Source organism: Streptomyces sp. R33 (assembly GCF_041200175.1).
GTDB classification, from domain to species: domain Bacteria; phylum Actinomycetota; class Actinomycetes; order Streptomycetales; family Streptomycetaceae; genus Streptomyces; species Streptomyces katrae_B.
Genome location: NZ_CP165727.1, coordinates 6,187,038 through 6,244,708, shown reverse-complemented (window position 1 = coordinate 6,244,708; position 57,671 = coordinate 6,187,038). Strand labels below are relative to the sequence as shown.

General features: G+C 72.0%; 47 protein-coding genes (2 of these 47 cut by a window edge). 16 read left to right on the top strand and 31 right to left on the bottom strand.

All coding sequences use genetic code 11. The features are described from left to right. Positions 1–391 carry the 3' portion of a Cys-tRNA(Pro) deacylase gene (ybaK, locus tag AB5J51_RS28715; RefSeq protein WP_053786920.1) on the top strand. Its footprint begins 101 nt before the window's first position, so the window shows 391 of its 492 coding nt (coding positions 102–492); its start codon lies off the left edge, out of view; the stop codon is at positions 389–391. A gap of 36 nt (positions 392–427) precedes the next feature. Here ybaK and AB5J51_RS28710 read toward each other — a convergent pair whose 3' ends face one another. The 4 genes from AB5J51_RS28710 to AB5J51_RS28695 are packed head-to-tail and all read right to left on the bottom strand — an operon-like array spanning position 428 to position 4,360. Beyond that, entirely contained in the window at positions 428–1,153 is a 726-nt protein-coding gene (locus AB5J51_RS28710) for a hypothetical protein (protein WP_369778996.1), read from the bottom strand. Positions 1,154–1,201: 48 nt separating this feature from the next. Next, positions 1,202–1,984, bottom strand: coding sequence for an ABC transporter permease (locus AB5J51_RS28705; protein WP_053786921.1), 783 nt, complete (start codon positions 1,982–1,984; stop codon positions 1,202–1,204). Continuing rightward, positions 1,981–3,021, bottom strand: coding sequence for an ABC transporter ATP-binding protein (locus tag AB5J51_RS28700; RefSeq protein ID WP_369778995.1), 1,041 nt, complete (start codon positions 3,019–3,021; stop codon positions 1,981–1,983). The genes AB5J51_RS28705 and AB5J51_RS28700 overlap by 4 nt, the downstream gene beginning before the upstream one ends. A 28-nt stretch (positions 3,022–3,049) precedes the next feature. Then, a complete protein-coding gene (locus AB5J51_RS28695; protein ID WP_053786922.1) occupies positions 3,050–4,360 on the bottom strand; it encodes an NYN domain-containing protein in 1,311 nt (436 codons plus the stop codon). 223 nt (positions 4,361–4,583) lie between these two features. Here AB5J51_RS28695 and AB5J51_RS28690 point away from each other — a divergent pair, with 223 nt between their 5' ends. Further along, positions 4,584–4,751 carry a hypothetical protein gene (locus tag AB5J51_RS28690; RefSeq protein WP_166663183.1) on the top strand — a complete coding sequence of 56 codons (168 nt, stop codon included), beginning with the start codon at positions 4,584–4,586 and terminating at the stop codon, positions 4,749–4,751. Positions 4,752–4,845: 94 nt separating this feature from the next. Here AB5J51_RS28690 and dnaE read toward each other — a convergent pair whose 3' ends face one another. Next, on the bottom strand, positions 4,846–8,388 hold the full coding sequence (gene dnaE, locus AB5J51_RS28685) for a DNA polymerase III subunit alpha (protein WP_053786923.1): 3,543 nt from the start codon (positions 8,386–8,388) through the stop codon (positions 4,846–4,848). 170 nt (positions 8,389–8,558) lie between these two features. Between dnaE and AB5J51_RS28680 the strand changes: the two genes are divergently transcribed. From AB5J51_RS28680 to AB5J51_RS28660, 5 genes are all read left to right on the top strand, one after another. Then, the gene (locus AB5J51_RS28680; RefSeq protein WP_053786924.1) at positions 8,559–9,884 is read left to right on the top strand and encodes a DUF2252 domain-containing protein; all 1,326 of its coding nucleotides are present in this window, start codon (positions 8,559–8,561) and stop codon (positions 9,882–9,884) included. Positions 9,885–9,977: 93 nt separating this feature from the next. Continuing rightward, positions 9,978–10,667, top strand: a complete 690-nt coding sequence (locus AB5J51_RS28675; protein WP_053786925.1) for a hypothetical protein — start codon at positions 9,978–9,980, stop codon at positions 10,665–10,667. 57 nt (positions 10,668–10,724) lie between these two features. Next, complete coding sequence (locus tag AB5J51_RS28670) at positions 10,725–11,522, top strand: thioredoxin domain-containing protein (RefSeq protein ID WP_053786926.1); 798 nt, start codon at positions 10,725–10,727, stop codon at positions 11,520–11,522. A gap of 105 nt (positions 11,523–11,627) precedes the next feature. After that, positions 11,628–13,292, top strand: coding sequence for an alkaline phosphatase (locus AB5J51_RS28665; protein ID WP_369778994.1), 1,665 nt, complete (start codon positions 11,628–11,630; stop codon positions 13,290–13,292). 235 nt (positions 13,293–13,527) lie between these two features. Continuing rightward, positions 13,528–14,469 carry a zinc metalloprotease gene (locus AB5J51_RS28660; RefSeq protein WP_053786948.1) on the top strand — a complete coding sequence of 314 codons (942 nt, stop codon included), beginning with the start codon at positions 13,528–13,530 and terminating at the stop codon, positions 14,467–14,469. A 65-nt stretch (positions 14,470–14,534) separates the two neighbouring features. Here the strand turns inward: AB5J51_RS28660 and AB5J51_RS28655 are convergent, their stop codons facing one another. Continuing rightward, entirely contained in the window at positions 14,535–15,113 is a 579-nt protein-coding gene (locus tag AB5J51_RS28655; protein ID WP_199828050.1) for a dienelactone hydrolase family protein, read from the bottom strand. A gap of 57 nt (positions 15,114–15,170) precedes the next feature. Here AB5J51_RS28655 and AB5J51_RS28650 point away from each other — a divergent pair, with 57 nt between their 5' ends. Continuing rightward, entirely contained in the window at positions 15,171–16,223 is a 1,053-nt protein-coding gene (locus tag AB5J51_RS28650) for a mechanosensitive ion channel family protein (RefSeq protein WP_133898296.1), read from the top strand. A 59-nt stretch (positions 16,224–16,282) separates the two neighbouring features. Here AB5J51_RS28650 and AB5J51_RS28645 read toward each other — a convergent pair whose 3' ends face one another. Continuing rightward, positions 16,283–17,698 (bottom strand): cell wall metabolism sensor histidine kinase WalK, encoded by a 1,416-nt coding sequence (locus tag AB5J51_RS28645; protein WP_234382122.1) that lies wholly within the window; start codon positions 17,696–17,698, stop codon positions 16,283–16,285. Then, positions 17,695–18,402 carry a response regulator transcription factor gene (locus AB5J51_RS28640; RefSeq protein WP_133898295.1) on the bottom strand — a complete coding sequence of 236 codons (708 nt, stop codon included), beginning with the start codon at positions 18,400–18,402 and terminating at the stop codon, positions 17,695–17,697. The genes AB5J51_RS28645 and AB5J51_RS28640 overlap by 4 nt, the downstream gene beginning before the upstream one ends. 114 nt (positions 18,403–18,516) lie before the next feature. Between AB5J51_RS28640 and AB5J51_RS28635 the strand changes: the two genes are divergently transcribed. From AB5J51_RS28635 to AB5J51_RS28625, 3 genes are all read left to right on the top strand, one after another. Further along, positions 18,517–19,680: a glycosyltransferase gene (locus AB5J51_RS28635; protein ID WP_369778993.1), complete on the top strand. Its 1,164-nt coding sequence runs from the start codon at positions 18,517–18,519 to the stop codon at positions 19,678–19,680. Continuing rightward, the gene (locus tag AB5J51_RS28630; protein WP_369778992.1) at positions 19,677–20,693 is read left to right on the top strand and encodes an SDR family NAD(P)-dependent oxidoreductase; all 1,017 of its coding nucleotides are present in this window, start codon (positions 19,677–19,679) and stop codon (positions 20,691–20,693) included. The genes AB5J51_RS28635 and AB5J51_RS28630 overlap by 4 nt, the downstream gene beginning before the upstream one ends. 87 nt (positions 20,694–20,780) lie before the next feature. Continuing rightward, entirely contained in the window at positions 20,781–22,373 is a 1,593-nt protein-coding gene (locus AB5J51_RS28625; protein WP_053786933.1) for a Na+/H+ antiporter, read from the top strand. Between the two features lie 30 nt (positions 22,374–22,403). Here the strand turns inward: AB5J51_RS28625 and AB5J51_RS28620 are convergent, their stop codons facing one another. The 4 genes from AB5J51_RS28620 to AB5J51_RS28605 all read right to left on the bottom strand — a co-directional run bounded on the left by AB5J51_RS28620 (position 22,404) and on the right by AB5J51_RS28605 (position 25,562). Beyond that, positions 22,404–22,829 carry a GNAT family N-acetyltransferase gene (locus AB5J51_RS28620; RefSeq protein ID WP_369780330.1) on the bottom strand — a complete coding sequence of 142 codons (426 nt, stop codon included), beginning with the start codon at positions 22,827–22,829 and terminating at the stop codon, positions 22,404–22,406. 44 nt (positions 22,830–22,873) lie between these two features. Continuing rightward, entirely contained in the window at positions 22,874–23,815 is a 942-nt protein-coding gene (locus AB5J51_RS28615; RefSeq protein ID WP_030291914.1) for an RluA family pseudouridine synthase, read from the bottom strand. 74 nt (positions 23,816–23,889) lie between these two features. Next, entirely contained in the window at positions 23,890–24,450 is a 561-nt protein-coding gene (gene lspA / locus AB5J51_RS28610) for a signal peptidase II (protein ID WP_053786935.1), read from the bottom strand. Positions 24,451–24,584: 134 nt separating this feature from the next. Further along, a complete protein-coding gene (locus AB5J51_RS28605) occupies positions 24,585–25,562 on the bottom strand; it encodes a TraR/DksA family transcriptional regulator (protein ID WP_240805334.1) in 978 nt (325 codons plus the stop codon). A gap of 616 nt (positions 25,563–26,178) precedes the next feature. Here AB5J51_RS28605 and ileS point away from each other — a divergent pair. Beyond that, a complete protein-coding gene (gene ileS / locus AB5J51_RS28600) occupies positions 26,179–29,325 on the top strand; it encodes an isoleucine--tRNA ligase (protein WP_136224596.1) in 3,147 nt (1,048 codons plus the stop codon). Between the two features lie 197 nt (positions 29,326–29,522). Here the strand turns inward: ileS and AB5J51_RS28595 are convergent, their stop codons facing one another. The 16 genes from AB5J51_RS28595 to rsmH all read right to left on the bottom strand — a co-directional run bounded on the left by AB5J51_RS28595 (position 29,523) and on the right by rsmH (position 47,802). Next, positions 29,523–30,725 carry a DivIVA domain-containing protein gene (locus tag AB5J51_RS28595; protein WP_030291907.1) on the bottom strand — a complete coding sequence of 401 codons (1,203 nt, stop codon included), beginning with the start codon at positions 30,723–30,725 and terminating at the stop codon, positions 29,523–29,525. A gap of 82 nt (positions 30,726–30,807) precedes the next feature. After that, on the bottom strand, positions 30,808–31,104 hold the full coding sequence (locus tag AB5J51_RS28590) for a YggT family protein (RefSeq protein WP_030155988.1): 297 nt from the start codon (positions 31,102–31,104) through the stop codon (positions 30,808–30,810). A gap of 60 nt (positions 31,105–31,164) precedes the next feature. Beyond that, positions 31,165–31,773, bottom strand: coding sequence for a cell division protein SepF (locus tag AB5J51_RS28585; protein ID WP_136224595.1), 609 nt, complete (start codon positions 31,771–31,773; stop codon positions 31,165–31,167). 151 nt (positions 31,774–31,924) lie between these two features. Further along, complete coding sequence (locus tag AB5J51_RS28580) at positions 31,925–32,644, bottom strand: YggS family pyridoxal phosphate-dependent enzyme (protein ID WP_053790918.1); 720 nt, start codon at positions 32,642–32,644, stop codon at positions 31,925–31,927. Further along, positions 32,641–33,420: a peptidoglycan editing factor PgeF gene (gene pgeF, locus AB5J51_RS28575; protein WP_369778991.1), complete on the bottom strand. Its 780-nt coding sequence runs from the start codon at positions 33,418–33,420 to the stop codon at positions 32,641–32,643. Before pgeF ends, AB5J51_RS28580 begins: the two co-directional genes overlap by 4 nt. Then, the gene (gene ftsZ / locus AB5J51_RS28570) at positions 33,417–34,622 is read right to left on the bottom strand and encodes a cell division protein FtsZ (RefSeq protein ID WP_053790916.1); all 1,206 of its coding nucleotides are present in this window, start codon (positions 34,620–34,622) and stop codon (positions 33,417–33,419) included. Before ftsZ ends, pgeF begins: the two co-directional genes overlap by 4 nt. A 280-nt stretch (positions 34,623–34,902) precedes the next feature. Continuing rightward, complete coding sequence (locus AB5J51_RS28565; protein WP_369778990.1) at positions 34,903–35,763, bottom strand: cell division protein FtsQ/DivIB; 861 nt, start codon at positions 35,761–35,763, stop codon at positions 34,903–34,905. 16 nt (positions 35,764–35,779) lie between these two features. Then, positions 35,780–36,874, bottom strand: coding sequence for an undecaprenyldiphospho-muramoylpentapeptide beta-N-acetylglucosaminyltransferase (gene murG, locus AB5J51_RS28560; RefSeq protein ID WP_030291900.1), 1,095 nt, complete (start codon positions 36,872–36,874; stop codon positions 35,780–35,782). Between the two features lie 6 nt (positions 36,875–36,880). Then, entirely contained in the window at positions 36,881–38,293 is a 1,413-nt protein-coding gene (gene ftsW / locus AB5J51_RS28555) for a putative lipid II flippase FtsW (protein ID WP_078988129.1), read from the bottom strand. Between the two features lie 80 nt (positions 38,294–38,373). Continuing rightward, entirely contained in the window at positions 38,374–39,801 is a 1,428-nt protein-coding gene (gene murD / locus AB5J51_RS28550; RefSeq protein ID WP_369778989.1) for a UDP-N-acetylmuramoyl-L-alanine--D-glutamate ligase, read from the bottom strand. Further along, positions 39,783–40,853 (bottom strand): phospho-N-acetylmuramoyl-pentapeptide-transferase, encoded by a 1,071-nt coding sequence (gene mraY / locus AB5J51_RS28545; RefSeq protein ID WP_030291896.1) that lies wholly within the window; start codon positions 40,851–40,853, stop codon positions 39,783–39,785. Before mraY ends, murD begins: the two co-directional genes overlap by 19 nt. Next, positions 40,850–42,274 (bottom strand): UDP-N-acetylmuramoyl-tripeptide--D-alanyl-D-alanine ligase, encoded by a 1,425-nt coding sequence (gene murF / locus AB5J51_RS28540; RefSeq protein WP_053790913.1) that lies wholly within the window; start codon positions 42,272–42,274, stop codon positions 40,850–40,852. Before murF ends, mraY begins: the two co-directional genes overlap by 4 nt. After that, positions 42,271–43,986 (bottom strand): UDP-N-acetylmuramoyl-L-alanyl-D-glutamate--2,6-diaminopimelate ligase, encoded by a 1,716-nt coding sequence (locus AB5J51_RS28535; RefSeq protein ID WP_053790912.1) that lies wholly within the window; start codon positions 43,984–43,986, stop codon positions 42,271–42,273. Before AB5J51_RS28535 ends, murF begins: the two co-directional genes overlap by 4 nt. 46 nt (positions 43,987–44,032) lie before the next feature. Continuing rightward, entirely contained in the window at positions 44,033–46,039 is a 2,007-nt protein-coding gene (locus AB5J51_RS28530; RefSeq protein WP_168724254.1) for a penicillin-binding protein 2, read from the bottom strand. A gap of 261 nt (positions 46,040–46,300) precedes the next feature. Further along, on the bottom strand, positions 46,301–46,876 hold the full coding sequence (locus tag AB5J51_RS28525; protein WP_053785198.1) for a hypothetical protein: 576 nt from the start codon (positions 46,874–46,876) through the stop codon (positions 46,301–46,303). Further along, positions 46,873–47,802: a 16S rRNA (cytosine(1402)-N(4))-methyltransferase RsmH gene (gene rsmH / locus AB5J51_RS28520; RefSeq protein ID WP_369780329.1), complete on the bottom strand. Its 930-nt coding sequence runs from the start codon at positions 47,800–47,802 to the stop codon at positions 46,873–46,875. Before rsmH ends, AB5J51_RS28525 begins: the two co-directional genes overlap by 4 nt. Before the next feature lie 311 nt (positions 47,803–48,113). On the opposite strand from rsmH, the gene AB5J51_RS28515 reads away from it, so the two are divergent. The 4 genes from AB5J51_RS28515 to AB5J51_RS28500 all read left to right on the top strand — a co-directional run bounded on the left by AB5J51_RS28515 (position 48,114) and on the right by AB5J51_RS28500 (position 53,676). Next, positions 48,114–48,728: a carbonic anhydrase gene (locus AB5J51_RS28515; RefSeq protein WP_078613036.1), complete on the top strand. Its 615-nt coding sequence runs from the start codon at positions 48,114–48,116 to the stop codon at positions 48,726–48,728. Between the two features lie 135 nt (positions 48,729–48,863). Continuing rightward, the gene (locus AB5J51_RS28510; RefSeq protein WP_053785197.1) at positions 48,864–49,874 is read left to right on the top strand and encodes a MoxR family ATPase; all 1,011 of its coding nucleotides are present in this window, start codon (positions 48,864–48,866) and stop codon (positions 49,872–49,874) included. Further along, positions 49,874–51,247: a DUF58 domain-containing protein gene (locus AB5J51_RS28505; protein ID WP_369778988.1), complete on the top strand. Its 1,374-nt coding sequence runs from the start codon at positions 49,874–49,876 to the stop codon at positions 51,245–51,247. Before AB5J51_RS28510 ends, AB5J51_RS28505 begins: the two co-directional genes overlap by 1 nt. After that, positions 51,244–53,676, top strand: a complete 2,433-nt coding sequence (locus tag AB5J51_RS28500; RefSeq protein WP_369778987.1) for a transglutaminaseTgpA domain-containing protein — start codon at positions 51,244–51,246, stop codon at positions 53,674–53,676. The genes AB5J51_RS28505 and AB5J51_RS28500 overlap by 4 nt, the downstream gene beginning before the upstream one ends. Before the next feature lie 464 nt (positions 53,677–54,140). Here AB5J51_RS28500 and AB5J51_RS28495 read toward each other — a convergent pair whose 3' ends face one another. The 3 genes in view from AB5J51_RS28495 to AB5J51_RS28485 are tightly spaced (at most 29 nt apart) and all read right to left on the bottom strand, a layout consistent with a single transcriptional unit that may run on beyond the window. Next, entirely contained in the window at positions 54,141–54,770 is a 630-nt protein-coding gene (locus AB5J51_RS28495) for a TetR/AcrR family transcriptional regulator (protein WP_053785194.1), read from the bottom strand. Between the two features lie 29 nt (positions 54,771–54,799). Continuing rightward, on the bottom strand, positions 54,800–56,887 hold the full coding sequence (locus AB5J51_RS28490; RefSeq protein ID WP_369778986.1) for a YhgE/Pip family protein: 2,088 nt from the start codon (positions 56,885–56,887) through the stop codon (positions 54,800–54,802). Continuing rightward, a protein-coding gene (locus tag AB5J51_RS28485) for an ATP-binding cassette domain-containing protein (RefSeq protein ID WP_369778985.1) crosses the window boundary here: on the bottom strand, positions 56,859–57,671 show its 3' portion. 36 nt of this gene lie beyond the right edge of the window; 813 of the gene's 849 nt are visible here — the last part of the coding sequence; its start codon lies off the right edge, out of view; its stop codon occupies positions 56,859–56,861. Before AB5J51_RS28485 ends, AB5J51_RS28490 begins: the two co-directional genes overlap by 29 nt.

Below are 57,671 nucleotides of genomic sequence, written 5' to 3'. Positions count from 1 at the left end.
CTCCTCGTACGGCGAGGAGGCGGCGCAGGCGATGGGGGTGTCGCCGGACCGGGTCTTCAAGACGCTGGTCGCGGACGTGGACGGCGTGCTGACGGTGGCGGTGGTCCCGGTGTCGGGCAGCCTGGACCTGAAGGCGCTGGCCGCGGCCGTCTCGGGGAAGCGGGCGGCGATGGCGGACCCGGCGCTGGCGGAACGCACGACGGGGTACGTGCTGGGCGGCATCTCCCCGCTGGGGCAGCGCAAGCGGCTGCGCACGGTGGTGGACGAGTCGGCGTCCGGGCACGCCACGATCTGCATTTCGGCGGGCCGCCGGGGCCTGGAGGTCGAGCTCCCGCCCGCCACCCTGACGACCTTGACGGGCGCCAGCCTGGCCCCCATCGCCCGCCACTAGGCTCCGCTGCGGCCCCGGGCCGCCCCGGCCCGGCGGTCAGCCTCGCGGAGGCTCCGGCGCGGACGGGTCCGACGGGTTCGGCCGGCCCGACGGGTACGACTCGTCCGTCGGGCTCGACTGGGCCGAAGCGGGCGTCCTGTGGACGTAGGGCGGGGGATAGACCCCCCACGCCGGGTCGTCGGCGGCTTCGGACGGGTCCGGGTCCTGGGGGGACCAGAGGGCGGTCAGGCCGAGGTGGACGGCCACGGCGACCATCGGCCAGACCAGCAGCACCCCCCGCGCCAGCAACTGCAGCGGCGCATCGAAGGGCACCCCCTTCCCCGCCTTCAGCGCGGCCGCGGCCACATCCGCCGACGGCCCCAGCCACAGCCCCAGCCGCCACCCCACCAGCGCGGCGAAGCCGGACCCGATCGCCAGGCCGACGACCAGCGGGACACCGCCCCGCCTCCGCCACAGGAACACGAGCACGGCGGTCAGCACGCCGAAGCCCAGCGACAGCACGAAGAACGTCCCGTCGGCCCCTATCCGGGCCTCGCTCTCGCTGCTCCGCAGGAAGACGGCCTCGCCGTTCGACACGTACTGCGCCCTCGGCGCCAGCCACACCCACAGCAGCGCGAGCAGCACCCCGGCCACCCCGGTCACCAGGGCCACGGCGGCCCCGTCGCGGATGTCCCCCGGGGTGATGCCCGCGGCGGAGGCGCCCGGCTTCCCGGGCGGCAGCGGCGGTTCGAACGGGGACGGCGTGGTCACGGCTTCGGTCACCCCCACATCGTGCCAGGTGCCCGGCGCGTCGGCGTCAGCGGCTTCGGCTCAGCGTACCGACGCCCGCCGGTACGCCCACGTCGCCGCGGCCAGCGAGAGGACCCCCACCGCCCCGCACACCCCGAGGTCCAGCGCGACCGCCGCCCAGTCCGGATGCGGCGCGAACGTCCGCGCGAAGGCCTCCACCCCGTACGTCGACGGCAGCAGGTCCCGCGCCCACACGATCACGTCCGGCATTCGCTCCGGCGGCAGCACCCCCAGCAGCAGCGCCGCCGACATGCCGAGCTGCCCGGCCAGCGTGGCCAGCTCCTGCCGCGGTGCCAGCAGCCCCAGCGCCGCGCCCAGCCCGGCCAGCGCGGCCCCGGCCAGCGGCACCACCGCGGCCAGGATCCACAGCCCGCCCATCGGCAGCCCGAACAGCAGGCATCCGAACACCGCCGTCACCAGCGTGCCCGGCAGCGTGAAGGAGGCGTACGCGGCGGCCGCGCCCAGCACCACAGAGGCGGGCGGCACGGGCAGCGTGGCGTAGTGGTCCAGCCCGCCGCTGGCCCGCAGCTGCCCGAAGTACTGCGCGAGCAGGTTCAGCGCGACGAAGGCGACGACCAGCACGGACGAGCCCGCGACCACCGCCCGGGCCTCCGAGCCGCCGTCCACCACGCCCCGCATCAGGATCATGATCCCGATGGACTGGAAGGTGGCGACGAACAAGAGCGGGATCCGGGACACGCGGGCCCGGGACAGCTGCGCCCGGTAGACGGCGGCCAGCGACGGGAAGAGCCGCGCCCGCGGTGCGAGCACCCCGACGCCGCCGCCGACAGCAGTGGTGCTCACGACTTCACCAGGCCCTTCGTCGTACGCCCGCCCAGCGCGAGGTAGACGTCCTCCAGGCTCGGGGTCGCCAGCGTGAAGTCGTCGAGGGCGGCGAAGGCCGGCCCGCCGGTCACCGCGGCCACCGCGGCGCGCGCCTCGTCGGGCTCCAGCCGCAGCACCCACCGGCGCCCGGCTTCGGCGGCCGCCGGCGCGAGCGCCGCGACCTCGGGGACGTCGAGCGGCGGCGCGGTGCGCCACACCAGCTCCAGCCGGACCTCGCCGGAGACGCGGGCCTTCAGCCCGGCCGGGGTGTCGCAGGCGATGACCCGGCCCTGGTCGATGACGGCGACCCGGTCCAGGACGGTCTCGGCCTCGATGACGTTGTGCGTGACGAGCAGGACGGTGGCCCCGTGCAGGGCGCGCCGCCGGTCCACGGCCGCCCACACGGCCCGGCGGGCCACGGGGTCCATGCCGGTGGTGGGCTCGTCGAGGACCAGCACGGGCCGCTCCCCCACCAGTGCGGCGGCGAAGCAGGCGAGGCGCCGCTGCCCGCCGGAAAGTTTCTTCAGGGGCCGTCCGGCGATCGGGGTCAGCCCGAGTTCCTCGAGCACGGCGTCCCGCTCGGCCCGCGCCGCCCGTACGTCGAGCCCGCGCAGCCGTCCCGTGGTCTCGGCGGCCAGCGCCACCGTGAGCTCGTCGAGGGCGGTCGACTCCTGCCCCAGGTAGGCGAGCAGCCGGGCCGCCCGCTCGGGGTGGCGTACGAGGTCGTGGCCGAGCAGGGTCACGGCGCCCGCGTCGGGCCGCAGCAGGCCGGTCAGCTGCCGGACCAGGGTGGACTTGCCGGCGCCGTTGGGGCCGAGCAGGCCGAAGATCTCGCCGCGCCTGACGTCCAGGGAGATCCCGTCGGTGGCCCGGGTCTCGGGCAGGGCGGGGGCCCCGCGCCGGCCCCGTACCGCGGGGTACGTCTTGACCAGGTCACGCACCACGCAGACCACGTCGGAGGCCGCGTCCGCGGCCGCTGCCGTGCTCGGTCGTGCTGATGCTGTGCCCGTACTCACGAGGGAGCAGCCTACGCGGCTTCGGCCCCTACTCCGCTGCCGGGGTCGGCGGCCCCGCGGGCGCGGCGGAGGGGGTGACGGCCACGTGCTCGGCGGCCGCGCGGACGTCGATCTCCCGCCAGAACCCGGCGCGGATGGCGTAGCGGTCGTGCTCGTCGATCTGGTCGTCCTTGTGGGCGAGCAGCCCGAACCGGGCGGCGTAGCGCAGCAGCTCCCCGTCGATGCGGTGCGGGATCCGCGGGTACATCGTGGCGAGTTTCTGCAGGTGGACGGTCTCCGGGAGGCGTTCCATCCAGCGCCGGGCGAAGACCTGGCCGACCTCGAAGGGGTCGCCGCCGACGGTGGTGATGTCCTCCTCGCGGTCGGCCCAGCGCTGTTCGGCGCTGGTGAGCTGGGCGAGGGTGGGCAGCGAGGCGGTCTCGGCGGGTTCGCCCAGCGGTCCGGCCCGGTCGATCCAGCCCTTGTCGGAGGACCAGCGCAGGGCGCTGCCGGCCGGGGGCTGCTGGGCGGCGGCGCCGTGGGCCCCGGAGGGGCCGGGCTGCTGGCCGGGGGCGCGCAGCGAGCCGGCGAGGTCCTTGGGCGTGGGGACGGTCTTGCCCCCGGCGGTGGGTGCGGGCACGGGGGCGCCGCTGCCCTCGGGCGCGGCGGGGGCGGGGGCTCCGGTTCCGTTGCCGCCGGCACTGCGGGCGGCCTCGGCGAGGGCCGCCTCGGGCAGCGGGGCGGAGAGGATCGCGGCGATCTCGGGGCGGGGTGCGGGCGGGGGTGCGCACAGTCCGGCGAGGTCCTTGGCGCGGACGGCCCGGGTGATCCAGGCCCGGTCCAGGACGCGGCGTTCGTCGGCCTCGGCGACGAGGTCCTCGGACTGGTTGTAGTCGCCGTCGGCGGCCTGGACGGCCCACAGGTGGACGGCGACCCCGTGTTCCTTGGCGGACATCAGGCCGGGCAGCAGGTCCCCGTCGCCCGTGACGAGTACGACGTCGGAGCAGGCGCGGTTGCGGGCCAGCTCGGTGAGCTCGGCGTGCATGGCGGCGTCCACGCCCTTCTGCGCCCAGCGGCCGTCGCTGCGGGTCAGGGCGCCGAGGCGGACGGTGACGCGCGGCATGACGCGCAGCCGCCGGTGCTCGGGCTGGGGCACCCGGTCGGGGGCGCCGTCGAACCAGTAGATGCGCAGCAGGGGCTGCTCGGTGTCGGCCTCGGCCCGTTCGCGCAGGCCCTGGATGAGGGCGGCATGGTCCACGGTGATGCGGGAGCGGGAGGGCTCTCCGGCGAGAAGACTGGCGGCGGCGCCCAGCAGATAGCCGGCGTCCACCAGGACGACGCAGCGGTCCACGCGTACCACCCTCTTCCCTGGGGATCCTCTGTGTTTGTCGCGGGTTCCCCGAGTCTGCCCGACCGCAAGGACGTTGACGGCCGGAACTCGATCATCGGCGTGGCGGATCCTGCGGGCGTTTGCGAAACCGGGGTTCCCGGCTACGCGCAGTAAAGATCCAAAATGCGCGGTTTGCGGTGGCGTGTGAGGGTGAAGGCGGTCCTGGCCCCTAGACCCTCACGGAGGCTCCACCATGGCCAAGAACAAGAACCGCCAGCATGAGCAGAAGCAGCAGGCCCGCTCGTCGTCGCAGGATCCGTCGAAGAGTTCGACGGAATCCGTGTCCGAGCCGTCCGGCGGCAGCCCCAGTCCGATGGACATGGCCCGCAAGGGCAAGCAGAAGAAGTTCGGCCACAACTGACGCCTCCGCGAGCACCGCGCACGAGGGCGCGCCCAGAGCTCTGGGCGCGCCCTTCTTCACGTGCGACTGCGTGCGCAGGCCCCTGCGGGCGGCGTCATCCGGCCAGGCAGGACGGCCCGAGGAGCACCTTGAGGTCGCCGAAGAGCGCCGGGTCGGGCTGGACCCGGTGCTTGTCGAGGCGCAGCACGGTGGTGGTCCGCGGTCCCTGGAGCTTGATCCGGACCTCGGTGTTGCCCTTGTGGTGGCGAAGGATCTCGCCCAACCGGGTGACCATCGGAGGAGTGACCTTGACCGTCGGGATGGTGAGGACGACGGGTGCGTTCGTCCCGGCCGAGGACAGGTCGGGGACCATCATCTCCATGGCGACGAGACGGGGGACGTCCTCGCGCTTGTCGAGGCGGCCCTTGACGAAGACGACGGTGTCCTCGACCAGCTGGGTGGAGACGAGCTGGTAGGTCGCGGGGAAGAACATGCACTCGATGGATCCGGCGAGGTCCTCGACGGTGGCGATGGCCCAGGCGTTGCCCTGCTTGGTCATCTTGCGCTGGAGGCCCGAGATGATGCCGCCGATGGTGACGACGGCGCCGTCGGAGTGCTCGCCGCCGGTCAGCTGGGAGATTCCGGCGTCCGTCTTGTCGGAGAGCACGTGCTCGAGGCCGAAGAGCGGGTGGTCGGAGACGTACAGGCCGAGCATCTCGCGCTCCTGGGCGAGCAGGTAGGACTTCTCCCACTCGACGTCCGAGAACTCGACGTCGAGCCCGAAGCCGGGCTCGTCGCTCGCGCCCTCGTCGCCCATGCCGCCGAAGAGGTCGAACTGCCCCTCGGCCTCCTTGCGCTTGACCGCGACCACGTTGTCGATCATCGATTCGTGGTGGGCGACCAGGCCCTTGCGGGTGTGGCCCATCTCGTCGAAGGCGCCGGCCTTGATCAGCGACTCGACGGTGCGCTTGTTGCAGACGACGGCCTCGACCTTGTCCAGGAAGTCGGGGAAGGTGGAGTACTTCCCCTTGGCCTTCCTGGTCTTGATGATCGACTCGACGACGTTCTGGCCGACGTTGCGCACGGCGGTGAGGCCGAAGAGGATCACGTCGTCGCCCTGGGCGGCGAAGTTCGGCTCGGACTCGTTGACGTTCGGCGGGAGCACCTTGATGCCCATGCGCCGGCACTCGTTCAGGTAGATCGCGGACTTGTCCTTGTCGTCCTTGACCGAGGTGAGGAGGCCCGCCATGTACTCGGCCGGGTAGTTCGCCTTGAGGTAGGCGGTCCAGTACGAGACCAGTCCGTACGCGGCCGAGTGCGCCTTGTTGAAGGCGTAGCCGGCGAAGGGGACCAGGACGTCCCACAGGGCCTGGATGGCCTGGTCGCTGTAGCCGTTCTTCTTGGCGCCCTCCTGGAAGATGACGAAGTTCTTCGCCAGCTCCTCGGGCTTCTTCTTGCCCATCACGCGGCGCAGGATGTCGGCCTCGCCGAGCGAGTACCCGGCGATGATCTGGGCGGCCTTCTGGACCTGCTCCTGGTAGACGATCAGGCCGTAGGTGACCGCGAGCACCTCTTCGAGGGGCTCCTCCAGCTCCGGGTGGATCGGGGTGATCTCCTGCTGCTTGTTCTTGCGCAGGGCGTAGTTCGTGTGCGAGTTCATGCCCATCGGGCCCGGCCGGTACAGGGCCGAGACGGCGGAGATGTCCTCGAAGTTGTCGGGCTTCATCAGGCGCAGCAGGGAGCGCATGGGCCCGCCGTCGAACTGGAAGACGCCGAGGGTGTCGCCGCGTCCGAGCAGTTCGAAGGTCTTGGGGTCGTCGAGCGGCAGGGCCAGGAGATCGATGTCGATCCCCTTGTTGGCCTTCACCATCTTGACGGCGTCGTCCATGATCGTGAGGTTGCGCAGGCCCAGGAAGTCCATCTTCAGCAGGCCGAGCGACTCGCAGCTCGGGTAGTCCCACTGGGTGATGGTGACGCCGTCGGTGTGCCGCACCCAGACGGGCACGTGGTCGGTGATCGTCTCGCTGGACATGATCACGCCGGCGGCGTGGACGCCCATCTGGCGGACCAGGCCCTCGACGCCACGGGCGGTGTCGATGACCTTCTTGACGTCGGGCTCGTTCTCGTACATCCCGCGGATCTCGCCGGCCTCGCCGTAGCGGGGGTGCGAGGGGTCGAGGATGCCGGAGAGCGGGATGCCCTTGCCGAGGACGTCGGCGGGCATGGCCTTGGTGAGCCGGTCGCCCATGGCGTAGGGGTAGCCGAGGACGCGGGCCGAGTCCTTGATCGCGTTCTTGGCCTTGATCGTTCCGTACGTGCCGATCATGGCGACCTTGTCCTCGCCGTACTTCTCGGTCACGTACCGGATCACCTCGACGCGCCTGCGCTCGTCGAAGTCGATGTCGACATCGGGCATGGAGACGCGCTCGGGGTTCAGGAAGCGCTCGAAGATCAGACCGTGGGTGAGCGGGTCGAGGTCGGTGATGCCCATGGCGTACGCGACGATCGAGCCGGCTGCGGAGCCACGGCCCGGGCCCACCGCGATGCCCTGGTTCTTGGCCCACATGATGAAGTCGGCGACCACGAGGAAGTAGCCCGGGAAGCCCATCGAGATGATCGTGTCCATCTCGTACTCGGCCTGCTTCATCCGGTCCTCGGGGATGCCTCCGGGGTAGCGGCGGTGCATGCCGCGCATGGTCTCCTCGCGGAACCAGCTGACCTCGGTGTGGCCCTCCGGGATGTCGAACTTCGGCATCAGGTTCCGGAACTTGAACATGCCCTCGGTGTCGATCTGGTCCGCGACCAGCTTCGTGTTGGCGCAGCCCTCCTGCCAGGCGTCCGAGGAGTCGATCGCGTACATCTCGTCGGTCGACTTCAGGTAGTAGCCGGAGCCGTCGAAGCGGAAGCGGTCGGGGTCCGAGAGGTTCTTGCCGGTCTGGATGCAGAGCAGGGCGTCGTGGGCGCCGGCCTCGCTCGCGTACGTGTAGTGCGAGTCGTTCGTGACCAGCGGCGGGATGCCGAGCTTCTTGCCGATCTCCAGCAGGCCGTCGCGCACCCGGCGCTCGATCTCGATGCCGTGGTCCATCAGCTCCAGGAAGTACCGGTCCTTGCCGAAGATGTCCTGGTACTCCGAGGCCGACTTCAGGGCCTCGTCGAACTGGCCGAGGCGCAGTCGGGTCTGGAGCTCGCCGGAGGGGCAGCCGGTGGAGGCGATCAGCCCCTCCGACCACTTGCTGATGGTCTCCTTGTCCATGCGCGGCCACTTGGTCAGCCAGCCCTCCTTGTACGCGTCGGAGGACAGCCGGAAGAGGTTGTGCAGGCCGGTGGCGTTCGCCGCCCAGATCGTCTTGTGGGTGTAACCACCGGAACCGGAGACGTCGTCGCGCTTCTGGTGGGGCTGGCCCCACTGGATGCGGCGCTTGTTGCGCCGGGACTCGGGTGCGACATACGCCTCGATGCCGATGATCGGGGTGATCCCGGCCTTCTGGGCGGAGTGGAAGAAGTCGTACGCCCCGTGCAGGTTGCCGTGGTCGGACATCGCGATGTGCGTCATGCCCATCTCGTTGCACGCGTTGAACATGTCCTTGAGCCGCGCGGCACCGTCCAGCAGCGAGTACTGGGTGTGGACGTGCAGGTGCGTGAACGGCTGCTTGGTCACGGCGGGAGGCTCCTGACAGTGGGGGCGGCGGCAGCTATGAATCCTACGTCCCAGGAGTGACAGATCACCGGCACTGCGGGGTACGGTCGGGCGTTGCAGAACCAGGACGACCAACCCGACGTCCAGTCGGTCAGAACCTGTACCACCCCGTGCACCAGGAGGCATCCGCCATGGCGGTTCCCGAGACGACGAACGAGCAGCGCGCCGAGCAGATACTCGATGTGTTCGACACCGCTTTCGGTGAGCTCCTGGCTGCCGACCCCGCCGCCTTCCAGGTCAAATTCCGCAAGATGGCCGCCTCGGCGTTCGCCTTCTACCGGGGCACGGCCTGCCTCTTCTACGCGGACCTGGAGCGGGACCGGCACGGCGGCCCCTACCTGGACGAGCGGACCGGCCGGGTCTGGATCCACGGCGATCTGCACGCCGAGAACTTCGGCACGTACATGGATGCCAACGGCCGGCTGATCTTCAACGTCAACGACTTCGACGAGGCGTACGTCGGCCCGTTCACCTGGGACCTCAAGCGGTTCGCGGCCTCCGTCGCCCTGATCGGCTACACCAAGGCGCTCAGCGACGAGCAGATCACCGAACTGGTGCGGACCTACGCGGGCGCCTACAGGGAGCGGATCCACCGCCTCGCGACGGGCGCGAAGCACGAGGAGGTGCCCTCCTTCACCCTGGACACCGCCGAGGGCCCGCTGCTGGCGGCCCTGCGCTCGGCCCGCTCACGCACCCGCTTCTCCCTGCTGGACTCGATGACCGAGATCCGCGACTCCGAGCGCCGCTTCACCTCCGGCGGGGGCTCGATCGAGCTGGACGCGGCCACCCGGTACAAGGTGCTGGCCGCCTTCGACGGGTACCTGGAGACCCTGCCCGACGAGTCCCTGGTCCGGCCGGACTCCTACCGGGTCAAGGACGTGGTGGGCCGCCGGGGCGTCGGGATCGGCTCGGCCGGCCTGCCCTCGTACAACATCCTGCTGGAGGGGCACAGCGACGCCCTGGAGAACGACGTCGTGATCTACCTCAAGCAGGCGCAGACCCCCGCGGTGTCCCGGCACATCACCGACCGGGCGGTACGGGACTACTTCCGGCACGAGGGACACCGCACGGTGATCTCCCAGCGCGCCCTCCAGGCGCACGCCGACCCCTGGCTGGGCTGGACCGAGCTGGACGGCTCCGGGCAGCTGGTGGCCGAGGTCTCCCCGTACGCGGTGGACCTGGACTGGTCGGACCTGGACGACCCGGAGGAGATCGCGGCCGTGGTCGCGGACCTGGGCCGGGCGACGGCGACCATGCACGCCTCGGCCGACGAGGCCGAGAGCGGGCACTCGCTGGTCCCGTTCTCCACCGAGCGGGCCATCGACGCGGCGATCGCCGCGGACGAGGAGGGCTTCGCGGAGCTGCTGGTCGACTTCGCGCACGTGTACGGCGCCCGGGCCCGCGCCGATCACCAGATCTTCGTGGACCTGTTCCGCAACGGCCGCATCATGCACTGAGCAGCTTCCTGCATCGCGCACTTTCGGCCGCGGGCCCGGGCCGTACGGGACCGGGGACCCGTATTCACAGGTACTCGTGGCAGACTCGCGGCGATGGACATATCGAGGGCAGGACTCCGGGGGCTGCGGGCCGCGCTGTTCAGCGCACTCGTCGTGCTGCTCTCGGCCGGCTCGCACGTCCTCATGTCCCGCGTCCCGCTGCCGCCCGCCCTGGTGGCCGGGGCCTTCACGGGCGTGTTCCTGCTCACGTACGCGCTGGCGGGCCGCGAGCGGGGCTTCGGCCCCATCGCCGGGCTGCTGGTTCCGCTGGAGCTGGCCGCCGACACGGTCTTCACCGCCGGGCAGCACGTCTGCTACGGCCCGGCCGGCGGGCCCGTCGCCGGGCCGCTGCGGGCACTGGGGCTGGACGAGCTGTGCGGCGGGCCGCCGCTGGGCGGGCCGCTGGCCGAGGTGCCCGGAGCCGTCCCCGACGCGGTGGCCCTGCTGGCCTCGCCCGGACCCTGGACCCCGTGGCTGCTGCTCGGCGCGCACGTGTCGGTCGGGCTGTTCGCCGCCGCCTGGCTGCGGTACGGGGAGCGCGCCCTGGGCCAGCTGCTGCGTGCGGTGGCCGCCTTCGCGTTCCGGCCGCTGCTGTTGGCGGCTGCCGGGGCGGCAGCCGCCGCCGGCCCGGTGCGGCGGGTGCTGCGCCCGGCCCTTCGGGGCGCGGGGGCCCGTACCCGCTTCCCCGCCCATTCCGTGGGACGCCGGGGACCTCCCGTACGCGGCGCGCTCGTCTGCGCCTGACCCACCCCGCGTACGGCAGTCCCCCCTTTCCTTGTGTCACATCCCACGGAGATCACCATGAGTTCACGCAACAGCCAGGCGAACAAGGCGGCGGCCCGCGAGCGGCTGCGTGCCGAGCGCGAGAAGCAGGCCAAGAAGGACAAGGTGCGCCGCCAGGTGCTGGTGGCCGGCGCCGTCGTCGCCGTCCTCGCGCTGGCCGGCGGTATCGGCTACGCGGTCGTGCAGGCCAACCAGCCGGGCGAGTGGGACAAGGCCGCCGACGCCACGCTGGTCGCCCCGAAGAACACCACGGGCGACAACGGCACCACCGTCGTCATAGGCAAGGCCGACGCCAAGAAGACCCTCGAGCTCTACGAGGACGCGCGCTGCCCGATCTGCTCGACGTTCGAGCAGGGAGTCGGCCCGCAGATCAAGAAGGACCTCGACGCCGGCAAGTACAAGATCCAGTACGTCGGCGCCACCTTCCTGGACAAGGCCTTCAGCGGCAGCGGCTCGAAGAACGCCCTGAGCGCGCTGGGCGCTGCCCTCAACGTCAGCCCCGAGGCGTTCCTGGACTACAAGTCGGCGCTGTACTCCAAGGAGAACCACCCCGAGGAGAAGGACGACAAGTTCAGCAAGGACGACTACCTGCTGAAGATCGCGGACCAGGTGCCGGCCCTCAAGGGCAACGCCGAGTTCAAGAAGGCCGTCGAGGACGGCACGTACAACCGCTGGGCGCTCGAGATGTCGAAGACCTTCGACAAGAGCGGGGTCACGGGCACGCCCTCGCTGAAGATGGACGGCAAGAAGATCGAGATCCAGAAGATGACGCCCGAGGACTTCACGGCTTCGGTCGACAAGGCCATCGCGGGCTGATCGGACATACCGGGCCGGACAGGCAGGCGAACTCCCAGAGTTCGCCTGCCTGTTGCTTTGTAAGGGGTGTACCGGCGGTTATACCCATCAGTAATATGACCGCCCGTGACCAGTCATCTCCCTTCCCCCACTGCGGCAACTCCGCGCCGCCGTACGGTCGTCAAGGCCGCTGCGGCCACCGCCGCCCTCGCGCCCTTCGCGACGGCCGCACTGGGCATCTCCCCCGCGTCGGCGGCCTCGAACGGGCCCGCCTTCCTGCACGGCGTCGCCTCCGGCGACCCGCTGCCCGACGGGATCCTGCTGTGGACCCGTGTGACCCCCACCCCCGATGCCGTGCCCGGCTCCGGCACCGGCCCGGCCACCCAGGTGACCTGGGAGGTCGCCGAGGACAAGGCCTTCTCGCGGATCGTCGTGAGCGGTTCGGTCACGGCGACCGCCGCCGGCGACCACACGGTCAAGGCGGACGTCCGCGGGCTGCGGCCGCAGACCCCGTACTTCTACCGGTTCACCGCCGGCGGCGCCGTCTCCCCGGTCGGGCGCACCCTGACCGCCCCGGGCCACGACGCGACGACGCCCGGGGTCCGCTTCGGCGTGGTCTCCTGCGCCAACTGGGAGGCCGGCTACTTCTCGGCGTACCGCCACCTGGCCGGCCGTACCGACCTGACCGCGATCCTGCACCTCGGCGACTACATCTACGAGTACGCGAACGGGGCCTACCCCGAGGCGAAGTACGTCGTACGCGCGCACGAGCCGAAGCACGAGATCCTCACCCTCGCCGACTACCGGACCCGGCACGGCAAGTACAAGACCGACGCCGACCTCCAGGCCCTGCACGCCGCGCACGCGATCGTCGCGATCTGGGACGACCACGAGTTCGCCAACGACGCCTGGTCGGGCGGCGCGGAGAACCACACCCCGGGCGCCGAGGGCGAGTGGGCGGCCCGCGCGGCCGCCGCCAAGCAGGCGTACTTCGAGTGGATGCCCGTACGCACCTCGACCGCCGGCACCGTCTACCGGCGGCTGCGCTTCGGCAACCTCGCCGACCTGCACCTGCTGGACCTGCGCACCTTCCGCTCCCAGCAGGTCAAGATAGGCAGCGGCTCGGTCGACGACCCGGAGCGCACCATCACCGGGCGCGCCCAGCTGGACTGGCTCAAGTCCGGCCTCGCGAGCTCGAACGCGACCTGGAAGCTGGTCGGGACCTCGGTGATGATCTCGCCGGTCGCCTTCGGCTCGCTGCCCGCGCACCTGCTGGCGCCGCTGACGAAGCTGCTGGGCCTGCCCGAGGGCGGCCTCGCGGTCAACGTGGACCAGTGGGACGGCTACACGGACGACCGCAAGGAGCTGCTGAACCATCTCAAGGACCAGAAGATCAAGAACACGGTCTTCCTCACGGGCGACATCCACATGGCGTGGGCGAACGAGGTCCCGATGAACATGGCGACGTACCCGGGGTCGGGTACGGCGGCCACCGAGTTCGTGGTGACGTCGGTGACCTCCGACAACATCGACGACCTCCTGCACGTGCCGGCGGACACCGCGTCGCTCGTAGCGGAAGCGGCGGTCAAGGCGGCCAACTGGCACGTGAAGTGGCTGGACATGGACGCCCACGGCTACGGGGTGCTGGACGTGACGGCCGAGCGCTCACAGATGGACTACTTCGTGGTGTCCGACAAGCGGAATCCGGCCGCGACGGCCGCGTGGGCCCGCTCGTACCGCACGGCGAACGGCACGCAGAAGGTGGAGCGGGCGTACCAGCCGGTCAGCTGATTCGATCTTCTGACTGTCTGTCAATTCTGCTGTTCAGAGGGGCCCCTGGTGCATACCAGGGGCCCCTCCGGCCTCAGAAGCAACAAATCTTTTACTTCCAGGGCTTGCCTAGTGCATGACATGGACACATAAGCTTCGCGCCAGCGTGAGGAAATCCCTCACCCCCCACCACGCTTCGCGAGGAGTCAACGTGCGCGCCTCCGCCCGCATATCCCCCATGCTCCGACGCCGCCTCATGGGCACGGCCGTTCTGGCCGGAACCCTGGCGTTCGCCCCGCTCACGGCCCCCACGACCGTGGCCGCGGCCCCCCAGACCGGCGCCGAGGCCTGTGCCGACGCCGGCACCGCCGCCAACGCCCGCGTCGCCCGCCCCAAGGACCAGCACGCGGCCGACCCCAACGAGGTGACGGACGCCCAGGTCAAGGCCATGGACGCCGACCTGGCGAAGAAGAGCGCCGAGCTGGGCCCGCAGCGCATGATGCGCGCCGCCGAGGTCACCGCCGCGACGACCATCCCGGTGTACGTCCACGTCATCACCTCCGGCACCGCCGGCAAGCTGACCGCCACGGACATCAACAACCAGATCGCTGTCCTCAACGCCGCCTACAGCGGCCAGGGCACCGGCAACGTCGACTCCGGCTACCAGTTCTCCCTGGCCGGCACCGACTACACCGACAACGCCTCCTGGTACAACGTGTCCGACGGCACCCAGGCCGAGAAGGACATGAAGAACACCCTGCGCAAGGGCGGCGCGAACGCGCTGAACATCTACACCGCCAACCTCGGCGGCGGGCTGCTCGGCTGGGCGACCTTCCCGAGCTCCTACGCCTCCCAGCCCAAGATGGACGGCGTCGTCCTGCTCAACACCTCGCTGCCGGGCGGCTCCGCCGCCAACTACAACGAGGGCGACACCGGCACCCACGAGGTCGGCCACTGGATGGGCCTCTACCACACCTTCCAGGGCGGCTGCTCGGGCAGCGGCGACTCCGTGTCCGACACCCCGGCCGAGAAGAGCGCGGCGTTCGAGTGCCCGACCGGCCGCGACAGCTGCACCAACAAGACGGGCGTCGACCCGATCCACAACTTCATGGACTACACGTACGACTCCTGCATGTACCAGTTCACGGCGGGTCAGGTTTCCCGCATGAAGAGCATGTGGAGCGCGTACCGCGCCTAGTCACTGCGTGAAGCGTCGAGGGGCAGGGCACGCGGTTCGTGCCCTGCCCCTCACCTTTGGCTCTGCTACAGGCTGTCGAGGAAGGCGAGCGCGACCCGCCAGGTCTGCTCCGCGGCCTGCGCGTCGTAGTCGTCGAGCCCCGGGTCCGTGAACAGGTGCCCGGCGCCCGGGTAGCGGTGCACCTCCACGTCCGCACCCGCGCGCTGCATCCGCAGGTACCAGGCGGTCAGCCAGTCGTGCGTCTCGAACGGGTCCGGATCCGCGATGTGCAGCTGCACCGGCAGTTCGTCGACCGCGGTGTCCTCCTCCAGGTCCGCCGTCCCGTGCAGGAGCAGCAGCCCGCGGGCCTTCTCGTCGGCCAGCGCCAAGTGCTGGGCGACGGAACCGCCGAAGGAGAAGCCGGCGTAGACGAGGCCCTGGTCGGAGTAGGGGGCGGAGGCCAGCACCGCGCGCTTGAGCAGCTCGTCGCGGCCGATCTCGTCCCGGTGTGCCATGCCCTCTTCGACGGTCTCGAAGGTGCGCCCCTCGAAGAGATCCGGCACCTGGACCTGGTGCCCGGCCGCCCGCAGCCGGTCGGCCGCCGCGTGCACCGCGGGCCGCAGCCCGTACGTCGAGTGGAAAAGCATGATGTTCATGCACCCCATCGTGCCATTCGTCGGATGGGAGGGGGCCGAGCCCGCGTTCCGGTTACGTTGAAGTCCATGGACACGGACACCGTTCTGCGCCCGATCGCGGTCCTCGGCGGCTCACTGGTCGTCACCCTGCTCGCCGGGTGGCTGCTGGACCTGCTGCTGCGCCGCGCCGACGCCCGGCACAGCGAGACCCCGCTGTGGGGGCTGCTGCGCCGGTGCCGCCTGCCGTTCCAAGTCGTCCTGTGCACGACGCTGCTGTACGGCTCCCACCGCCGGGCCGGGATCGCCGCGGAATACGTGTTCGCCGTGGGCCGCGCGCTGACCCTCGTGCTGATCGCCTCTGCGGCCTGGCTGCTGGTGCGCATCGCGACCGCCGTCGTGGACTCCTCGTACGCCCGCTACGCGGACCGGAACCCGGACGACGCACGGGTGCGCCGGGTCCGCACCCAGGTGACGCTGATCCACCGGGCGGTCACGGCGGTGGTCGTGGTGGTCGCGGTGGCGGCGATGCTGCTCACGTTCCCGCCGATGCGGGCCGTCGGCGCCTCGGTGCTGGCCTCGGCCGGCGTCCTCGGCATCGTGGCGGGCATCGCCGCCCAGTCCTCACTGGGGAACCTGTTCGCCGGACTGCAGATCGCCTTCGGCGACACGGTGCGGATCGGCGACACGGTGGTCGTCGACGAGGAGTGGGGCACGGTCGAGGAGATCACCCTGACCTTCCTGGTGGTGCGCACCTGGGACGAGCGCCGGATCACCATGCCTGTGTCGTATTTCACAGGCAAGCCGTACGAAAACTGGTCGCGCGGCGGCGCGCAGATGACCGGAACGGTGTTCTGGCACCTCGACCACAGCGCCCCGCTGGACCTGATGCGCGAGCAGCTCCAGCGGATCCTGGAGGAGATCCCGGAATGGGACGGCCGCACCGGCAGCCTGGCGGTGACGGACACGACCCCGCACACGATCCAGGTCCGGGCGGTGGTCACCGCGAAGGACGCCACCGACATCTGGACGGTCCGCTGCCATGTCCGCGAACGCGTCATCGCCTGGCTGGTGGCCCACCACCCGTACGCCCTCCCCCGCATCGCCACGTCGCCCGCCGACCCCCGCCCGGGGACGGCCTGACGGGGGCGGTTTGAGGCACGGGGCCCGGGGCGCAGCCCGGGAAGCCGGGCCGCAGGCCGTCAGGGGCCGAAGGTCAGCCGGAACAGGGCTCCGCCGCCCGGAGCCGGCTCGGCCACGAGCTCCGCGGCATGCGCACGGGCGATCTGGCGGGCCATCGCGAGCCCCAGCCCCGACCCCGGCAGGGCACGCGCCGCCCCCGCCCGGTAGAACCGGTCGAAGACGTACGGCAGGTCCTCGGCCGCGATCCCGGGGCCGTGGTCCCGTACCGTCAGCTCCGCCCCGCCGGCGCCGCCGCCCCGCGCCACCAGCTCCACCTCCACCGGCGCCCCCGCGGGGCTGAACTTCGCCGCGTTGTCCAGCAGGTTCGAGAGCAGCCGGGTCAGCCTCGCCGGCACCCCCGGGACCACCACCTCCCCGCGGACGCGGACCTCCACCGGTACGGACGGCCGGTGCGCCCGCGCAGCCTCCGCGCAGTGCTCCACCAGCGGGGCCAGCCGGACCCGTTCCACCAGCGGCTGCGGCTCCTCGTCCCGGGCCAGCTCGATCAGGTCGTTCACCAGCCCCGTCACCTCCCGCAGCTGCCGCCCCAGCGCGAGCGAGGCCCGCTCGCGCTGCTCCGCCGTCAGTCGCTCCCCCCGCGCCAGCAGCTCCGCGTTCGTCCGCAGCGCCGTCAGCGGGGTCCGCAGCTCGTGCGAGGCGTCCGCGACCAGCCGCCGCTGCGCCGTCACCGACTGCTCGAGCTCGCCCAGCATGGTGTTGAAACTCCCGGCCAGCCTGGTGATCTCGTCCTCCCTCCCCGGCGGCCCCGGCGGTGGCAGTTCGATCCGGTGCCGAGGGTCGCGCGTCGCCGCGATCCGCTCGGCGGTGGCCGTGAGCCGGGTCACCGGGGCCAGCCCGGTCCGCGACACCCAGTACCCGAGCCCGGCCGCCACCAGCACACCCGCCGCGCCGATCAGCGCCAGCCACCACGCCGCCTCCTCGATGCCGCCCTCGACGGTGTCGGCCCGCAGCGCCACCTGCAGCGCCCGCCCCTTCGCGTAGTCGGTGGTGAGCATCCGCGCCGGGTGCCCCGCGTGCACGATGTCCGTGTAGTACGGCGCGTGCCGCCCGGCGGCCACCGCCCGCGCCGTCGCGTCCACCGGCAGCAGGTACGGCGCGGCCGGGTCGTCCTGCGGGTCGGCCGGCACCACTTGCGCGCAGGCGGGCGCCGCCAGGAACCGGCACTCCCCGGCCAGGACGTCCGGCCCGGAGCCGGGGTTGCGCTGGGCCGCGAGCCGCGCGGACTGGGTGAGGCTCAGGTCCAGCTGCTCGTACAGGGCGCTGCGTACGACGAAGAACGCCGCCGTGCACACCCCGACCGCGACCAGCGCCACCGCCGCGGTGACCGCCAGCGCCAGCCGGGTCCGCAGCGGCCGCCGTCTGCGCCAGCGCGCCCCGAGCCTGCGCCGCCCCCTCCCGGGTCCGGCGCCGCTCACGCCGTGCCCAGCCGGTATCCGACCCCGTGGACGGTGTGCACCAGCCGCGGCTCGCCGCCCGCCTCGAGCTTGCGCCGCAGGTAGCCCACGTACACGGCGAGGGAGTTGGAGTCCGGTCCGAAGTCCCGCCCCCACACCAGCTCCAGGATCAGCTCCCGCGGCAGCACCTGGCCGGGGTGGCGCAGCAGCAGCTCGAGCAGGGCCGCCTCGGTGCGGCTGAACTCCAGCGGCCGCCCGCCGCGCCGCCCGGTCCGGGTGGCGGGGTCCAGTACGAGATCCGCGAACCCGAGCGCGGCCTCGCCGGCCGGATCGGGCGCGGCTCGCCGCAGCAGGGCCCGGACCCGGGCCACCAGCTCGTCCAGCGCGAACGGCTTGACCAGGTAGTCGTCGGCGCCCGCGTCCAGGCCGTCGACCCGCTCGCTCACCGAGTCCAGCGCGGTCAGGACGAGTACGGGCGTACGGTCGCCCAGCGCGCGCAGCTGCCGGCAGACCCCGAGCCCGTCCAGCACGGGCATCATCACGTCGAGCACCACCGCGTCGGGCTGCCAGCCGGCCACCTCCGACAGCGCGGCCAGGCCGTCGGCGGCCCCCCGTACCTCGTACCCCTCGACGGCCAGCCCGTCCTGGACGGCGGCCCGGACCTCGGGCTCGTCGTCCACGACCAGGATCCGCTGCCCACTCGTGTGCGCACTCGTGCTGCTCATGGGCAAAGCCTGCCAAACGGTTCTGAGAGAACCTCTTAGAACGTTCTTAGGACGCACCGGGAGGGTGCGTCCATGACCACACAAGGCACAAGAGGCACACGAGACACGCAAGGAATGCCGCCCCTGTCGGTCGTGATCGGCGCGGGCGGCACCGGGGGCCACATCTACCCGGGGCTCGCTCTCGCCGAGGCGCTGCGCGCGGCCGTCCCCGATGCCGTGGTCTCGTTCATCGGGACCGAGCGCGGCCTGGAGACCGAGCTGATCCCGGCCGCCGGCCACCGGCTGCACACCGTCGACATGATCCCGTTCGACCCGTCGCTCGGCGCGAAGCGGTATCTGCTGCCCGCCGCACTGCTGCGCTCGGCCGCGCAGGCCCGGTCGGTGATCCGGGCGCAGGGTGCGCACGCCGTCGTCGGCATGGGCGGTTACCCGAGTGCGCCGGCCGTGCTCGGGGCCCGGATGGCGGGACTGCCGGCCGTCATCCACGAGTCCAACGCGGTGCCGGGCCGCGCCAACCAGTTCGCGGCCCGGCTCACCCCGCACATCGCGGTGGCCTTCGACCGCAGCCGGCCCCATCTGGCGGGCGGGGCGCACGCCCTGACCACCGGAATGCCGATCTCCGCAGCCCTCGCGCGGCTGGCGGAGCTGTCTCGCCCGGAGCGCGCGGCCCTGCGTACGCAGGCCCGGCGGGCGCTGCACGTCCCCGAAGGCCGCCGCCTGGTCGTCTTCAACGGCGGCAGCCTGGGCGCCGTCCGCCTCACCGCGGCCGCCGTCGGGCTGGCCGGGCTCTGGCAGGGGCGGGACGACGTACAGCTGCTGATCAAGACGGGCCCGCAGGCGCTGCCGGACACCGCCGCCGATCTCGCGGCCTGCGGCGGGCAGCGGATCGCCCGGGCCGTTCCGTACCTGGACCGGATGGACCTCGTGTACGCGGCCGCCGACCTGGTGGTGTGCCGGGCCGGCTCGGCGACGGTGGCCGAGCTGGCGGCGACCGGAGTCCCGGCCGTGCTCGTGCCCTACCCCCACGCCCCCGGCGACCACCAGACCCACAACGCCCGGGTCCTGTCGGACGCGGGAGCGGGCCTGCTGCTGCCGGACACCGAGACCACGGCCGACCGGCTGGCGGTCCTGCTCGGCCCGCTGCTGGCCGACCCGGCCCGGCTGTCCGCGATGGCAGGCGCCGCCGACCCCGGCCCGCACGCCCGGGCCGCCGAACTGCTGGCCGCGGAGGTCCTCCGCGTGGCCGGCGTCGCCCTTCCCACCCTGGAGCGGATATGAACACCGAGAGCCCTGCTCAGAACATCTGGAAGGACCGCACGGTCCTGGTCACCGGAGCGGAGGGCTTCATCGGGTCCACCCTGGTCGACCTGCTGGTGGCCCGGGGCGCCCGGGTCCGCGCCTTCGTCCACTACAAGCCGTACGCGGAGAAGGGCAACCTGGCGCGGTACCTCGCCGACCCCGGCGCCCCGGTGGAGATGTGGGCCGGCGACATCCGCGACGCGGGCCGGGTCAGCGACGCGGTGGAGGGCTGCGACACGGTGTTCCACCTGGCGGCGCTGATCGGGATCCCGTACAGCTACGCCTCGCCGGGTGCGTACGTCCAGACCAACGTGACCGGTACGCAGAACATGGCGGAGGCCTGCCGCCGCCACGGGGTGCGGCGCCTGGTGCACACCTCCACGAGCGAGGTCTACGGGACGGCCCTGACGGCCCCGATCACCGAGACCCACCCGCTGCAGCCGCAGTCCCCGTACTCGGCGTCGAAGATCGGCGCGGACATGATGGCGCTGTCGTTCCACCACGCGTTCGAGCTGCCGGTGACGGTGGTCCGGCCGTTCAACACGTACGGCCCCCGCCAGTCGGCGCGCGCCGTGATCCCGGCGATCCTGGCGCAGCTGCACGCGGGCGCACAGGAGATCCGCCTGGGCTCCCTCTCCCCCACCAGGGACTTCACGTACGTGACGGACACGGCGGAGGGGTTCCTCGCGGTGGCGGAATGCGACCGGGCACTGGGCGAGGTGGTCAACCTCGGAACGGGCCGGGAGATCTCGATCGGAGACCTGGCGCAGGCCCTGATCGCGGCATCGGGCCGGGACGCCCGCGTCGTGGTGGACGAGACCCGCCTGCGCCCCGCGGGCAGCGAGGTCCAGCGCCTCCTGTCGGACAACTCCCGGGCGAGGCACTGGGCGGGCTGGAAGCCGGAGGTCTCCCTGACGGAGGGCCTGTCCCGCACGTCTTCATGGATCGCCTCGAACCTCTCCCTCTTCGCTCCCTCCCGCTACCAGGTCTGACCCCGGCCGGGGCGGGGGACCCGCCAGGCGGGCGAGGCTTCGACGGGGCGTGGGTTGCCGCGAGCGGCGGTACGGCAGGGTGGGGGAGTGGATCAGCTTGCTCTGCTCTTCGTACTGTTGCTCGGGGCCGTGGTCACCGTGCCGCTCGGGGACCGGCTCGGGCTGCCCGCCCCCGTCCTGATGACCATCGGCGGGGTCGTGCTCGCGCTGGTGCCGGTCGTGCCGAATGTCGACGTCCCGCCCGAGTTCATCCTGCCGCTCGTGCTGCCCCCGCTGCTCTACGCCTCGGTGCAGCGCACCTCGTGGCGGCAGTTCGCCGCCAATGTCCGGCCGATCCTCCTGCTCGCCGTGGCGCTCGTGTTCGTCACGACCGCCGCCGTCGGCGCCGTCGCGTACGCCGTCGTCCCCGGGCTGCCGCTCGCCGCCGCCCTCGCGCTCGGCGCGCTCGTGGCCCCGCCCGACCCCGTCGCCGCGACCGCCGTCGCCGGATCGCTCGGGCTGCCGCGCCGCATGGTGTCGATCCTGGAGGGCGAGGGCCTGTTCAACGACGTCACCGCGATCGTGCTGTACCACGTCGCCATCGCCGCCGCGGTCAGCGGCAGCTTCTCCTGGCCGGACGCGCTGGGGGAGTTCGTGCTCTCCGCCGTGGTCGCCCTCGCCGTCGGGCTGGGTCTGGGCTGGGCCGCCAACGCGCTCATGGGGCGGCTCGGCGATGCCACGCTCCAGATCGGGCTGACGCTGCTGGTGCCGTTCGTGTCGTACGTACTGGCCGAGGAGCTCAAGGGGTCGGGGGTGCTGGCCGTGCTGACGACGGCCCTGTTCCTCGCCGAGTACGCGACCGACGCGGACGACGTGCTGGGGCGCCTCGCCGGGCACACCTTCTGGGAGGTCGTGGACACCCTGGTCACGGGCGTGGCCTTCGGGCTGATCGGGCTGGAGCTGCACAACGTGTTCGGCGTCGCGGCCGGCCGCGAGTGGGAGATGGCGGGGTGGGCGGCCGCCGTGACCGCGGTCGTGGTCGGCGTACGGCTGCTGTGGCTGCTGCCGGCCGGGTGGCTGGCCAAGCGGCTGCACACGCGGCGCGACTACGCCGAGGAGATCCCGCTGAGCTGGCGGGAGAGCGTGGTGATGTGGTGGGCCGGGATGCGCGGGGTGGCCTCGGTGGCGCTGGCACTGGCCATTCCGCTGAGGGTCGACGGCGGGGCGCCGTTTCCGGGGCGGGACCAGATCATCTTCATCGCCTTCGCCGTGATCATGGTGACGCTGGTGTGCCAGGGGCTGACGCTGCCGTGGCTGGTGCGGGTGCTGGGGGTGGAGGCCGACGTGGATGCCGAGCGGGAGACGGAGCGGCAGCTGGCGATCCGCGCGGCGAAGGCCGCGAAGCGGCGGCTGAAGGAGATCGAGGAGGTGGAGGACCTCCCGGAGGACCTGGTGGAGGTGCTGTACCGGCGGGCGTACGACGTGGGGGCCAGGATCAGCCCCGACATGGTCGACGAGGAGCGGCGGGAGGCGTACGCGAAGCGAGTGGAGCGGATCCGGGACGTCCAGCGGATCCAGCGGGAGATGATGTCGGCGGCGCGGCACGAGGTGCTTTCGGCGCGCAGCGAGCCCGGCGCGGATCCGGAGATCGTGGACCGGGTCCTGCGCCACCTGGACGTCCGCAGCCTCCGCAGCACCTAGGGGGTGTCCCCGCAAGGGCCCGGCCCTCGGCTACGGCAGGCTGCGCCGCATCGCCCGGTGCGGGATGCCCGCGTCCTCGAACTCCGGCCCGTAGGCCACGTACCCCAGCCCGGCGTAGAAGCCGACCGCATGCGTCTGCGCGCCCAGGTCCACGGCCGTCAGGCCCAGACGAACCGCCTCCGCCTCGATGGCCCGCACCAGCGCCACCCCCACACCCAGGCCGCGCGCGGCCTTGCGTACGGCCAGCCGCCCGAGCGAGCCGACCGTCGGGTCGCCGTCCGTCTTGGCCGACGCCGCAGGCCCGTACAGCAGTCGCCCGGTGCCGAGCGGCTCCCCGTCCGGCCCCACGGCCAGCACGTGCACCGCGACCGCGTCGTACGCGTCGTACTCGATCGACTCCGGCACGGACTGCTCGACCACGAACACCTCGGTCCGCACCGCGAAGCACGCCGCCATGTCGGCCTCGCCGGAAACGACCCGGACCTCGAAGCCGACGGCGGTCACTCGCTCTCGGCCCGGATCACGTCCAGCGCGTGCTGGAGGTCCGCCGGGTAGGTGCTCTCGAACTCGACCCACTGGCCGTCCGACGGGTGCTCGAAGCCGAGCCGCACCGCGTGCAGCCACTGCCGGGTCAGGCCCAGCCGCTTCGCGACGGTCGGGTCGGCGCCGTACGTGAGGTCGCCGACGCACGGGTGCCGGTGCGCGGACATGTGCACGCGGATCTGGTGCGTACGCCCGGTCTCGAGCTTGATGTCGAGCAGCGAGGCGGCACGGAAGGCCTCGATCAGGTCGTAGTGGGTGACGGAGGGCTTGCCCTCCTGCGTCACGGCCCACTTGTAGTCCGCGCTGGGGTGCCGGCCGATCGGGGCGTCGATGGTGCCGCTCATCGGGTCCGGATGGCCCTGTACGAGCGCGTGGTAGCGCTTGTCCACGACCCGCTCGCGGAACTGGTTCTTCAGTGAGGTGTACGCGCGCTCGGACTTGGCGACGGCCATCAGGCCGGACGTGCCGACGTCGAGGCGGTGCACGACGCCCTGGCGCTCGGAGGCGCCGGAGGTGGAGATCCGGTAGCCGGCGGCGGCGAGGCCGCCGATGACGGTGGTGCCGGTCCAGCCGGGGCTCGGGTGGGCGGCGACGCCCACCGGCTTCATGATGACGACGATGTCGTCGTCGTCATGGACGATCTCCATGCCCGGGACGGGCTCGGCGACGAGCTCGACCGGCCGCGGCGGCGCGGGCATCTCGACTTCGAGCCAGGCGCCGCCGTGCACGCGCTCGGACTTCCCGACGACGCTGCCGTCGACCGACACCTTCCCCGCTGCGGCGAGCTCAGCCGCCTTCGTCCGGGAAAAACCGAACATACGGGCGATGGCGGCGTCGACGCGCTCGCCCTCGAGGCCATCGGGAACGGGCAGGGTGCGGATCTCGGGAATCGTACTCACCTGTCGAGTATGCAGGACTCGGCAGCGCGGCTTTCCCGCGATCACCGCGCAACCAGTGCGCGGGCGGTGCGCGATCAGTCCTTGTGGACCGTGCCGTCCGGGTCCAGACCCTTGAACGAGAGCAGCACGATCAGGATGCCGCCGCACACGATCGCCGAGTCCGCGAGGTTGAAGACCGCGAAGTGCGCGGGGGCGATGAAGTCGACGACGGCCCCGCGGAACACCCCCGGCGAGCGGAAGATGCGGTCGGTGAGATTGCCCAGCGCACCGCCCAGCAGCAGACCCAGCGCGATCGCCCACGGCAGGCTGTAGAGCTTCCGGGCCAGCCGCACGATCACGATGATCACGGTGGCCGCGATGCAGGTGAAGATGATGGTGAAGGCCTCGCCGAAGCCGAAGGCCGCGCCCGGGTTCCGGATCGCCTCGAACTTCAGCAGGTCGCCGATGATCCGGATCGGCGGCTGGTGCTCCAGCTTCGCGACGACCAGCATCTTGCTGCCGAGGTCGAGCAGGTAGGCGAGCAGCGCGACGACGAGCAGCGCGATGATCCGCCGACGCCCCTTGGGCTCGACGGACTCCGGCTGGGCGCCGTCCCCGACCTCCGGCGTACCGATGATGCTCTCCGCCTCTGCCACGTGAGTCCCTCGACTAGCTCGAACCAGGTTGCCGACGACACAGCCCTGCCAGGTCCCTGGACCCTGACGAGACACGAGAGTACGTCAGGGTCCGCCCGTGGCGGCAGCCCGGCCCGTGCCGTCTCAGCACCCGCTCAGTGCCGGCGCTCCTGCTTCTGCTTGCAGTCCACGCAGAGCGTCGCCCGTGGGAACGCCTGCATCCTGGCCTTCCCGATGGGCTGGCCGCAGTTCTCGCAGAGCCCGTACGTGCCCGCGTCCAGCCGTTCCAGGGCCCGCTCGGTCTGTTCGAGCATCTCGCGCGCGTTCGCGGCCAGGGCCAGCTCGGACTCCCGGGTGATGTTCTTGGTGCCCGTGTCGGCCTGGTCGTCGCCCGCGCCGTCGCCGGAGTCCCGCATCAGGCCCGAGATGGCCTCGTCGGAGGCCTGCAGCTCGTCCCGCAGCCGCAGGACCTCGCTCTGCAGCTCGCTGCGGGCCTCGGCCACCTCCGCCGGGGTCCAGGGGTCCTCGCCGGGCCGTACGGCCAGCTCGCCCGGCGCCAGGCCCGCCGTGGCCCTGGCCTTCGGCAGACCGCTGGTGGCGGCCGCAGCCGTCTTCCTGGCCGTGCCGGTGCTCTTCTTGGCAACCACTTTCCGGGCTCCCGTCTGTTGCGCGGCGTGCGCCGCCCCCTCGGCCCCGGCCGCCTTGGCCGTGGCCTTCCTCGCGGTCGTCTTCCCGACGCCGGTCGCCTTCTTCGCGGCCACCTTGTCGACGGCCGTCGTGTTCACGGCCGAGGTCCTGCCGGCCGGGGTCTTCCCGGCGGCAGCCTTCTTGGCCGCCGCCTTCTTGGCCGCCGTCTCCACGGCCGCTGTCTTCTCGGCCGCCGTCTTCTCGGCGGGCGCCTTCTCGGCCGCCTTGGCCGCCACGGTGGTCGCTCTGGTCGCCTTGGTCGCCGGCTTCACCGGTTTCGCCGACTTCACCGAATTCACCGCCGTCCCGGCCGCCTGCTGCGCGGCCTTCTTCCCGACAGCGGTCGCCTTCCGGGCCGGAGCCGCATTTCCGGCCGCCATCGCCTTCCCGGCGGCCTTCCCGACAGCCTTCTCGGCAGTTCTGTCGGCGGTCTTCTTCGCCACCATGGCCGCGGCCCCTTCACATACTGTGATCTTGCGCGCGAATCGTGCCGGAACGATAAATCGACTCCGGCCTCGCGGCAACGGGGCACGCGTCCGTCGATGCCAACCTGCATCCGTTGTGCCCATCAGGGAGCCCGGTAATCCGCCCCACCCGTCACACCGGAGCCCGGACCGGCCCGTGGGCCCGTTCGGGTCATGCCGCACCCCCGCCCGGCCGCCGCCCCGCGCCCCGCCCCGGGCCCCGCCGCAGTCTCCGCCCCGACCCCCCCGTAAACCGGTCTGCCGGGCGCGCCCCCGCCCCGTACACTGGGCCCAGCGAAAGGCATGGACGGGGACGAGTAGCGTCGGACGCAGCCATGAGCGACCCGGGGACGGTGAGAGCCCGGGGGCGAGCGCGATGCGAAGGATCACCCCTGAGCCGCCGGAAGAAAGCCGTACGGGTCCCCGCGGATCCGGCAACGGCGAGTAGAACCGGCTTCGCGCCCCAATGAGGGGGCCGCCGGATCCGTCCGGCGGTCAAGGAGGGTGGTACCGCGGGAGCAGGCGTCCTGGATTCTCAGGAGTGGCTCTCGTCCCTCCGGACGGAAGTGACATCCCGCCGGAGGAAGAGTTCAGCCTCATGACCACACCGCCGCAGTACCGCCCGGTACCCGCCCAGGTCGACCTGCCCGCCCTCGAGCACGCCGTTCTCGACTTCTGGCGCGAGAGCAAGACCTTCGCCAAGACCCTGGAGCAGTCCGAGGGCCGCCCCGAGTGGGTCTTCTACGAGGGCCCGCCCACCGCGAACGGCATGCCCGGCGCGCACCACATCGAGGCCCGCGTCTTCAAGGACGTCTTCCCCCGGTTCCGCACCATGCGCGGCTACCACGTGGCCCGCAAGGCCGGCTGGGACTGCCACGGCCTGCCCGTCGAGCTCGCCGTCGAGAAGGAGCTCGGCTTCAACGGCAAGCAGGACATCGAGGCGTACGGCATCGCCGAGTTCAACGCCAAGTGCCGCGAGTCCGTGACCCGCCACACCGACGCGTTCACCGAGCTCACGACCCGGATGGGCTACTGGGTCGACCTGGACGACGCCTACCGGACCATGGACCCCGAGTACGTCGAGTCCGTGTGGTGGTCGCTGAAGGAGATCTTCAACAAGGGCCTGCTCACCCAGGACCACCGCGTCGCCCCCTGGTGCCCCCGCTGCGGCACCGGTCTCTCCGACCACGAGCTGGCGCAGGGCTACGAGACGGTCGTCGACCCGTCCGTCTACGTCCGCTTCCCGCTGACCTCCGGCCCGCTGGCCGGCGAGGCGGCCCTCCTGGTCTGGACGACGACCCCCTGGACCCTGGTGTCCAACACGGCCGTGGCCGCGCACCCCGAGGTCACGTACGTCGTCGCCACGAACGGTGAAGAGAAGCTGGTCGTCGCCCAGCCGCTGCTGGAGAAGTCCCTCGGCGAGGGCTGGGAGGCCACCGGCCAGACCTTCACGGGCAAGGAGATGGAGCGCTGGACCTACCAGCGCCCCTTCGAGCTCGTCGAGTTCCCGGCGCCGGCCCACTACGTCGTGAACGCCGAGTACGTCACGACCGAGGACGGCACGGGTCTGGTCCACCAGTCCCCCGCCTTCGGCGCGGACGACCTCGCGGTCTGCCGCGCGTACGGCCTGCCCGTCGTGAACCCGGTCCGCCCCGACGGCACCTTCGAGGAGGAGGTCCCGCTGGTCGGCGGTGTCTTCTTCAAGAAGGCCGACGAGAAGCTGACCGCCGACCTCGACGCCCGCGGCCTGCTCTTCAAGCACATCGCGTACGAGCACAGCTACCCGCACTGCTGGCGCTGCCACACCGCGCTGCTCTACTACGCGCAGCCGTCCTGGTACATCCGCACCACCGCCGTCAAGGACGCGATGCTGCGGGAGAACGAGAAGACGAACTGGTTCCCCGACTCGGTCAAGCAGGGCCGCTTCGGCGACTGGCTGAACAACAACATCGACTGGGCGCTGTCCCGCAACCGGTACTGGGGCACCCCGCTGCCGATCTGGCGCTGCGAGGAGAACCACCTCACCTGCGTCGGCTCCCGCGCCGAGCTGTCAGAGCTGTCCGGCCAGGACCACAGCGCGCTGGACCCGCACCGCCCGTACATCGACGACGTCACCTTCACCTGCACGGCGGAAGGCTGCACCCTGACGTCCGTCCGCGTGCCGGAGGTCATCGACGCCTGGTACGACTCGGGCTCGATGCCGTTCGCGCAGTGGGGCTACCCGTACAAGAACAAGGAGATCTTCGAGAAGCGCTACCCGGCGCAGTTCATCTCGGAGGCGATCGACCAGACCCGCGGCTGGTTCTACACGCTGATGGCGGTCGGCACGCTGGTCTTCGACAAGTCGTCCTACGAGAACGTGGTCTGCCTGGGCCACATCCTCGCCGAGGACGGCCGCAAGATGTCCAAGCACCTGGGCAACATCCTCCAGCCGATCCCGCTCATGGACCAGCACGGCGCGGACGCGGTGCGCTGGTTCATGGCGGCCGGCGGCTCCCCGTGGGCAGCGCGCCGCGTCGGCCACGGCACGATCCAGGAGGTCGTCCGCAAGACCCTCCTGACGTACTGGAACACGGTCGCCTTCCAGGCCCTGTACGCCCGCACCTCCGGCTGGGCCCCCTCGGCGGCCGATCCGGCACCGGCGGAGCGCACGGTCCTGGACCGCTGGCTGATCTCCGAGCTGAACAACCTGGTGGCCGAGGTCACCGAGGCGATGGAGTCGTACGACACCCAGCGCGCCGGCAAGCTCCTGTCCGCGTTCGTGGACGACCTGTCCAACTGGTACGTGCGCCGCTCGCGCCGCCGCTTCTGGCAGGGCGACAAGGGCGCGCTGCGCACCCTCCACGAGGTCGTGGAGACGGTGACCCGCCTGATGGCCCCGCTGACCCCGTTCATCACGGAGCGGGTCTGGCAGGACATGATCGTCCCGGTCACCCCGGACGCCCCGGAGTCGGTGCACCTGTCGACGTGGCCGGTCGCGGACACCACGGCGATCGACGGGACCCTGTCCCAGCAGATGCTGCTGGTCCGCCGCCTGGTCGAGCTGGGCCGCGCCACGCGCGCCGAGTCGGGCGTCAAGACGCGCCAGCCCCTGTCCCGGGCGCTGGTCGGCGCGGTGGGCTTCGACGCCCTGTCCCCCGAGCTCCAGGCCCAGATCACGGAGGAGCTGAACGTCTCCTCGCTGGCGTCCCTCTCCGAGGTCGGCGGATCGCTGGTGGACACCACGGCGAAGGCGAACTTCCGGGCGCTGGGCAAGCGCTTCGGCAAGGGCGTCCAGGACGTCGCGAAGGCGGTGGCCGCGGCCGACGCCGCTGCGCTGTCGCTGGCCCTGCGCTCCGGCTCGGCGGTCATCTCGCTGAACGGCGAGGAGATCTCCCTCTCCCCGGAGGAAGTGATCATCACCGAGACCCCCCGCGAGGGCTGGTCGGTGGCGTCCGACTCCGGCGCGACGGTGGCACTGGACCTGGAGATCACCCCCGAGCTGCGGCTGGCGGGCCTGGCCCGTGACGCGATCCGCCTGATCCAGGAGGCCCGCAAGAACTCCGGCCTGGACGTCGCGGACCGCATCGCCCTGCGGTGGTCCTCGTCGGACCCGGAGGTCGTCACGGCCCTGACGGACCACGCGACCCTGATCGCGGACGAGGTCCTGTCGACGGACTACGCGAAGGGCGAGGCGGACGCCGCGTACGGGGAGCCGTTCACGGACGAGTCCCTCGGCCTGACGTTCCGCCTCCGCAAGGCGTAGCCTCCCGGCCCGAGCGGCCCGCGTCCCCCCGCCGGGGGGGTGCGGGCCGTTTCGCTTTCCCCGTCCGCCCCGGGACCCAGCCCCGGGGCCCCGCCCCGCACAGCGGGCCACGGCGGCCGGGTACGGAAACGGGCCGGGCCCGGTGCCCCCGAAGGGGAACCGGGCCCGGCCCGTGACTGCCGACCTGCTGGCGGCGCCTAGTTGTCGTCCTCGTCGATCAGGAAGCCCCGCATCGGCGACGGCGCCTGCTGCATCGGCTGCGGACCGGCCGGCCGCACCGGAGCCATCGGCTGCGTCATCGCGGGAGACATCTGCTGCTGACCACCGTACGAGGGGCCGCCCATCGGGGACGGGCCACCCATCGGCGAGGGACCGCCCATGGGCGACGGAGCGCCCATGGAGTGCCCCATCGCTCCGGCCGGAGCCATCGACGGCGTCGGCGACGGCGGCAGCGCCGGACCGGCCGGGTTGCGCGGCGGGGCCAGGGAGTCGTCCGCCTGGGTCTCGAGCTGGCGCAGCTGCGACTCCAGGTAGGACTTCAGACGCGTACGGTACTCGCGCTCGAAGCCCCGCAGGTCCTCGACCTTGCGCTCCAGCGTGGCGCGGGCGGACTCCAGGGAGCCCATCGCGACGCGGTGCTTCTCCTGCGCGTCCCGCTCCAGCGCGTCGGCCTTGGCGCGGGCGTCCCGCTCCAGGCCCTCGGCACGGCTGCGCGCCTCGCCGACGATCTTGTTGGCCTCGGAGCGGGCCTCCGCGATCGCCTGGTCGGCGGTCTGCTGCGCCAGCGACAGGACGCGGGCGGCACTGTCGCCACCGGGGCCCTGCTGCGGGAGCTGCGGCTGCTGCATCTGCTGCTGCATCTGCTGACCCATGGGCTGCATCTGCTGGCCCATCGGCTGCATCTGCTGGCCCATGGGCTGCATCTGCTGGCCGAGCGGGTTCTGGCCGCCCATGGACTGCTGGCCCATCTGCTGCTGGCCGCCCATGGTGTGCATGGGGCCGCCCATCGGGCCCGGACCGCCCGGACCCTGCGGTCCGTGCCCACCGGGGCCGGCCGGAAGCTGCGGCTGGCCGCCCGGCAGCTGCGGCGGGCCCATCTGCGGCGGGCCCTGCTGCGCCGGCGGGCCGGATATGGCCGCGGGCACGGGGGCACCGGGTCCGCCGGGGCCGCGCTGGTCCTGGGGTTCCGGCTTGCGCATGCCCTGCTGCTGCTGGTTCTGCGCGGCGGCACGCGTGGCGGCGGCCAGCTTGGCGCGCAGGTCCTCGTTCTCGCGCAGCAGGCGCGTCAGTTCGGACTCGACCTCGTCGAGGAAGGCATCGACCTCGTCCTCGTCATAGCCTTCTCGGAGGCGGACGGTCGTGAACTGCTTGTTCCGCACGTCCTCGGGAGTCAGCGGCATGTCTTCTTCACCTCTACGTAGTCGTCGGCAGTCGGCAGGACCGTATCGGGACTGTCCCCGCGCCTGCGGGGAAGCTCATCGTTCACACGCTTCTCGCAGCGGTGCTCACGAAACTGATGAGGATGTAAACGATGATCATCAGAACGAAGAAGGACAGGTCGAGTGCCACGCCCCCGAGACGCAACGGCGGAATGAATCGCCGGAGAAGCTTGAGCGGTGGATCGGTGACAGTGTAGGTGGCCTCAAGGACGACCACCATCGCCTTGCCGGGTGTCCATGAACGTGCGAACTGGAAGACGTAGTCCATCACCAGTCGGAAGATCAGCACGATAAGGAAGCACATCAGCGCGATGTAGACCACCTGCAGTGCGACGCCCATCCCGCGCTTCCCTCTCCCCTGCTCTCGCTCTGGCCCCGGCCCCGTGTCTGACGGATCGGTCTAGCTTTGGTTGAAGAACCCGCCCTCCGCGATGCGGGCCTTGTCCTCCGCCGTGACATCGACGTTAGCAGGCGACAGCAGGAACACCTTCTGTGTCACGCGTTCAATGCTGCCGTGCAGGCCGAAGACGAGGCCGGCGGCGAAGTCGACAAGTCGCTTCGCGTCCGTGTCGTCCATCTCCGTGAGGTTCATGATCACCGGAGTGCCCTCACGGAAGTGTTCCCCGATGGTACGGGCCTCGTTGTAGGTCCGGGGGTGCAGCGTCGTGATGCGGTACGGCTCCCGCTCGGAGACGACCTTGGGCATGATCACGGGGGCGTTCTTCTCCAGGTTCGAGCGTTCAGGTGTGATGGATGCCACGGGGGCAATTCGCGCAGGACGTCCGTTTTCCACCGGCAATGGGATGGGTTCCCGTTGCGCCGGAGGCTGGGCGATTCGTACCGGTTCGTCCGATACGGGCGGTTGGTGCACGGGCTGCTGGCGCCGGCGATCCCGCTCCGGTTCCGGCTCGGGCTCGAACTCGTCGTCGGGGTCGTACCCCGGGTTGTCGTACCGGTCGTCCTCCACGAGGCCGAGGTAGACCGCCATCTTGCGCATCGCGCCGGCCATTCTCTGAGTCCTCCGCTCTGTGGTGGATCGCCCTGTCGCAGGTGTGTCGCTGTGTCACCAAAGTCACCAACTGCCCGCGATCCACGTGGTCCGTCCGCCCATCAGCGGTAATGACCATATTTTCTGCTGTGGTCCGACTTTCTTCGCGACGTTACCCGAGCCGGGGTCTCGCGCCGAGTACCGCAGTGCCGACGCGTACATGTGTCGCACCGGCCGCAACGGCCTGTTCCAGGTCTGCACTCATCCCGGCCGACACCATCGTGGCAGTCGGATGGTCCGCGCGCAGGCGGGATGACAATTCCACCAGCCGCTCGAAAGCGGCCTGTTCGCGTCCCGCGTAGGGCCCGGCCAGCGGAGCCACGGTCATCACACCGTCGATCCGCAGTCCGGGCGCCCCGGCCACGAGGTCCGCGAGTTCGGCGAGCTGCTCCGGAGCGGCGCCGCCCCGGGTCCCGCGCTCCCCCGACTCGGCATCGAGGGCGACCTGTACGAGGCAGCCGAGTTCGCGCCCCGCTCCCTGCGCCGCCGCCGAGAGCGCCGTGACGAGCTTCGGCCGGTCGACCGACTGCACCACATGCGCATATCCCGCCACGGAACGGACTTTGTTCGTCTGCAACTGGCCCACGAAATGCCAGCTGAGCGGCAGATCCGCGCAGGCCGCAGCCTTGGGGGCGGCATCCTGGTCGCGATTCTCCGCCACATGACGGACCCCCAGGTCCGCCAGCAGTCGTACGTCGCTCGCGGGGTAGGTCTTGGTGACGACGATGAGCGTCACCTCGTCCCGTCCGCGCCCCGCGGCCGCACAGGCAGACGAGATGCGTTCCTCCACCCGCGCGAGGTTCTCCGCGAGCTCCGACTTACGGTCCGTCATTCTTCTTTTCCCCCGGGGGTCCGGGGGTCGCCCCCCCGGGAAAGCTCTGTCAACCAGACATATCCGGCAAGCCGCCCGGTCACCCGGTCGCGGCGGTACGAGAAGTGGTCCCGCGACTCCAGTGTGCAGACCGGCGAGCGGTGCAGGTTCACCACCCCCGCCTCCGCGAGCTGGGCGTGCACCCCGGCGACCACGTCGACGGACGGAGTTCCCCAACTCGTCTCGCCGTAGGCGGCCGGTACCGCCTCGGCCACCGCGTCCCGCATCTCGGCCGGCACCTCGTAGCAACGGCCGCAGATCGCGGGTCCGGTCCGGGCGATGATCCGCCCCGGCTCGGCTCCGAGGGAGACCATCGCCTCCACGGCGGCGGGCACGACCCCGGCGACCAGTCCGGGCCGGCCCGCGTGGGCCGCTCCCGCAACCCCGGCGACGGGGTCGGCCAGCAGGACCGGGGTGCAGTCCGCGGTGAGCACCGCGAGGGCGAGCCCCCGACGGGCGGTCACCACCGCGTCCACCGCCGGTACGTCGGCGGCGGGGCCCCAGGGTCCGGGGACCACCGCCACGTCCTTGCCGTGCACCTGGTTCATCCAGACCACGTGGTCCGGCTCGATGCCCAGGGCCCCGGCCGCGACCGCCCGGTTCGCGAGAACGGCGGTGGGGTCGTCTCCGACCGCGCCGCCGAGATTGAGCTCCTCGTACGGAACGGCGCTCACCCCGCCCCACCGGTCGGTGAAGGCGAAGTGGGCGCCGTTCTCGATGTGCTGGTCCAGCGTCACTTCAAGAAGTCCGGAACGTCCAGTTCCTCGGCCGGGCTGTCCTGGTACGGCCGGGCCGTCGGGACCTGCGGCGCGGGGGCCGCGGCCTCGGCCGGAGCCGCCTCGACCGGAGCCGGGGGGTCTTCGCGCGGGGTGACCGTGCCCAGTCCGCCGAAGGCCGGGCGCACCGGCTCCGCTGCGCGGACCGGCGCCGGGGCCGGCTCCTCGCGCTTGGTGGACGCGGCGCCGATGACGTTGTCCCGGCGGGCCGGGGGCTGTCCGCCGTCGAAGCCGGCGGCGATGACGGTGACCCGCACCTCGTCGCCGAGCGCGTCGTCGATGACGGCGCCGAAGATGATGTTCGCCTCGGGGTGGGCGGCCTCGCTGACCAGCTGCGCGGCCTCGTTGATCTCGAAGAGGCCGAGGTCCGAGCCGCCGGAGATGGAGAGCAGCACACCGCGGGCGCCGTCGATGGACGCCTCCAGCAGCGGCGAGGAGATGGCCATCTCGGCGGCGGCCACGGCGCGGTCGTCGCCGCGGGCGGAGCCGATGCCCATGAGGGCCGAGCCGGCCTCGGACATGACGGACTTGACGTCCGCGAAGTCGAGGTTGATCAGACCCGGGGTGGTGATGAGGTCGGTGATGCCCTGGACACCCGAGAGCAGGACCTGGTCGGCCGACTTGAAGGCGTCCAGGACCGAGACCTGGCGGTCCGAGATGGACAGCAGCCGGTCGTTGGGGATGACGATGAGGGTGTCGACCTCTTCGCGGAGCTCGGCGATGCCGTCCTCCGCCTGGTTCGCGCGGCGCCGGCCCTCGAAGGTGAACGGCCGGGTGACCACGCCGATCGTCAGGGCGCCGAGCGAGCGCGCGATGTTGGCGACGACGGGTGCACCGCCGGTGCCGGTGCCGCCGCCCTCGCCGGCGGTGACGAAGACCATGTCGGCCCCCTTGAGGACCTCCTCGATCTCCTCGCGGTGGTCCTCTGCCGCCTTGCGACCGACTGCCGGGTTGGCGCCGGCGCCGAGGCCCCGGGTGAGTTCACGGCCGACGTCGAGCTTGACGTCGGCGTCGCTCATCAACAGCGCCTGGGCGTCCGTGTTGATGGCGATGAACTCGACGCCCTTGAGACCGACCTCGATCATTCGGTTGATGGCATTGACACCACCGCCGCCGACACCGATGACCTTGATGACTGCGAGGTAGTTCTGCGGTGCTGCCACGTCGAAGGCCTCTCGCCTCGAGTTACGTGTCGCCGCCTCGCGGGCCTGCGTTGCGACGACTGATGCCGAAATGTGGGACGGTCCGAACGCGCCGACCCGAACCCTAACCCTGAAGTTTAGGGTTAAGTATGTGCCTGTTCCTTGGACTCTTCCGAACAGGACACTAAGTCGACAAGTAGCGCGTGTTCAACGAACACGCCGAACCTCCCGTTTTTCTTTTCACCCTATGTGATCACCCGTATCGGTGGCCAACCAGGGTGCGTCGCTGTTCGACCCGACGTCAACTCCCGGACACCGCAGGGGCGGTGGGGACGCTCACGTCAAAGTGGTCAGCCTTGGGCGCCGCTTTCAGCAGGGCGGTCAGCGCACGGCCCTTCGCCTCACCCTGCTCGCCGCTGCCCCACACCACGGTCCGGCCGCGGGTCAACTCCAGTACGACCGAGTCGTACGACCCCACCTTGACCTGCACGGTCTCCTTGGCGACCGCCTCGGGGAGGTCTCCGGCGACGCCCACCGCCTCGTGCAGCAGCCGCTCCCCGTCGAAGCGGCGGCCGCTCGGCGACTGTGCCGCGGACAATTCGAGGACCGGAACGCCCGCGGGTGCTTTCGGAACCGTGTCGAATCGCACACCCGAAGCGTCCACTTCCACGAACTTGGCGTCTTTTTTGATGAGCAGGACCGGTTTGCGCTCGGTGACTTTCAGCCCGATTCCGTGCGGCCAGGCGCGCACCACATCGACCGAATCGACGCGGGGCAGCCGGCTGCGGACCCGGTCCGCGATCTCGTCGGTGTCCACGGTCGCCAGCGGTGCCCCGACCGGTACGGCCGCGGCGGCCAGCACCTGCTCGGGGGTCAGCACCTGCGTTCCGCTTGCGGTCACCTTCTCGATCCGGAACCAGGAGGAGCCGTAGAGCACCCAGCTGCCGCCCCCGACGAGGAGCACCGCGGCGAGGAGGCAGAGCAGCACGGGGCCCCGGTGCCGCATGCGCCGGACGAGGCGCTGCAGACCGGGGCCCCGCGGGCCGGCCCCCTTCAACGGGCCCGACGACCTGGGCGGCTTGGGCGGTTTGGGAGAACCGGAGCCCTTGCCCTTCCGGGCGGACCCGGGATTGCCGCGCTGTGCGGTGGTCGCTCCGGCCACTCCTGTGCCTCCTGCGCTAGCGGTTCCTGTGGGCGGCGATCGCCTCGTACACCATCGCGACGAGCAGGTCGTCGGCGTCGCGGCGGCCGAACTCGGCCGCGGCGCGCGACATCTCGTAGAGGCGGTGCGGGTCGGCGAGCACCGGGAGGACCTGGCTGAGCACCCACTCGGGGGTCAGCTCCGCGTCGTCGACGAGCAGGCCGCCGCCGGCCTTGACCACCGGCTGGGCGTTGAGCCGCTGTTCGCCGTTGCCGATCGGCAGCGGGACGTACGCGGCGGGCAGCCCGACGGCGGAGAGTTCGGCGACGGTCATCGCGCCCGCTCGGCACAGCATCATGTCGGCGGCGGCGTACGCGAGATCCATCCGGTCCACGTACGGTACCGGCACATACGGCGGCATCCCGGGCATGTTGTCGACACGCGGCAGTTCGTTCTTCGGGCCGACCGCGTGCAGGATCTGGATCCCGGAGCGCTGGAGGGTCGGAGCGACCTGCTGGATCGTCTCGTTGAGGCGGCGGGCGCCCTGCGAGCCGCCGGAGACGAGCAGCGTCGGCAGGTTCGGGTCCAGGCCGAAGGCGGCACGCGCCTCCGGCCGGGCCGCGGCCCGGTCCAGGGTCGAGATGCTGCGGCGCAGCGGGATGCCCACGTAGCGGGCACCGCGCAGCTTGCTGTCGGGGGTGGAGACCGCGACGGCGTGCGCGTAGCGCGAGCCGATCTTGTTGGCCAGTCCCGGCCGGGCGTTGGCCTCGTGGACGATGATCGGCACCCCGAGCCGCTTGGCGGCCAGGTAGCCGGGCAGGGCCACGTAGCCGCCGAAGCCGACGACGCAGTCGGCCTTGGTGCGCTCCAGGATCTCCTCGGCGGCCTTGATCGTGCCGCGCAGCCGTCCGGGGACGGTGATCAGCTCGGGGGTGGGCTTGCGGGGCAGCGGGACGGCGGGGATCAGCCCCAGCTCATAGCCGCGCTCGGGCACGAGGCGGGTTTCGAGCCCGCGCTCCGTGCCGAGGGCGGTGATGCCCACGGAAGGGTCCTGCCTGCGCAGGGCGTCCGCGAGGGCGAGCGCCGGCTCGATGTGGCCGGCGGTCCCCCCACCGGCGAGTACGACATGCACCGAAATTCACCGCTCTCCGGACGGACGCCTCTTGACGCTCCGTCTCATCGACTTCCATCTCTGCCCGGTCCGCTTCCAGCCGGTTTTCGGCTGGCGCATCGCGAGCGCCGCGCGCGCCGCCGGCTCCTCCCGCGCGAAGGCGATGAGCAGTCCGACCGCGAACATCGTCGGCAGCAGCGCGGACCCCCCGTACGAGAACAGCGGGAGCGGGACTCCGGCGATCGGCAGCAGACCGAGCACCGCACCGATGTTGATCACGGCCTGGGCCGTGATCCAGGTGGTCACGCCTCCCGCGGCATACCGTACGAAGGAGTCCTCCGTGCGTCCGGCCACGCGGATACCCGCATAGCCTAGAGCCGCGAACAGGGCGAGTACCGACAGCGTCCCTGCCAGACCCAGTTCCTCCCCGGTGATGGCGAAGATGAAGTCGGTATGGGCTTCGGGCAGTTGCCCCCATTTTTCCACACTGGCACCCAAACCGGAACCGAACCATCCGCCGGATGCGAGGGCATAGATCCCGTGCACGGCCTGCCAGCACAGGTCGCCCCGGCCGGGGTCCGTCGCGCCGAGGCAGGCGAGCCGGTCCATCCGGTGCGGGCTGGTCTTGATCAGCAGTGCGACGATCACACCCGCGAACGCCAGCACCGCGACGAACATCCTCGTCGGGGCTCCCGCCAGCCACAGCAGGCCGAACAGGATGGCCCCGAGGATCATCGCGGTGCCCATGTCCCCGCCCAGCATGATCAGCCCGAGCAGCAGGAAGGCCACCGGGACCAGCGGCACCAGCAGGTGCTTCCACTGGCTCAGCAGCTCCTTGTCGCCCTTGCGGGACAGCAGGTCGGCGCCCCAGAGGATCAGTGCCAGCTTGCCGAACTCACTGGGCTGGAGCATGAACGGACCACCAAGGGAGATCCAATTCTGGTTCCCGTTGATCGCCACCCCTATCCCGGGGACCTGGACCAGGACCATCAGGAACAAGGTTCCTGCGAGCACGGGATAGGACAGCGCCCGGTGCAGTTTGACCGGCATCCGCGAGGCGACCAGCAGCAGCCCGGTGCCGATCAGGGCGGCCAGGAACTGCTTCTTGAAGAAGTACGCGTCCCCCAGGCCCAGCTGGAGCGCTTTGATCATCGAGGCCGAGTAGACCATCACCAGGCCGAGCACGGTGATGAGCAGCGAGCTGCCGAAAATCAGGTAATACGCGGTGAGGGGCCGGTCCCAGGCCTTGCGCAACTGCCGCTGCGTACGCCGGATCCGCTCCAGCGGCCCGCGCCCGGCGGGCCGCCGCACCCCCACCGCCGGACGCCTGCGGCCCTGCGCCTTGACCGTCCTGGCGGACCCGGGCTTCGCGTTCTTGACGGACTTGACGGCCTTCACGGCCGACGGCCGCCGCCCGGGCAGCACTTGCTTGGCCGGCATGTGTGACCTTCCCCTCCACTCGTACGAGGCGAGCAGCCGGTCGGGGAGGACTCGCCGACCTGAGAACGGACCGGCCGGGCCTACGCGCTCTCGGCGGCCAGTTCGCGCACCGCGTCCGCGAATGCGTCCCCGCGCTTGTTGTAGTTCGCGAACATGTCCATCGAGGCACAGGCCGGTGCCAGCAGAACCGTGTCGCCGGGCTCTGCGAACCGGGCCGCTTCCCGGACCGCTGCGAGCATCGCCCCAGTGTCGGTCCGCTCGAGGTCGACGACCGGGACCTCGGGGGCGTGTCGCGCCAGCGCCTCGGCGATCAGCGCCCGGTCGGCGCCGATCAGCACCACGCCGCGCAGCTGCTTCGCCGACTTCTGGACGAGCTCGTCGAAGGTCGCGCCCTTGGCGAGGCCGCCGGCGATCCACACGACGGGCTCGAAGGCGGCCAGGGAGGCCTCGGCGGCGTGCGTGTTGGTGGCCTTGGAGTCGTCGATGTACGTGACCCCCGCGACCTCGTCCACGTACGCGACGCGGTGCGCGTCGGGGCGGAAGTTGCGCAGCCCGTCGCGGACCGCGCGCGGCGCGACGCCGAAGGCGCGGGCCAGGGCCGCCGCGGCGAGCGCGTTGGCGATGTTGTGCGGGGCCGGCGGGTTGACGTCCTTGACCTCGGCGAGCTCCTGGGCGTTCTTCTGCCGGTTCTCGACGAAGGCGCGGTCGACGAGGATGCCGTCGACGACGCCGAGCATGGAGGGGCCGGGGGCGCCCAGGGTGAAACCGATCGCCCGGCAGCCCTCCTCGACGTCCGCCTCGACGACCAGGGCCTCGGTGGCCGGGTCGGCGACGTTGTAGACGCAGGCCACCGTGTTGCCCTCGTAGATGCGGCCCTTGTCGGCGGCGTAGGCCTCCATCGAGCCGTGCCAGTCGAGGTGGTCGGGGGCCAGGTTGAGCACGGCCGCCGAGTGGGCGCGCAGCGAGGGCGCCCAGTGCAGCTGGTAGCTGGAGAGTTCGACGGCGAGCACGTCGTACTTCTCCTCGCCGAGCACCACGTCGATGATCGGGGTGCCGATGTTGCCGACGGCCGCGGTCTTCAGGCCCGCGGCCTTCAGGATCGACGCGAGCATCTGGGTGGTGGTGGTCTTGCCGTTCGTACCGGTGATCGCCAGCCACGGGGCCGCGTCCGGGCCGCGCAACTGCCAGGCGATCTCCACGTCGCCGACGACCTCCACGCCGGCCGCCGCCGCGGCCGCGAAGAGTGGGCTGTCCGGCTTCCAGCCGGGCGAGGTGACCACCAGGTCGGTGCCCTGGGGCAGCGTCTCGGCATCCGCGAGCCGTACGGAGATGCCCAGCTCGCCGAGTTCGGCGGCCCGGGCGCGGTGGCCCTCGCTGTCGCCGCCGTCCACCACGGTCACCGATGCGCCGAGGCCGGCCAGGGCGCGGGCGGCGCTGATGCCGCTCACGCCGAGACCGGCGACGGTGATGTTCTTGCCCTGCCAGGACGTCACTTGTCCGCTGCCCATCCCGCGTAGAAGAGTCCGAGACCCACGATCACGCACATGCCCTGGATGATCCAGAACCGGACCACCACCAGGACCTCGGACCACCCCTTCAGTTCGAAGTGGTGCTGCAGCGGGGCCATCCGGAAGACGCGCTTCCCGGTGAGCTTGAAGGAGCCGACCTGGATGACGACCGACATGGTGATGAGGACGAAGAGGCCGCCGAGGAGGGCGATCAGGAACTCCGTGCGGGAGCAGATCGCGAGACCGGCGAGGGCGCCGCCGAGGGCCAGCGAGCCGGTGTCACCCATGAAGATCTTGGCGGGCGAGGTGTTCCACCACAGGAAGCCGAAACAGGCGCCCATCAGTGCCGAGGCGACGATCGCGAGGTCCAGCGGATCTCGTACCTCGAAGCAGGCGTTGGGGTTCGTCAGGGTCTGCGCGTTGGCGCACGACTCCTGGAACTGCCAGACGCCGATGAACGTGTAGGCACCGAAGACCATCACCGCGGCGCCGGTGGCCAGGCCGTCCAGACCGTCCGTCAGGTTCACGCCGTTGGACATGGCCAGGATCATGAACAGCGCCCAGACCACGAACAGCACCGGGCCGATCGACCAGCCGAAGTCCGTGACGAACGACAGCTTGGTGGAGGCCGGGGCGTTGCCGCGGGCGTCCTTGAACTGCAGCGCGAGCACCGCGAAGGCGATGCCGACGATCAGCTGGCCGGCCATCTTGGCCTTGGCCCGCAGACCGAGCGAGCGGCGCTTGACGATCTTGATGTAGTCGTCGAGGTAGCCGACGAGGCCCATGCCGGCCATCAGGAAGAGCACCAGCACGCCGGAGAACGTGGGCTGACTGCCCGTGATCACCTTCGTCAGGGCGTACGCGATGATCGTCGCCAGGATGAAGGAGATACCGCCCATGGTGGGCGTGCCCTTCTTCCCGGCGTGGCCGCGCGGGCCGTCGTCGCGGATGAACTGGCCGTAGCCCTTGCGGGCCAGCAGCTTGATCAGCAGCGGGGTGCCGATCACGGTCAGGAACATGCCGATGACACCGGCGAAGAGGATCTGCCTCATCGGTCGGCGACCTCGCCCCCGCCGGCCAGCAGCGCCAGAGCGACCCGCTCCAGGCCGACCGACCTGGAAGCCTTCACCAGCACGACGTCACCCGGGCGCAGTTCACTGCGCAACAGGTCGATCGCCGCCTGCGCGTCGGACACGACCACCGACTCCTCACCCCACGAACCCTCGTTATATGCGCCCAGTTGCAGCCAGGACGCTTCCCTGCCCCCGACTGCGACGAGCTTGCTCACGTTGAGCCGGACGGCAAGCCGTCCCACCGCGTCGTGCTCGGCCAACGATGCGTCCCCGAGCTCGGCCATGGGACCGAGCACCGCCCACGTACGTCCCCCGTTGGCCCTGGCGGTGCCGCCCATCGCGGCAAGCGCGCGCAGAGCGGCCCGCATGGACTCGGGATTCGCGTTGTAGGCGTCGTTGACGATCGTCACGCCGTCCGCCCGCTCGGTGACCTCCATCCGCCACCGGGACAAGGTGCCCGCCTCGGAGAGCGCGGTGGCGATCTCCTCCACGGACATGCCCAGTACATGGGCGACGGCGGCCGCGGCGAGCGCGTTCGACACGTGGTGCTCACCGTACAGGCGCAAGGTCACTTCGCCGCACCCGGTGGGTGTGTGGAGTGTGAAGGAGGGTTGTCCTGCGGGTGTCATACGGACTTCGGTGGCCCGTACGTCGGCGTCGTCGGCCTCGCCGAAGAGCACCGTGCGGGCCTTCGTCCGGGCGGACATCGCACGCACCAGCGGGTCGTCGGCGTTCAGGACCGCAACTCCGCCCTCGGCCGCGGACGGCAGGGCCTCGACCAGCTCGCCCTTTGCCTGGGCGATCTGCTCGCGGCCGCCGAACTCGCCGATGTGGGCGGTCCCGACGTTGAGGACGAGTCCGATGCGCGGCGGGGTCAGGCCTGTGAGGTAGTCGATGTGCCCGATGCCGCGGGCGCCCATCTCCAGCACCAGGTGCCGGGTTTCCTCCGTGGCGCGCAGCGCGGTGAGCGGCAGGCCGATCTCGTTGTTGAGGGAGCCCGGGGTCCACACGGTGGGCGCGTGGGCCTGGAGCACCTGGGCGATGAGGTCCTTGGTGGAGGTCTTGCCGGCGGAGCCGGTCAGGGCCACCACGTCGGTGCCGAGGCGCTCGACGACGGCTCGGGCGAGGGCGCCGAGGGCCTTCTCGACATCGGCGACGACGATCGCGGGGACGCCGACGGGCCGGGCGGCGAGGACGGCCGCGGCTCCGGAGGCGACCGCGCGCTCGGCGTAGTCGTGGCCGTCGACGTGCTCGCCGGCGAACGCGGCGAACAGGCTGCCGGCCTCCACCTGGCGGGAGTCGATGACGACGGGCCCGGTGATCCGCACGGACGGATCCGGTATGTCGTGGGGCCGCCCGCCGGTGATGTCGGCGATCTCGGCGAGGGAGAGGGCGATCACTGGTTCACCTCGGCCTGTCGGACGTTGCTGCCTTGCTGGCGTTCGATCGCGGCGCGGAGCACCGCGCGGTCGTCGAAGGGCCGTACGACGCCGGCGGTGTCCTGGCCCTGCTCGTGGCCCTTGCCGGCCACCAGCACCGTGTCGCCGGGCTCGGCGCGGGCGACGGCGGCGGCGATGGCCGCGGCCCGGTCGGCGTCGACGAGGACGGTGCCGCGCTCTTCGGCGGGTACGGAGACGGCGCCCTCGAACATCGCGGCGAGGATCGCGAGGGGGTCCTCGGAACGCGGATTGTCGGAGGTCAGCACGGCGGTGTCGGCGAACCGGGCGGCCGCGGCGCCCATCGGGGCGCGCTTGGTGGTGTCGCGGTCGCCGCCGCAGCCGAGCACGATGTGCAGCTTGCCGGCGGTGACCTCGCGCAGTGCGCGGAGCACGGATTCGACGGCGTCCGTCTTGTGCGCGTAGTCGACGACGGCGAGGTACGGCTGGCCCGCGTCCACCCGCTCCAGCCGGCCGGGGACCCCGGGGACCGCGGCGACGCCGTCGGCGGCGGTCTGCGGGTCGAGGCCGGCGGCGGCGAGCGTGACGATCGCGGCGACGGTGTTGGCGACGTTGAACGGGCCGGGCAGCGGGGCCGTGGCCCGTACGCGCTGCCCCTCCGGGCCGACCAGGGTGAGCGTGGAGTCCATGTGCCCGAACACCACGTCCTCGGCGCGCCAGTCGGCGGACGCATCGCCCGCGGCGGAGAACGTGATCACCGGGATCGCGGCCTCCTTGGCGAGGCGGCGGCCGTACTCGTCGTCGACGTTGACCACGCCGAGGCGGGCGCGCCGCTCGGTGAAGAGCTGTGCCTTGGCCTGGAAGTAGTCCTCCATGTCGGAGTGGAACTCCATGTGCTCCGGGCTCAGGTTGTTGAAGACGGCGACGTCGAAGACGCATCCGTCGACCCGGCCGAGCACCAGGGCGTGGCTGGAGACCTCCATGGCGACGGCCTCGACCCCGCGTTCGCGCATGACCGCGAACAGGGCCTGGAGGTCGGTGGCCTCGGGGGTGGTGCGCTCCGACTTGATGCGCTCGTCACCGATGCGCATCTCGACGGTGCCGACCAGTCCGGTGCTGCGTCCGGCGCCGCGCAGACCGCCCTCGACGAGGTACGCCGTGGTGGTCTTGCCGGAGGTGCCGGTGATCCCGATCTGGAGCAGGCCCTCGCCGGGACGGCCGTAGATCGCTGCGGCGAGCTCGCCCATCCGGCCGCGCGGGCCGTCGACGGCCAGGACCGGCAGGCCGGTCGCTGCGGCGCGTTCGGCGCCCGCCGGGTCGGTCAGCACGGCCGCGGCGCCGAGTGCGGCCGCCTGGGCCGCGAAGTCGGCGCCGTGCAGCTTGGCACCGGGCAGGGCCGCGTACAGGTCGCCGGGGCGCACGGCACGGGAGTCGTGCGTGATCCCGGTGATCTGCGGGGGCTGCGCCGCGGCGGCTGCGCCGGTGGCTTCGATGCCCAGCAGCGTGGCCAGCTCGCCCAGGGGTGTCGGGCGGGCGGCCTGGGGCCGGGGCGCTCCCGGCGGCGTTGCCGGGGCGTCTTTCTGGGCGGTTCTGGGCTGATCAGCGTGGGACACGGCGGTGAGCGTACCGGGCGCGGCGGGCCGCTCGCGAAGTGAGGGCCCGGCCGCGTGGCCGGCGGCCGTCGGGTTCCCGGGTTTCGGGGTGATCGTTGTCACTGATGGTGCCTCACGGATTTCTGGCGGGCCGGCGGGGCGGCCCGGGTCACTGGCCGGGCTGCGGGGTGGGCTGGGGGGCGGGCGGTGCGGCGGGCTGGGGGCCGGCGTCGAAGGTGACCGGGAGCCCGGCGGGGGCGCCTCCGGTCGGGGCGACCTGGAGGGTCTTGAGGGCGAACTCCATGACCTTCTTGTAGATCGGGCCGCAGATCTGACCGCCGAAGTAGCTGCCCTTGGTGGGGTTCTGGATGGCGCAGTAGACGGTGATCCGCGGGCTGTCGGCCGGCGCGAAGCCGGCGAAGGAGGCGGTGTAGCCCTTGTAGCGGCCGGTGGCCGGATCCACCCGGTTGGAGGTGCCGGTCTTGCCGCCGACCCGGTAGCCGGGGATGCGGGCCTTGGTGCCGGTGCCCTCCTGGTCGTCGACGACCGACTCGAGCATCTCGGACAGCGTCTTCGCGGTCTCCGGGCTGATCACGCGGGTCTGCTCGGGGGCCGGGGCTGGGGTGAAGCGGCCGTCGGGGCCCTTGGTGCCGCGGACCAGGGTGGGCGCGATCCGGACTCCGCCGTTGGCGATCGTCGAGTACACGGAGGCCGCCTGCATGGCGTTGAGGGAGAGGCCCTGGCCGAAAGGGATCGTGTACTGCTGGGAGGTGGACCAGGCCTCGGGCCGGGCGAGGATGCCGCGGGACTCACCCGGGTAGTTCAGGCCGGTGGGCTGTCCGATGCCGAACTTGTTCAGGTAGGAGTAGAGGACCCGGTTGGCCTCGGGCTGGGTGGCGCCGAGCTGGCCGGTGGCCAGGATGGTGCCGATGTTCGAGGACTTGGCGAGGACCCCGTTGAGGGTCAGGTACCAGGTCGGGTGGTCGATGTCGTCCTTGAACAGCCGGTCGCCGCGGTGCAGCCGGTTGGGCACCTCGACGTGGGTCTCGGGGGTGGCCTTCTTCTCCTCGAGGACGGCGGCCATCGACATCACCTTGGCGGTGGAGCCGGGCTCGTAGACGTCCTGCAGGGCCGCGTTGCCCATGGCGGCGGAGCTGGCCTTCGACAGGTCGTTGGGGTCGAAGCCGGGGGCGTTGGCCATGGCCAGCACCTCTCCGGTACGGGTGTCCTGGACGATGACGTAGCCGCGGTCGGCCTCGGACTTGGCGACCTGCTCGGTGATGGCGCTCTGCGCCGCCCACTGGATGTCGCGGTCGATGGTCAGCTCGATGTCCTCGCCGGGCACGGCGGGCTTCTCGCTGGACCCGGCCGTGGGCACGCGGCGGCCGCCGGACTGGGCGTACGTGATGGCGCCGTCCTTGCCGGCCAGCTTCTTGTCGAGGGAGGACTCGAGGCCGCCGGCGCCCTTGCCCTCGGCGTTGACGTAGCCCAGTATCCCGGCGGCCAGGTCCCCGCCCGGGTACACGCGCTTGCTGCTGTCCTCGTTGAACACGCCGGCGAGGACGTTGGCGCCGGGGCCGTTGTTCTTCTTGTCGGCGGCGGCCTTGTCGGCGAAGACCCGCTTGAGGTCCTTGATCTGGTTCCAGACCTGCGGGGTCTGGCGGCGGGCGAGGACGACGTAGCGGGTGTTCTTGGTCTTCAGGCGGGCGGCGAGCTCCTTGGCGTCCTTGCCGAGGATCGGTGCGAGGAGGGCGGCGGCCTGCTCGGGGGCGTCCGGGGCCTTGCTCTCCTGCGGGGTGAACATCTTCGGGTCGGCGGTGATGTCGTACGCGTCGACGCTGGTCGCGAGCGCGACGCCCTTGCGGTCGGTGATCTCGCCGCGTTCGGCGGCCAGGGTGTAGCTCGCGAAGCGGTTCTCGGAGGCCTTGGCGGAGTACGCGGAGGCGTCGACGGCCTGCACCTGGAGCAGCCGCACGACGAAGGCGAGCATGACGAGGGTCAGCCCGACGCTGACGAGGCGCAGGCGGGGCTTGGGGCTGCCGAGGCGGATGGTGTGCGGCTGCCTCGTGGGGGCGGGCCGCCGGGTCGCGGGCCGCGAATTGGCCCGCGACCGCTCACCCCCGCCGGGCCGCGCCCGCCCGGGTCCGGGCACCCGCCGCCCGTCCTGCCCCCTCACGCCCCCACCCCACGGGTCGGTACCGCTGCAGGGCCCGGCTGTGGCCGGGTCGCCCGGGGGGCGGCTCCGGCCCCGCCGGCGTAGGGGGCGCGGGGGTGGGGGGTCCGGGCGGAGCCCGGGGAACGGCGGAAGGACGGGTGGGGGACGGCCCCGCGCAGCCGCAGCCCGCCGGGCCTTGCGGGGACCGGCGATCCGGTGCAGGGGGAGGGTCCCGCCTGGGGTGCCCGCGGCGGGAGCTGGGGGAGGGTCCGCGTCACGACGTCACCTTCCGGGGGTCGGGTTGGGCTGAGGGGCTCCGCCGGGTACGGACTGGCCGGTCGGCGGTGCGCCCGCCGGGGCGGAGCCCGGGGTGTCGGCCGGGCCGCCGGCGGAGCCGCCCGGCTGTGCGGGGCCCTGGGGGCCGCCTGAGGCCGGGCCCGGGGTGCCGGCCGGGGCAGGGCCTGCGGTGCCGGGCGGGGCGCCGGCCGGGGCCGGGGTGGCCGACGGCGGCGGGGGCTCCGCTGCTGCCGCCGTGCCCGTGACCTTGCCGTCCGGGCCGATGAAGACCGGGCTGCCTCCCGGGACCAGGCCCAGTTCGTGCGCCCGCCGCTGCAGCGCGTCGGGCGCCGAGTACCCGTCCACGTCCCGCTGCAGCGCCTGCTCCTCGTCCGTGAGCGCGGTCGTCTCCTTCTTCAGCTTGCTCAGCTGGAAGGAGCCCTGGTTGAGCGCCGAGTTCAGGAGCAGCAGGCTGATCAGCCCGCCCGCGAGCAGCGCCACCACCAGCAGGACGAACGGCGTCAGCGCCGCCTGCCCCGAAGGGCCGCCCCGCAGCCGCCCCAGTCCCCCGGCTTTGCTCACAGCCGCGCCTCCCGGATGCGCTCGACTCCGCGGAAGCGGGCCGGAGCGGCCCGCCGGTTCTCGGCGATCTCCTCCTCCGTGGGCAGCTCCGCGCCACGGGTGAGCAGCTTCAGCTTGGGCTGGTACTTCTCCGGGACCACCGGCAGCCCGGGCGGGGCCGTCGAGGCCGCGCCCGCCGCGAAGACCTGCTTGACGAGCCGGTCCTCCAGGGAGTGGTACGAGAGCACCGCGATCCGGCCGCCCACCGCGATCCGGTCCACCGCCGCCGGGATCGCCCGCTCCAGACCCGACAGCTCGCCGTTGACCTCGATCCGCAGCGCCTGGAACGTCCGCTTGGCCGGGTTGCCGCCCGTCCGCTTCGCCGCCTGCGGCAGCGCGTCCCGGATCAGCTCGACCAGCCGCGCGCTGTTGCTGAAGGGCTCCTTCTCCCGCTCGCGCACGATCGCCGACACGATCCGCTTGGCCTGCTTCTCCTCGCCGTACTGGCGCAGGATCCGTACCAGCTCGCCGGGCGCGTACGTGTTGAGGACCTCCGCGGCGCTGATGCCGGTCGTCTGGTCCATCCGCATGTCCAGCGGCGCGTCCTGCGCGTACGCGAACCCGCGGTCGGCCTCGTCCAGCTGCATGGAGGAGACGCCCAGGTCGAAGAGGATGCCCTGGACGGCCGGGATGCCCAGGCCGTCGAGGACCTCCGCGAGGTCGGCGTAGATCGCGTGGACCAGGGTGGCCCGGTCGCCGAAGGGGGCGAGCCGCTCGCCGGAGAGCCGCAGGGCCTCCCTGTCGCGGTCGAGGCCGATCAGGTGGGCCTCGGGGAACCGGGTCAGCAGGGCCTCGCTGTGGCCGCCGAGGCCGAGGGTGCAGTCGACGACGACGGCCCCGGGCCTCTCCAGCGCCGGGGCCAACAGGTCCAGGCACCGCTGGAGCATCACCGGGACATGTCGGGACTCGCTAGTCAAAGCGCCCTCTCAGATAACGGCGCGGCAGGCATACGCCGCGCCGCGCACGCGGAGTGTTACTGGCGACGCCGGGCGCTGTTGCTCCCCAGGTCGTAAGGGACCGGGCGGCCGGTCAGGGCCGGGCTCCGGCCGGTTCGCGTCACTTTAGTGCAACGGTCGCCGCGGTCAACGAACCGCCCCGCGCGCCGTGCGCCCCTCTCGTACGGAACCCCCAAAAGCCGCGAATCACCTGAATGGCCGCCCTCGACTCACTCCTGTGGGTTAGCTCACAACAAGGCTGGTTGACCTTCTTTGTCCCCTCTCACTCCATGCCTTTACCTGCGGTGACCACTACCGTCGTATGCATGACGACTTCCGCATCCCTGCCCGCAGAGACCACCCCCCAGGCATCCAGCGGCGGCTCCGTCACGGACCGGCTGGTGGCGGCGAACCGGGAGTACGCCGCGGAATTCACCGACCCCGGCATGGACGCCCGCCCCGTCCTGCACGTGGCCGTCGTGGCCTGCATGGACGCCCGGCTCGACCTGCACAAGGCCCTCGGCCTGGAGCTCGGCGACTGCCACACGATCCGCAACGCGGGCGGCGTGGTCACCGACGACACCATCCGCTCGCTCACCATCAGCCAGCGCGCCCTCGGCACCCGCACGGTGATACTGATCCACCACACCGGATGCGGCCTCGAAAGCCTGACCGAGGACTTCCGGCACGAGCTCGAGGACGAGGTCGGCCAGCGCCCCGCGTGGGCCGTCGAGGCCTTCCGGGACGTGGACCAGGACGTCCGCCAGTCCATGCAGCGGGTGCGGACGAACCCCTTCCTGCCGCACCGCGACGATGTGCGAGGCTTCGTCTTCGACGTGCACACCGGACTCCTGAGGGAGATCGATCCCGCCTCGTGAGTGACACAAGGCCACAACGCCGTCAAGAATGCGGGAAGACGCCACCCGGAAAACCGTCCGGGCCGGCGTCCGTGTCGGGGTGGGCCGGAGTGCGCCGAGGGCGTCGGCCCTGCAGAAAGGGCCGAGGAGAACCAGGTGACGACGTATGACGACCGAGCGAGCCTCGCAGATCTGACGAGCACCGCGGAGCGGGTGCGCCGCTCGGTCGAAAGCGTGATCGAGGGCAAGCCCGAGGTCGTACGCATCGCGCTGACCGTGCTGCTCGCCGAGGGGCACCTGCTCATCGAGGACGTCCCCGGCGTCGGCAAGACGATGCTCGCCAAGACGCTCGCCAAGTCCATCGACTGCTCGGTGCAGCGCATCCAGTTCACGCCGGACCTGCTGCCCTCCGACATCACCGGTGTCAGCATCTACGACCAGCAGCGCCGCGAGTTCGAGTTCAAGCCGGGCGCGATCTTCGCGCAGATCGTCATCGGCGACGAGATCAACCGTGCCTCGCCGAAGACGCAGTCCGCGCTGCTGGAGTCGATGGAGGAGCGCCAGGTCACCATCGACGGCACGACGTACACGCTGCCGAGTCCGTTCATGGTGGTCGCCACCCAGAACCCGGTGGAGATGGAGGGCACCTACCCCCTCCCCGAGGCCCAGCGCGACCGCTTCATGGCCCGCGTCTCCGTCGGCTACCCGAGCGCCGAGGCCGAGCTCCAGATGCTCGACGTGCACGGCGGGATCTCCCCGCTCGACGACCTCCAGGCCGTCGCGCACGCCCACGACATCGTCAAGCTGATAGAGGCCGTGCGCGAGGTCTACGTCGCCGAGCCCGTCCGCCGCTACGTCGTCGACCTGGTCGCCGCCACCCGCAGCCACCCGGACCTGCGCCTGGGCGCCTCCCCCCGTGCCACGCTCCACCTGCTGCGCGCCGTGAAGGCCTCGGCCGCCCTGTCCGGCCGGGAGTACGTGCTGCCCGACGACGTGCAGGCGCTGGCCGCCCCCGTCCTCGCGCACCGGCTGCTGCCCACCGCGCAGGCCCAGCTCAACCGGCGCACCGCCGAGCAGGTCGTCCACGACATCCTCCAGCGCACCCCCGTCCCCGCCGCGCACGTCCGCGGCGAGATGCCGCCCGGCGCGGGCATCCGGAGCTTCTGATGAGCGCCGGTGCCCCGCGCGGCGCCGGCGGCGAGGGCCGGGGCGCGTCCGGCGGGCTGCGCGCCTCGCTGGCGGGGCTGACCACCCGCGGCCGGTCCTTCCTGGCCGCCGGGGTCGCTGCCGCCCTGTGCGCGTACGTACTCGGCCAGGGGGAACTGCTCCGGGTCGGGCTGCTGCTCGCCGCGCTGCCGCTGGTCTGCGTCCTCGCCCTGCACCGCACCCGCCACCGGGTCTCCGGCAACCGCAGGCTGACCCCGATGCGGGTGCCCGCGGGCTCCGAGGCACGGGTCCAGCTGCGCATGGAGAACGTCTCCCGGCTGCCCACCGGACTGCTCATGCTGCAGGACCGGGTGCCGTACGTGCTCGGGCCCCGGCCCCGCTTCGTCCTGGACCGGGTCGAGCCCGGCGGGCGCCGCGAGGTCTCCTACCGGGTCCGCTCCGACCTGCGCGGCCGCTACCCGCTGGGTCCGCTCCAGCTGCGGCTGACCGACCCCTTCGGGCTGGTCGAGCTGACCCGCTCGTTCAGTACGTACGACACCCTCACCGTCATCCCGCGCACCGAGGTGCTGCCCCCGGTCCGGCTGACCGGCGAGACCTCCGGCTACGGCGACGGCAGTCGCCGCTCGCTGGCCCTGGCCGGCGACGACGACGTGATCCCGCGCGGCTACCGGCGCGGCGACGACCTGCGCCGGGTGCACTGGCGCTCCACCGCCCGCTACGGCGAGCTGATGGTGCGCCGCGAGGAGCAGCCGCAGCGCAGCAGGGCCACGGTCCTGCTGGACACCCGCGGCGTCGCCTTCGAGGGCGCCGGACCGGACTCCGCGTTCGAGTGGGCGGTGTCCGGAGCGGCCTCGTCCCTGGTGCACCTGCTCGAGCAGGGGTTCTCGGTGCGGCTGCTGACGGACACCGGGACCTCGGTGCCCGGCGACGGCGGCGGCTTCTCCTCCGGCGGGCAGGAGTCCGCGGAGGCGGCCGGGCTGATGATGGACACCCTCGCGGTCGTCGGGCACTCCGACGGCGCCGGCCTCTCGCGCGCGTACGACGCGGTGCGCGGCGGCGGCAACGGCGGTGGGGGCGGCGGCTTCGGCGGAGCCGGCGGTGACGGGCTCCTCATCGCCTTCTTCGGGGACCTGGACGACGTACAGACGGAACTGGCGGCCAAGATGCGCGTGCGCTGCGGCGGCGCGGTGGCCTTCGTACTGGACTCCGCGCTCTGGTCCGGACGGCCTTCGCGCGTGGAGGCGCGGGTGCGCAGGCTGCGCGACGCGGGCTGGACGGCGCTGGCCGCGCCGCCCGGGGTGGCGTTCGGGGAGCTGTGGCGGCAGGCCGGGAACGCTCCGCTCGGCACGGGTACTTCCGGAGGTTGGGGATGAGCGGGCGAGCGCGCGTGACGCTCTTCGCGATGCTGGCGACCCTGCTCACCTCGTGGTCGCTGGCCTCGCTGGTGGACTCGGCGGGCTGGCTGTTGCAGGCTGCGCTGCTGCTGGCCGTGCAGAGCGGGGTGGGGGCCGGGGCCCGGCGGTTGCCGCTGGGGCGCACGCTCACGGTGGCCTCTCAGGTGCTGGTGTCGCTGCTGGTGCTGATGTTCCTGTTCGCGGGCAAGGGCGAATCCACCGGGACCGGGCCGATGGCCTATCTGGTGACGGACTTCGGCGCCCTGTTCCGGCGGGGCGTCCTGGACGTGGGCGAGTTCGCGATCCCGGCGCCGCTGACGGACGGCATCCGGCTGCTGCTGCTGGCCGGGGTGCTGGGGATCGGGCTGCTGGTGGACCTGCTGGCGGTGACCCTGCGGACCGCTGCCGCTGCCGGGCTGCCGCTGCTCGCGCTGTACTCGGTCGCCGCGGGGCTCTCCGGCGGCGCCGGGGCCTCCGCGGTGTCCTTCCTGCTGGCCGGCTGCGGCTACCTGTTGCTGCTGCTGGCCGAGGGCCGCGACCGGCTCGCCCAGTGGGGCCGGGTCTTCGGCGCGGCCCCGAGCGGGCGGGTGTCGGCGGCCTCGGGGTACGGCGGCGGCGCGGGCACGGGCCAGGCGCTGGCCCCCGTACGCACCGGGCGGCGGATCGGCGCGGTCGCGCTGGGGATCGCGCTGGCGGTGCCGGCGGCGCTGCCGGCGCTCGGCGGCGGGCTGCTGGGCGCGCAGGGCGAGGCCGAGGGCGGCGGCACGGGCGTCGGTGGGACGATCTCGGCGGTCAACCCGCTGGTCTCCCTGCAGGGCAGCCTGAACGCGCAGGACAACCGGGTCGTGCTGAAGTACCGCACCGACAGCCCACAGCTCGGCGAGCAGTACCTGCGGATCCTCGCGCTGGACGAGTTCAACGGCGTCAAGTGGGAGGCCTCCGGGCGCGCCCTGACCGACGTGCCGGAGCGGCTGCCGGCCCCGCCGGGGCTGAGCGAGCAGGTCCGGGCGACCGGGACCGAGGTACGGACGAGCATCTCGGCGGCGGACACCTACGCGCAGCGCTACCTGCCGATGCCGTACCCGGCGACGGGCGTGGACATCCCCGGCAAGTGGCGGTTCGAGCCGGTCGGCCGGACGCTGGTCGGGGACCAGCTGGGCAAGGACAAGTTCCAGAACGTGCAGGGCGCCATGTACACGGTGCGCAGCCTGCTGCTGCGGCCGACGGCCGTGGAGCTGCAGGCGGCGCCGCCGGCGAATCCGGCGGTCAAGGCCGAGTACACGAAGCTTCCGGACAATCTGCCCGCGGTGGTCGCCGATACGGCCCGCCAGGTCACGAAGGGTTCGAAGGACGACTACACGCGGGCGGTGAAGCTGCAGGACTACTTCGCCGTGAACGGTGGATTCCGCTACGACACGAAGGTGGCCTCGGGTACGGGGCCGCAGGCCATCGCCCGGTTCCTCGAGGACAAGGAGGGGTTCTGCATCCACTTCGCGTTCTCGATGGCGGCGATGTCGCGCTCGCTCGGGATCCCGGCGCGGGTCGCGGTGGGGTTCACGCCCGGCGAGAAGCAGTCCGACGGCAGCGTGAACGTGTCGATGCGGGACGCGCACGCGTGGCCCGAGCTGTACTTCGAGGGCGCGGGCTGGACCCGGTTCGAGCCGACGCCGCGTCAGGGCATCACGATCCCGGACTACTCCCGGGCCGAGGCCCCGGCGGCCCAGCCGTCGGCGCCGGCGGCGCTGCCCTCGCAGGGCGCGGCGCAGCCGTCGGCGGCGCCGTCGAAGGCCGAGGACTGCCCGCCGGAGCTGAGGAAGCTGGGCGAGTGCGGGGCCGCGGCGGCGCAGCAGAACGCGGGTTCGGATGGCGGCGGCCCGTCGCCGACCACGGTCCTGGCGTGGGTCCTGTCGCTGGCGGTCGTACTGACCCTCCCCCTGCTCCCCCTGCTGTGGCGCGGGCGGCTCCGTGCACGCCGCCTGTCGGGCGGGGCGGTGCTGCCGGCCTGGCAGGAGCTGGGTGACGCGGCGTGGGACGTGGGGATCGTCCCCGACGAGGCGCTGTCGCCGCGGCGGGCGGCGGGCCGTGTGGTGGTACTGGGCCGGCTGGAGCGGGACGCGGCGGAAGCGGTGCACCGGGTTGCGGGGGCGGTGGAGCGGACGCTGTACGCCCCGCCCGGCGCGGAGGTCTCGTACGAGACCCTGGCGGCGGACGTCCTGCTGGCCCGCGCGGCCCTCCTGGGCTCGGTGAGCCGTGGCTCGCGCCTGCGCGCGCTGCTCCTCCCCCGCTCGGCGGTCCGCCTCCGCTGGTCGGCGTCGGCCCGCTGGTCGGCCTTCACGGCCCGCACCGCCCCGCTGTTGGCCCGGGCCGGCACCCTCTTCTCCCGCCTCCCCCTCCGGGGCCGCGGCTAGGGGGTGTCTGACGGATCAGGGTCGGACGGCCGGGTCGGCTGGTGCCATGGATTGCCAGGCGGAGGAGGGAGTCAACGCGGAGCGTTGGCGACCGACGACAACGCGGCAAGCCGCGGTGCCAGGCGGGCCGGGCCCGGCTCTGATCCGTCAGACGCCCCCTAGGGGCGGCGCCCCCGGAACGGCAACAGCGCGGCGAGGCTCGATCCCCCCGAGCCCCGCCGCGCTGCGTTGTGCCCCCGCTCACGGCGAAGGTACCCGGCCCGCACCGGCCGCCCCGTGTCGGCGGTCCGGGCCGGGTCCCCGTCCGTTGTCCCCAGTCTGGCGTCCGCGCAGGTGGGGGCCCATCCGCCCGCGTACTCATTTCCGCACCTAGGTACACGTACTCAGGCGGCGCCGGCGCCACCAGTTCTACGCCGTCCCGCCCCGCCGCGGCACCGCCGATCGGGGGGCATGCCCCGGCGCCCTCAGCGGTTCCCGCTGACCCGGCCCCGCAGCAGCAGCGACAATGCCGAATGCACGTCGTCCAGCGACCGCTCGCTCTGGAACGACTGCCAGTCCAGCGCAGCCACCAGCACCATGCCCACCATCGCGGCAGCAGTCAGCGGCACGTCGATCTCGGCGCTGAGCTCCCCCCGCTCCACACCCTCCCGCAGCACCGTCTCCACGACGGCCACCGCCTCCTGCCGGACCACCATCAGCGTGGACTGCCACGCCCGGTTCGTCCGCCACAGTTCGGCGACGTACAGCTGGGTGAAGGCCGGGTACCGGTCGATGAAGACGAGGCCGGCCCGGATCATCGCGTCGAGCGCCTCGACCCGGCTGCCGCCCCGCTGCTCCGTCTCCTCGGCCGCGGTGCGCAGCGAGGCCGTGAGCAGGCCGACGCCGTGGCGCAGCAGCTCCTCGAAGAGTTCGTTCTTGCTCGCGAAGTTGTAGTAGACGGTGCCCTTCGCGACGCCCGCCCGCTCGGCGATCTCGTCGACCGTGGTCGCGGAGAAGCCCTGCTCGGCGATGAGCGTGACGGCCGCTTCGTAGAGCTTCTGGCGCGTCGCCTGTCGGCGGCCGCCGCCGCCGGTACCGGTGCTGCTGGTGTCCATGGCGCTGATTCTCACAGGTCAACCGCTCTCTACAGGCTCAGTTCCGGGTGCAGCCGGTCCATCGTCCACACCTGCTTGCCGCGGGCGGCGAGCGTGGTGAGGAGCAGGGAGCCCGCCGTGAAGGCCACCAGGACCGCACAGCCCACCCAGACCCGGGTGAGGTCGCCGCCGGAGATGAGGCGGCGCAGCCCCTCGACGATGTACGTCATCGGCAGGTACGGGTGGATCCAGTTGAAGAAGGCGGGACTGGTCTCCACGGGGTACGTACCGCCCGCCGAGGTCAGCTGCAGCATCAGCACGACGAGGACCAGGATCCGCCCGGCCGCCCCGAACTTCGCGTTGAGCCACTGGACCATCGCCGCGAAGCACGCGGTGGCCAGCGCGAGGAAGCCGATGGCGAGCGCCGGGTGTGCCATCTCCAGGCCGAGGGCCCAGTGCAGTACGGACATCAGCGCGAGCACCTGCAGGACGCCGATGCCCACCACGGGCAGCCAGCCGGCGAACGCGATCCGCCAGGGCGAGGCGCCGGCGGCCAGGGCGCGCCGGTTCAGCGGGGCGATGAGCATGTACGCGACCATCGCGCCGACCCAGAGGGAGAGCGGGATGAAGTACGGCGCGAAGCCGGTGCCGTAGTTGGGCGCCTTGTGCAGGGACTGGTTGGCGAGCTTCACCGGGTCGGCCATCACCTGGGTGCGGGCGTCGCGCTGCTGCTGGTCGTAGTCCGGGATCTTGCCGACGCCGTCGTGGAGGCCGCCGGCGAGTTCACCGGTGCCGTCGACGAGCTTGTACATGCCTCCGTCGAGGCGGTGGGCGCCGTCGCCGAGCTTGCCGACTCCCTCGCCGAGGGCCTCGGAGCCGTCGGTGGCCTTGCCCAGGCCGGTGTGGAGCTGGGCCATGCCGGTGGCGACCTTGTGGGCGCCGGTGTTGAGGGCGTCGGCGTCGGCGACGGCCTGGTCGAGCTTGCCCGCGAGGGAGGGCGCACCCGCGGCGAGCTTGCGGGCCTGCTTCTCCAGGTCGGTGAGCTGCCCCCGCAGGTCGGCCAGGTCGCCGCCCGAGTCCTTGACCAGGGTGTCGACGTCGCCGCTGAGCTGGGCGGCCTCGGCAGTGAGGTCCTTCAGCCTCTTCATGTCGGCGCAGGTGGCCGGCAGGGGCTTGGCGGCAGCGCCCGTGCAGGTGCGGGTGTACGTGTCGGCGGCCAGGGCGGCGGCCTGCTTGCTGACCTTGGCTGCGGCCGGGGCCCTCTTGCTGAAGGTCTCGAGGTGGTTGTTGACGACCCGGGCGGTGTCCGCGACGAGCAGGGCGGTGTCGGCGAGCTGCTGGGGATTGTCCAGGTAGGGGCGGACCTGGGAGGCGGTGCCGTTGATCTTGTCCGCGACCCGCTGGGTGCCGGCGGCGATGTCCTTGGTACCGGTCTCCAGCTTGCCCGCGGCCGTGTTGAGCTTCGTCAGCCCGCCGGTCAGCTCGCCGTTCTTCTCCTTCGCCGTGTCCAGCCCGTCGGCGAGTTCCTTGGCCCCCTGCTGGGCCTTGCCGGCCCCGTCCTTGAGCTGGTCGGCCCCGTCGGCGGCCTCGGCGGTCTTGTCGTGGAGGTCGGAGAAGGAAACGAAGATCTTGTCGAGGAAGCCGCGGGAGGCGTTGGCGGACGCCGCGGAGCGGACCTCGGAGAAGACGGTGCGCGAGATCGATCCGACGATGTAGTTGTTCGCGTCGTTCGTCCGGACCTGCAGGGCGCCGGTGGTGGGGTCGTCACCCGCGCTGGAGGTGATCTTCGTGCTGAAGTCGGCGGGCATGGTGAGGGAGAGGTAGTACGTCCCCTTCTCCACGCCCTCGGCCGCCTCTTCGGCGCTGACCTCGCGCCAGTCGAAGGTCTTGCTGTCGTGGAGCTTCCTCGCGATCTCGCCGCCCGCGTCGACCTGCTTGCCGTCGACGGTCGCGCCCTTGTCTGCGTTGACGAGGGCGACGGGCACCTTGTCCAGGTTGTCGTACGGGTCCCAGAAGGAGCACAGGTACAGCGCGCCGTAGAGCAGCGGCAGCAGGAGGAGCGCGATGAGAGCGGCCACGGGCAGCTTCCCCCGCCCGAACCGCTTCAGCTCAAGCGCGGCGAGCTTCGGCGAGCGCATCGTCCGTCCCCTTCGTGTCGTCGTCGGTGTCGTCGGTGTCTGCGGGGTTCTCGTCGGTGCCGGACGCGGCCGCCTCGGTATCGGCCTCGGCCTTTTCCGCGGCCTTGTCCTCGGGCTCGGCCGCCGCGGCGCCCGTGCGCAGGACCGTCACGTCGTCCGGTGCGTCGCTGCACACCGCGAGGACGGTGGTCCCGCGGGCGGCGATCGCACGCAGCAGGCTCCAGGCCTCGGCGCGTTCGGCGTCCGAGAGCTTGAGGTCCAGGTCGTCGAGGGCCAATAGCCGCGGCGAGCCCAGCAGGGCGATGGCCACGGACAGCCGCACCGCCTCCAGCCGCTCCAGGTCCCGTACGGAGGTGCGCGGGCCCTTGGGCAGCCCGGCGAGGTCCAGCCCGGCCGCGGCCAGGGCGGCGTCGATCCGGGCCTGCGTGCCGGCGCGGCGCTCGCCGCGCGGGCGGAGCAGGGCGCGTACGGGGCCCTCGTAGCGGCGCTGGAGCAGCGCGCCCTCGCGCAGCTGCTCGGCGACGGTCAGGGACTGGTCGAGCTCGTTGACCCCGGTGACCGGGCCGAGGGCGGCGATCCGGCGGACCGCGGTCATGTGCTTCGGCAGCCGGTGGCCGGCGATCTCGGCGTGGCCCTCGGTGGCCTTCATGCGTCCGGTGAGGGCGAGGAGCAGGCAGGTCCGGCCGCTGCCGGAGGGGCCTTCGACCGCGATGAGCGAGCCGGGCTCCGCGTCGAGGCCCATCCCCCGGAACACCCAGCCGCGCGGGCCCTTGAGTCCGAAGTT

What these genes read in the sequence shown, in the direction of transcription:
- AB5J51_RS28690 (WP_166663183.1), top strand. Translation starts at nt 4,584, where the DNA reads ATGGCCAAGAACAAGAACCGCCAGCATGAGCAGAAGCAGCAGGCCCGC.
- AB5J51_RS28680 (WP_053786924.1), top strand. Translation starts at nt 8,559, where the DNA reads ATGGCGGTTCCCGAGACGACGAACGAGCAGCGCGCCGAGCAGATACTC.
- AB5J51_RS28675 (WP_053786925.1), top strand. Translation starts at nt 9,978, where the DNA reads ATGGACATATCGAGGGCAGGACTCCGGGGGCTGCGGGCCGCGCTGTTC.
- AB5J51_RS28670 (WP_053786926.1), top strand. Translation starts at nt 10,725, where the DNA reads ATGAGTTCACGCAACAGCCAGGCGAACAAGGCGGCGGCCCGCGAGCGG.
- AB5J51_RS28660 (WP_053786948.1), top strand. Translation starts at nt 13,528, where the DNA reads ATGGGCACGGCCGTTCTGGCCGGAACCCTGGCGTTCGCCCCGCTCACG.
- AB5J51_RS28655 (WP_199828050.1), bottom strand. Translation starts at nt 15,113, where the DNA reads ATGGGGTGCATGAACATCATGCTTTTCCACTCGACGTACGGGCTGCGG.
- AB5J51_RS28650 (WP_133898296.1), top strand. Translation starts at nt 15,171, where the DNA reads ATGGACACGGACACCGTTCTGCGCCCGATCGCGGTCCTCGGCGGCTCA.
- AB5J51_RS28640 (WP_133898295.1), bottom strand. Translation starts at nt 18,402, where the DNA reads ATGAGCAGCACGAGTGCGCACACGAGTGGGCAGCGGATCCTGGTCGTG.
- AB5J51_RS28635 (WP_369778993.1), top strand. Translation starts at nt 18,517, where the DNA reads ATGCCGCCCCTGTCGGTCGTGATCGGCGCGGGCGGCACCGGGGGCCAC.
- AB5J51_RS28630 (WP_369778992.1), top strand. Translation starts at nt 19,677, where the DNA reads ATGAACACCGAGAGCCCTGCTCAGAACATCTGGAAGGACCGCACGGTC.
- AB5J51_RS28620 (WP_369780330.1), bottom strand. Translation starts at nt 22,829, where the DNA reads ATGGCGGCGTGCTTCGCGGTGCGGACCGAGGTGTTCGTGGTCGAGCAG.
- AB5J51_RS28605 (WP_240805334.1), bottom strand. Translation starts at nt 25,562, where the DNA reads ATGGTGGCGAAGAAGACCGCCGACAGAACTGCCGAGAAGGCTGTCGGG.
- ileS (WP_136224596.1), top strand. Translation starts at nt 26,179, where the DNA reads ATGACCACACCGCCGCAGTACCGCCCGGTACCCGCCCAGGTCGACCTG.
- AB5J51_RS28595 (WP_030291907.1), bottom strand. Translation starts at nt 30,725, where the DNA reads ATGCCGCTGACTCCCGAGGACGTGCGGAACAAGCAGTTCACGACCGTC.
- AB5J51_RS28590 (WP_030155988.1), bottom strand. Translation starts at nt 31,104, where the DNA reads ATGGGCGTCGCACTGCAGGTGGTCTACATCGCGCTGATGTGCTTCCTT.
- AB5J51_RS28585 (WP_136224595.1), bottom strand. Translation starts at nt 31,773, where the DNA reads ATGGCCGGCGCGATGCGCAAGATGGCGGTCTACCTCGGCCTCGTGGAG.
- AB5J51_RS28580 (WP_053790918.1), bottom strand. Translation starts at nt 32,644, where the DNA reads ATGACGGACCGTAAGTCGGAGCTCGCGGAGAACCTCGCGCGGGTGGAG.
- ftsW (WP_078988129.1), bottom strand. Translation starts at nt 38,293, where the DNA reads ATGCCGGCCAAGCAAGTGCTGCCCGGGCGGCGGCCGTCGGCCGTGAAG.
- murD (WP_369778989.1), bottom strand. Translation starts at nt 39,801, where the DNA reads ATGGGCAGCGGACAAGTGACGTCCTGGCAGGGCAAGAACATCACCGTC.
- mraY (WP_030291896.1), bottom strand. Translation starts at nt 40,853, where the DNA reads ATGAGGCAGATCCTCTTCGCCGGTGTCATCGGCATGTTCCTGACCGTG.
- rsmH (WP_369780329.1), bottom strand. Translation starts at nt 47,802, where the DNA reads ATGCTCCAGCGGTGCCTGGACCTGTTGGCCCCGGCGCTGGAGAGGCCC.
- AB5J51_RS28505 (WP_369778988.1), top strand. Translation starts at nt 49,874, where the DNA reads ATGAGCGCCGGTGCCCCGCGCGGCGCCGGCGGCGAGGGCCGGGGCGCG.
- AB5J51_RS28500 (WP_369778987.1), top strand. Translation starts at nt 51,244, where the DNA reads ATGAGCGGGCGAGCGCGCGTGACGCTCTTCGCGATGCTGGCGACCCTG.
- AB5J51_RS28495 (WP_053785194.1), bottom strand. Translation starts at nt 54,770, where the DNA reads ATGGACACCAGCAGCACCGGTACCGGCGGCGGCGGCCGCCGACAGGCG.
- AB5J51_RS28490 (WP_369778986.1), bottom strand. Translation starts at nt 56,887, where the DNA reads ATGCGCTCGCCGAAGCTCGCCGCGCTTGAGCTGAAGCGGTTCGGGCGG.